General features: G+C 66.5%; 53 protein-coding genes and 4 tRNA genes (2 of these 57 only partly in view). 25 read left to right on the top strand and 32 right to left on the bottom strand.

Annotated features, from left to right (window positions below):
• The 4 genes in view from LGM42_RS05445 to ssuD are tightly spaced (at most 57 nt apart) and all read right to left on the bottom strand, a layout consistent with a single transcriptional unit that may run on beyond the window.
• Window positions 1-156 carry the 5' portion of a TOBE domain-containing protein gene (locus LGM42_RS05445; RefSeq protein ID WP_006476104.1) on the bottom strand. The gene continues 60 nt to the left of window position 1, outside the view, so 156 of the gene's 216 nt are visible here — the first part of the coding sequence; it begins with the start codon at window positions 154-156; the stop codon falls past the left edge of the window.
• Window positions 157-213: 57 nt separating this feature from the next.
• Entirely contained in the window at window positions 214-1,173 is a 960-nt protein-coding gene (locus LGM42_RS05440; protein ID WP_226231740.1) for an ATP-binding cassette domain-containing protein, read from the bottom strand.
• Entirely contained in the window at window positions 1,170-1,982 is an 813-nt protein-coding gene (gene ssuC / locus LGM42_RS05435; RefSeq protein ID WP_226231739.1) for an aliphatic sulfonate ABC transporter permease SsuC, read from the bottom strand. Before ssuC ends, LGM42_RS05440 begins: the two co-directional genes overlap by 4 nt.
• Window positions 1,983-1,998: 16 nt before the next feature.
• Entirely contained in the window at window positions 1,999-3,156 is a 1,158-nt protein-coding gene (ssuD, locus tag LGM42_RS05430) for an FMNH2-dependent alkanesulfonate monooxygenase (RefSeq protein WP_099316360.1), read from the bottom strand.
• Between the two features lie 341 nt (window positions 3,157-3,497).
• On the opposite strand from ssuD, the gene LGM42_RS05425 reads away from it, so the two are divergent.
• On the top strand, window positions 3,498-3,926 hold the full coding sequence (locus LGM42_RS05425) for a hypothetical protein (protein WP_059584310.1): 429 nt from the start codon (window positions 3,498-3,500) through the stop codon (window positions 3,924-3,926).
• Window positions 3,927-4,053: 127 nt separating this feature from the next.
• Here LGM42_RS05425 and LGM42_RS05420 read toward each other — a convergent pair whose 3' ends face one another.
• From LGM42_RS05420 to LGM42_RS05410, 3 genes are read right to left on the bottom strand one after another with little or no spacing between them, the layout of a single operon-like run.
• On the bottom strand, window positions 4,054-5,208 hold the full coding sequence (locus tag LGM42_RS05420; RefSeq protein WP_226231738.1) for an enoyl-CoA hydratase/isomerase family protein: 1,155 nt from the start codon (window positions 5,206-5,208) through the stop codon (window positions 4,054-4,056).
• Window positions 5,209-5,239: 31 nt separating this feature from the next.
• Complete coding sequence (locus LGM42_RS05415; protein ID WP_371090929.1) at window positions 5,240-5,572, bottom strand: DMT family transporter; 333 nt, start codon at window positions 5,570-5,572, stop codon at window positions 5,240-5,242.
• 9 nt (window positions 5,573-5,581) lie between these two features.
• The gene (locus LGM42_RS05410; RefSeq protein ID WP_006476110.1) at window positions 5,582-6,079 is read right to left on the bottom strand and encodes a heme-degrading domain-containing protein; all 498 of its coding nucleotides are present in this window, start codon (window positions 6,077-6,079) and stop codon (window positions 5,582-5,584) included.
• A 197-nt stretch (window positions 6,080-6,276) separates the two neighbouring features.
• Here LGM42_RS05410 and LGM42_RS05405 point away from each other — a divergent pair.
• The 7 genes from LGM42_RS05405 (at window position 6,277) to LGM42_RS05375 (ending at window position 11,566) form a co-directional block, all read left to right on the top strand.
• Window positions 6,277-6,353 (top strand) — tRNA-Met (locus tag LGM42_RS05405).
• Between the two features lie 183 nt (window positions 6,354-6,536).
• Complete coding sequence (locus LGM42_RS05400) at window positions 6,537-7,082, top strand: NUDIX hydrolase (RefSeq protein WP_006476111.1); 546 nt, start codon at window positions 6,537-6,539, stop codon at window positions 7,080-7,082.
• 10 nt (window positions 7,083-7,092) lie between these two features.
• Window positions 7,093-7,857: a leucyl/phenylalanyl-tRNA--protein transferase gene (gene aat, locus LGM42_RS05395; protein ID WP_059584314.1), complete on the top strand. Its 765-nt coding sequence runs from the start codon at window positions 7,093-7,095 to the stop codon at window positions 7,855-7,857.
• 33 nt (window positions 7,858-7,890) lie between these two features.
• A complete protein-coding gene (locus LGM42_RS05390) occupies window positions 7,891-8,721 on the top strand; it encodes an arginyltransferase (protein ID WP_059584315.1) in 831 nt (276 codons plus the stop codon).
• A gap of 98 nt (window positions 8,722-8,819) precedes the next feature.
• A complete protein-coding gene (locus tag LGM42_RS05385; protein ID WP_226231737.1) occupies window positions 8,820-9,857 on the top strand; it encodes a quinone-dependent dihydroorotate dehydrogenase in 1,038 nt (345 codons plus the stop codon).
• 99 nt (window positions 9,858-9,956) lie between these two features.
• Window positions 9,957-10,751 carry a cystine ABC transporter substrate-binding protein gene (locus LGM42_RS05380; RefSeq protein ID WP_059584318.1) on the top strand — a complete coding sequence of 265 codons (795 nt, stop codon included), beginning with the start codon at window positions 9,957-9,959 and terminating at the stop codon, window positions 10,749-10,751.
• Window positions 10,752-10,873: 122 nt separating this feature from the next.
• Entirely contained in the window at window positions 10,874-11,566 is a 693-nt protein-coding gene (locus LGM42_RS05375; RefSeq protein ID WP_006484207.1) for an amino acid ABC transporter permease, read from the top strand.
• Window positions 11,567-11,627: 61 nt separating this feature from the next.
• Here LGM42_RS05375 and LGM42_RS05370 read toward each other — a convergent pair whose 3' ends face one another.
• From LGM42_RS05370 to rnr, 6 genes are all read right to left on the bottom strand, one after another.
• Complete coding sequence (locus LGM42_RS05370) at window positions 11,628-12,614, bottom strand: Gfo/Idh/MocA family protein (RefSeq protein ID WP_226231736.1); 987 nt, start codon at window positions 12,612-12,614, stop codon at window positions 11,628-11,630.
• 101 nt (window positions 12,615-12,715) lie between these two features.
• Window positions 12,716-13,432 (bottom strand): FadR/GntR family transcriptional regulator, encoded by a 717-nt coding sequence (locus tag LGM42_RS05365; protein ID WP_060318338.1) that lies wholly within the window; start codon window positions 13,430-13,432, stop codon window positions 12,716-12,718.
• Between the two features lie 282 nt (window positions 13,433-13,714).
• A complete protein-coding gene (gene rpiA, locus LGM42_RS05360; RefSeq protein ID WP_059584323.1) occupies window positions 13,715-14,410 on the bottom strand; it encodes a ribose-5-phosphate isomerase RpiA in 696 nt (231 codons plus the stop codon).
• Window positions 14,411-14,502: 92 nt separating this feature from the next.
• The gene (locus LGM42_RS05355) at window positions 14,503-15,375 is read right to left on the bottom strand and encodes an N-acetylmuramoyl-L-alanine amidase (RefSeq protein WP_059584325.1); all 873 of its coding nucleotides are present in this window, start codon (window positions 15,373-15,375) and stop codon (window positions 14,503-14,505) included.
• A gap of 104 nt (window positions 15,376-15,479) precedes the next feature.
• Window positions 15,480-16,223, bottom strand: coding sequence for a 23S rRNA (guanosine(2251)-2'-O)-methyltransferase RlmB (gene rlmB / locus LGM42_RS05350; protein ID WP_006484150.1), 744 nt, complete (start codon window positions 16,221-16,223; stop codon window positions 15,480-15,482).
• Window positions 16,224-16,371: 148 nt separating this feature from the next.
• Entirely contained in the window at window positions 16,372-18,846 is a 2,475-nt protein-coding gene (rnr, locus tag LGM42_RS05345; RefSeq protein ID WP_226231735.1) for a ribonuclease R, read from the bottom strand.
• Between the two features lie 249 nt (window positions 18,847-19,095).
• Between rnr and LGM42_RS05340 the strand changes: the two genes are divergently transcribed.
• Window positions 19,096-19,182, top strand: a tRNA-Leu gene (locus LGM42_RS05340).
• A gap of 82 nt (window positions 19,183-19,264) precedes the next feature.
• On the opposite strand, the gene LGM42_RS05335 is transcribed toward LGM42_RS05340, so the two are convergent.
• The gene (locus tag LGM42_RS05335) at window positions 19,265-19,633 is read right to left on the bottom strand and encodes a hypothetical protein (RefSeq protein WP_226231734.1); all 369 of its coding nucleotides are present in this window, start codon (window positions 19,631-19,633) and stop codon (window positions 19,265-19,267) included.
• 164 nt (window positions 19,634-19,797) lie between these two features.
• Between LGM42_RS05335 and LGM42_RS05330 the strand changes: the two genes are divergently transcribed.
• The 8 genes from LGM42_RS05330 to LGM42_RS05295 all read left to right on the top strand — a co-directional run bounded on the left by LGM42_RS05330 (window position 19,798) and on the right by LGM42_RS05295 (window position 27,711).
• Window positions 19,798-19,884 (top strand) — tRNA-Leu (locus tag LGM42_RS05330).
• A 342-nt stretch (window positions 19,885-20,226) separates the two neighbouring features.
• Window positions 20,227-21,216 (top strand): aliphatic sulfonate ABC transporter substrate-binding protein, encoded by a 990-nt coding sequence (locus LGM42_RS05325; RefSeq protein WP_060318329.1) that lies wholly within the window; start codon window positions 20,227-20,229, stop codon window positions 21,214-21,216.
• A 104-nt stretch (window positions 21,217-21,320) separates the two neighbouring features.
• A tRNA-Leu gene (locus tag LGM42_RS05320) sits at window positions 21,321-21,407 on the top strand.
• Between the two features lie 322 nt (window positions 21,408-21,729).
• A complete protein-coding gene (locus LGM42_RS05315; protein ID WP_060318764.1) occupies window positions 21,730-22,977 on the top strand; it encodes an ROK family protein in 1,248 nt (415 codons plus the stop codon).
• Entirely contained in the window at window positions 22,964-24,517 is a 1,554-nt protein-coding gene (locus LGM42_RS05310; RefSeq protein WP_226231733.1) for a sugar ABC transporter ATP-binding protein, read from the top strand. Before LGM42_RS05315 ends, LGM42_RS05310 begins: the two co-directional genes overlap by 14 nt.
• A 40-nt stretch (window positions 24,518-24,557) precedes the next feature.
• Window positions 24,558-25,595 (top strand): ABC transporter permease subunit, encoded by a 1,038-nt coding sequence (locus LGM42_RS05305; RefSeq protein ID WP_060318320.1) that lies wholly within the window; start codon window positions 24,558-24,560, stop codon window positions 25,593-25,595.
• A 100-nt stretch (window positions 25,596-25,695) separates the two neighbouring features.
• Complete coding sequence (locus tag LGM42_RS05300) at window positions 25,696-26,640, top strand: ABC transporter substrate-binding protein (protein WP_226231732.1); 945 nt, start codon at window positions 25,696-25,698, stop codon at window positions 26,638-26,640.
• A gap of 132 nt (window positions 26,641-26,772) precedes the next feature.
• Window positions 26,773-27,711, top strand: coding sequence for a carbohydrate kinase family protein (locus LGM42_RS05295; protein ID WP_226231731.1), 939 nt, complete (start codon window positions 26,773-26,775; stop codon window positions 27,709-27,711).
• Between the two features lie 22 nt (window positions 27,712-27,733).
• On the opposite strand, the gene LGM42_RS05290 is transcribed toward LGM42_RS05295, so the two are convergent.
• The 3 genes from LGM42_RS05290 to LGM42_RS05280 all read right to left on the bottom strand — a co-directional run bounded on the left by LGM42_RS05290 (window position 27,734) and on the right by LGM42_RS05280 (window position 30,776).
• Entirely contained in the window at window positions 27,734-29,464 is a 1,731-nt protein-coding gene (locus LGM42_RS05290; protein WP_226231730.1) for a SulP family inorganic anion transporter, read from the bottom strand.
• Between the two features lie 17 nt (window positions 29,465-29,481).
• Complete coding sequence (locus LGM42_RS05285) at window positions 29,482-30,108, bottom strand: ParB-like protein (protein WP_060318311.1); 627 nt, start codon at window positions 30,106-30,108, stop codon at window positions 29,482-29,484.
• A gap of 125 nt (window positions 30,109-30,233) precedes the next feature.
• The gene (locus tag LGM42_RS05280) at window positions 30,234-30,776 is read right to left on the bottom strand and encodes a GNAT family N-acetyltransferase (RefSeq protein WP_060010065.1); all 543 of its coding nucleotides are present in this window, start codon (window positions 30,774-30,776) and stop codon (window positions 30,234-30,236) included.
• Window positions 30,777-31,056: 280 nt separating this feature from the next.
• Between LGM42_RS05280 and LGM42_RS05275 the strand changes: the two genes are divergently transcribed.
• The 4 genes from LGM42_RS05275 to LGM42_RS05260 all read left to right on the top strand — a co-directional run bounded on the left by LGM42_RS05275 (window position 31,057) and on the right by LGM42_RS05260 (window position 36,177).
• Window positions 31,057-32,277 carry an MFS transporter gene (locus LGM42_RS05275; RefSeq protein ID WP_060318309.1) on the top strand — a complete coding sequence of 407 codons (1,221 nt, stop codon included), beginning with the start codon at window positions 31,057-31,059 and terminating at the stop codon, window positions 32,275-32,277.
• A 216-nt stretch (window positions 32,278-32,493) separates the two neighbouring features.
• Window positions 32,494-33,318, top strand: coding sequence for a TetR/AcrR family transcriptional regulator (locus LGM42_RS05270; protein ID WP_059575710.1), 825 nt, complete (start codon window positions 32,494-32,496; stop codon window positions 33,316-33,318).
• A 157-nt stretch (window positions 33,319-33,475) separates the two neighbouring features.
• Window positions 33,476-35,230: an AMP-binding protein gene (locus tag LGM42_RS05265; RefSeq protein WP_059638784.1), complete on the top strand. Its 1,755-nt coding sequence runs from the start codon at window positions 33,476-33,478 to the stop codon at window positions 35,228-35,230.
• Window positions 35,231-35,259: 29 nt separating this feature from the next.
• The gene (locus tag LGM42_RS05260; RefSeq protein ID WP_226231729.1) at window positions 35,260-36,177 is read left to right on the top strand and encodes a DUF1571 domain-containing protein; all 918 of its coding nucleotides are present in this window, start codon (window positions 35,260-35,262) and stop codon (window positions 36,175-36,177) included.
• 26 nt (window positions 36,178-36,203) lie between these two features.
• On the opposite strand, the gene LGM42_RS05255 is transcribed toward LGM42_RS05260, so the two are convergent.
• Window positions 36,204-36,485, bottom strand: coding sequence for a hypothetical protein (locus tag LGM42_RS05255; protein WP_060318762.1), 282 nt, complete (start codon window positions 36,483-36,485; stop codon window positions 36,204-36,206).
• Between the two features lie 295 nt (window positions 36,486-36,780).
• Between LGM42_RS05255 and hfq the strand changes: the two genes are divergently transcribed.
• Window positions 36,781-37,347: an RNA chaperone Hfq gene (gene hfq / locus LGM42_RS05250; protein ID WP_012492570.1), complete on the top strand. Its 567-nt coding sequence runs from the start codon at window positions 36,781-36,783 to the stop codon at window positions 37,345-37,347.
• Between the two features lie 81 nt (window positions 37,348-37,428).
• Here the strand turns inward: hfq and LGM42_RS05245 are convergent, their stop codons facing one another.
• The 14 genes from LGM42_RS05245 to LGM42_RS05180 all read right to left on the bottom strand — a co-directional run bounded on the left by LGM42_RS05245 (window position 37,429) and on the right by LGM42_RS05180 (window position 51,334).
• The gene (locus tag LGM42_RS05245; protein WP_059575718.1) at window positions 37,429-38,136 is read right to left on the bottom strand and encodes a DUF2968 domain-containing protein; all 708 of its coding nucleotides are present in this window, start codon (window positions 38,134-38,136) and stop codon (window positions 37,429-37,431) included.
• 54 nt (window positions 38,137-38,190) lie between these two features.
• Complete coding sequence (locus LGM42_RS05240; RefSeq protein WP_059575720.1) at window positions 38,191-39,582, bottom strand: sigma 54-interacting transcriptional regulator; 1,392 nt, start codon at window positions 39,580-39,582, stop codon at window positions 38,191-38,193.
• A 108-nt stretch (window positions 39,583-39,690) separates the two neighbouring features.
• Window positions 39,691-41,748 carry a pilus assembly protein TadG-related protein gene (locus LGM42_RS05235; protein ID WP_226232033.1) on the bottom strand — a complete coding sequence of 686 codons (2,058 nt, stop codon included), beginning with the start codon at window positions 41,746-41,748 and terminating at the stop codon, window positions 39,691-39,693.
• 11 nt (window positions 41,749-41,759) lie between these two features.
• Window positions 41,760-42,089 carry a DUF3613 domain-containing protein gene (locus LGM42_RS05230; protein WP_059575722.1) on the bottom strand — a complete coding sequence of 110 codons (330 nt, stop codon included), beginning with the start codon at window positions 42,087-42,089 and terminating at the stop codon, window positions 41,760-41,762.
• Between the two features lie 19 nt (window positions 42,090-42,108).
• Window positions 42,109-42,951, bottom strand: coding sequence for a tetratricopeptide repeat protein (locus LGM42_RS05225; RefSeq protein ID WP_060318757.1), 843 nt, complete (start codon window positions 42,949-42,951; stop codon window positions 42,109-42,111).
• Window positions 42,952-42,969: 18 nt separating this feature from the next.
• A complete protein-coding gene (locus LGM42_RS05220) occupies window positions 42,970-43,962 on the bottom strand; it encodes a type II secretion system F family protein (protein ID WP_060318302.1) in 993 nt (330 codons plus the stop codon).
• A gap of 4 nt (window positions 43,963-43,966) precedes the next feature.
• Window positions 43,967-44,959: a type II secretion system F family protein gene (locus tag LGM42_RS05215; RefSeq protein ID WP_226232032.1), complete on the bottom strand. Its 993-nt coding sequence runs from the start codon at window positions 44,957-44,959 to the stop codon at window positions 43,967-43,969.
• A complete protein-coding gene (locus LGM42_RS05210) occupies window positions 44,952-46,325 on the bottom strand; it encodes a CpaF family protein (protein WP_059575728.1) in 1,374 nt (457 codons plus the stop codon). Before LGM42_RS05210 ends, LGM42_RS05215 begins: the two co-directional genes overlap by 8 nt.
• Window positions 46,326-46,328: 3 nt before the next feature.
• Entirely contained in the window at window positions 46,329-47,603 is a 1,275-nt protein-coding gene (locus LGM42_RS05205; protein ID WP_059575730.1) for a fimbrial protein, read from the bottom strand.
• A 60-nt stretch (window positions 47,604-47,663) separates the two neighbouring features.
• Window positions 47,664-48,995 carry a type II and III secretion system protein family protein gene (locus LGM42_RS05200; protein WP_060318753.1) on the bottom strand — a complete coding sequence of 444 codons (1,332 nt, stop codon included), beginning with the start codon at window positions 48,993-48,995 and terminating at the stop codon, window positions 47,664-47,666.
• Window positions 48,996-49,060: 65 nt separating this feature from the next.
• The gene (cpaB, locus tag LGM42_RS05195) at window positions 49,061-49,984 is read right to left on the bottom strand and encodes a Flp pilus assembly protein CpaB (RefSeq protein ID WP_060318295.1); all 924 of its coding nucleotides are present in this window, start codon (window positions 49,982-49,984) and stop codon (window positions 49,061-49,063) included.
• A 90-nt stretch (window positions 49,985-50,074) separates the two neighbouring features.
• A complete protein-coding gene (locus LGM42_RS05190) occupies window positions 50,075-50,521 on the bottom strand; it encodes a TadE/TadG family type IV pilus assembly protein (protein WP_226231728.1) in 447 nt (148 codons plus the stop codon).
• On the bottom strand, window positions 50,518-51,018 hold the full coding sequence (locus LGM42_RS05185) for a prepilin peptidase (protein WP_104012239.1): 501 nt from the start codon (window positions 51,016-51,018) through the stop codon (window positions 50,518-50,520). Before LGM42_RS05185 ends, LGM42_RS05190 begins: the two co-directional genes overlap by 4 nt.
• 97 nt (window positions 51,019-51,115) lie before the next feature.
• Window positions 51,116-51,334 (bottom strand): Flp family type IVb pilin, encoded by a 219-nt coding sequence (locus tag LGM42_RS05180; RefSeq protein WP_226231727.1) that lies wholly within the window; start codon window positions 51,332-51,334, stop codon window positions 51,116-51,118.
• 678 nt (window positions 51,335-52,012) lie between these two features.
• On the opposite strand from LGM42_RS05180, the gene LGM42_RS05175 reads away from it, so the two are divergent.
• The 3 genes from LGM42_RS05175 to LGM42_RS05165 form a co-directional block, all read left to right on the top strand.
• On the top strand, window positions 52,013-53,593 hold the full coding sequence (locus LGM42_RS05175; RefSeq protein WP_226231726.1) for a collagen-like triple helix repeat-containing protein: 1,581 nt from the start codon (window positions 52,013-52,015) through the stop codon (window positions 53,591-53,593).
• Between the two features lie 40 nt (window positions 53,594-53,633).
• On the top strand, window positions 53,634-54,983 hold the full coding sequence (locus LGM42_RS05170; RefSeq protein ID WP_226231725.1) for a collagen-like triple helix repeat-containing protein: 1,350 nt from the start codon (window positions 53,634-53,636) through the stop codon (window positions 54,981-54,983).
• Between the two features lie 144 nt (window positions 54,984-55,127).
• Window positions 55,128-56,002, top strand: partial view of a ShlB/FhaC/HecB family hemolysin secretion/activation protein gene (locus LGM42_RS05165; protein WP_060318285.1) — the 5' portion only. The gene runs 811 nt beyond the window's last position; 875 of the gene's 1,686 nt are visible here — the first part of the coding sequence; its start codon is at window positions 55,128-55,130; its stop codon lies beyond the right edge, outside the window.

The raw sequence follows: 56,002 nt of genomic DNA, 5'->3' as shown, positions 1-56,002 counted from the left end.
CTTCAGTTCGAGTTCGTCCACCGAACGGGTGGTGATCACCGACGTGACGATGCCGAACGGCGTCTCGACGTCGACTTCGGAGACCACGGAACCGCGGATGATCTCCTTGACCTTGCCCTTGAACTGGTTACGTACGTTGATTGCAGTGATGCTCATCGGGATGATCGCTCCGAAGAAAAAAGTCTCAGAACGGGCGGCCGAAGCCGCCCGGAATTAAACGGCCCAGCGGATCTGCCCGACCGGTCGAACCTTGTCTGCTTCATGCGCCGCGTCGTGCTCGCCCGCGCCGGGGCCGCCGGCGAGTACGCGTTTCAGCACGCGGTCCTCCAGCGCCGCGAAGGCGGCCGACGCGCGGGCGCGCGGCCGGTCGAGCGGCACCGACTGATCGAGCGCCACCCGCCCCTGCTCGATCAACAGGATGCGGTCGCCGAGCGCGACGGCCTCCTGCACGTCGTGCGTGACGAGCAGCGCGGTGAACCGGTGTTCGCGCCACAGGCGCTCGATCAGCGCATGCATCTCGATGCGGGTAAGCGCGTCCAGCGCACCGAGCGGCTCGTCGAGCAACAGCAGTTGCGGCCGGTGCACGAGCGCGCGTGCCAGTGCGACGCGCTGCCGCTGGCCGCCCGACAGTTGCGCGGGCCAGTCGTTCGCGCGTTCCAGCAGGCCGACTTCGTCGAGCACCGCGCGGGCCTGGTCGCGCGCGCCGCGGCCGAGCCCCAGCATCACGTTCTGGAGCACGGTCTTCCACGGCAGCAGGCGCGCATCCTGGTACATGATCCGTGTATCGAGCGCACCGCCGCCTTCGCCGCGCGTCACGAGCGCGCCGCTGCTCGGTTGCTCGAGCCCCGCGACGAGGCGCAGCAACGTCGATTTCCCGCAGCCGCTGCGGCCAACGATCGCGACGAAGCTGCCGCGCGCGATGCCGAGCTCGACGTTGTCGAGCACCGTGCGGGCGCCGAAGCGCTTGCTGACGCCCGACAGCGTGACCGCGTCGTCGAGAGCCGGGCTGCCCGGGCGCCGCCGTGCCAGCGGCACGACCGATGCGCTGCCGTCGCGTTCGAGGATCGCCGCATCGCGCGCGTCGCCATCCGCGACGCGGGCCTGCGCGAGCTCGGCCTCGAGGTCTGCGCCGGCGAGCGGGCCGTAGGCGGCCGCCGAAGTCGTCGCATTCATGCCTTTGCTCCTGATTGATAGGCGGGGTGCCAGCGCAGCGTCACCCGCTCGATCGATTTCGCCAGCACATCGGCCAGCTTGCCGAGCACCGCGTACAGCAGGATGCCGACCACCACCACGTCGGTTTGCAGGAATTCACGCGCGTTCATCGTCATGTAGCCGATGCCCGACTGCGCGGAGATCGTTTCCGCGACGATCAGCATCACCCACATCAGCCCGAGCGCGAAACGCACGCCGACGAGGATCGACGGCAACGCGCCGGGCAGGATCACGTCGCGGTACAGCGCGAAGCCGCGCACGCCGTAGCTCTTCGCCATCTCGATCAGGTTCGCGTCGACCGAGCGGATCCCGTGATACGTATTGATGTAGACGGGGAAGAACACGCCGAGCGCGACGAGGAACAGTTTCGCCTTCTCGTCGATGCCGAACCACAGGATCACGAGCGGAATCATCGCGAGCGCCGGAATGTTGCGGATCATCTGGATCGTCGAGTCGAGCGCGACCTCGGCCGCTTTCGACAGCCCGGTCGCGAGCCCCAGCGCGAGGCCGACGCCGCCGCCGATCGCGAAGCCGAACAGCGCGCGCCACGTACTCACTTTCACGTTCGCCCACATTTCGCCCGACGTCACGAGCGACCACGCCGCGCGCACGACCGCTACCGGCTCGGGCAGCACGCGGGTCGACAGCCAGCCGGTGCGCGCACCGACTTCCCATACCACCAGCAACGCGAGCGGCACGAGCCACGGCGCGACGCCGTGCCACGCGCGGGCGGCCACGGCGACGCCCGTCGTCGAGGTTTTCGTTGTCATCGCAGGCCTCCGTCGCTCAGCTCTGGCTCGTCTTCGGCAGATAGTTGTTGCCGACGATCTCGCCGAACGGCCCCGACAGCGGGCCGGCGGCTCTCTCCACGCCCTTGCCCTTGATCAGCGGGAACACGAGCTCGGCGAAGCGATACGACTCCTCGAGGTGCGGATAGCCGGACAGGATGAACGTCTCGATGCCGAGATCCGCGTATTCGCGCATGCGTTCCGCGACCTGCTCGGGATTGCCGACGAGCGCCGTGCCGGCACCGCCGCGCACGAGCCCCACGCCGGCCCACAGGTTCGGATAGACCTCGAGCGCCTCGCGGCCGCCTCGCTTGCCGCCGTGCAGTGCGGCCATCCGGCGCTGACCTTCCGAATCCATGTTCGCGAACGCCTTCTGCGCACGTGCGATCGTGTCGTCGTCGAGCCGGCTGATCAGCCGCTCGGCGTCACGCCATGCTTCGTCCTCGGTCTCGCGCACGATCACGTGCAGGCGGATGCCGAACTTGATCTTGCGGCCACGCGCGTCGGCACGGGCACGGATGTCGGCGATCTTCTTCGCGACGGCCTCGGGCGGCTCGCCCCAGGTCAGGTAGGTATCGATGTGATCGGCGGCGATCGCGTGAGCGGCCGGCGACGAGCCGCCGAACCACAGCGGCGGATGCGGGCGCTGCACGGGCGGGTAAAGCGCCTTGCCGCCTTTCGACTGCAGGTGCTTGCCGATGTAGTCGAACCCGCCGTTGTCGTGCGACGCGGCAAGCAGCCCGCGCCAGATGTTCAGGAAATCGTCGGTAATCTCGTAGCGCGTGTCGTGATCGGCGAAGAGGCCGTCGCCTTCCAGCTCGGCCGCATCGCCGCCCGTGACGACGTTGATCAGCAGGCGGCCGCCCGACAGGCGGTCGAACGTCGCGGCCATCCGCGCGGCGAGCCCCGGCGAAGCGATGCCGGGGCGCACGGCGACCAGGAACTTCAGGCGCTGCGTCGCGGGAATCAGGCTCGACGCGACGACCCACGCATCCTCGCAGGAGCGGCCGGTCGGCAGCAGCACGCCGTCGTAGCCGAGCGTGTCCGCCGCCACGGCGACCTGCTTGAAGTAATCGTAGTCCGCGGCGCGCGCGCCTTCGGCCGTGCCGAGATAGCGGCTGTCGCCATGCGTGGGGATAAACCAGAACACATTCATCTGCTGCTCCTGCTTGACTGTCACTGCCGAAATTTGAAAAAAACATCACCCTGCTCGCGTCGCGGATGAGCGACGCATGCATGGTGTGCATTCGAATCGGGATGGCTCGCCGGTCACGCCGTGCAGCGGACGAGGACGCGATCGCACGGCTGTTTCTGGGAAATCAGTCTAGGGATCGGTACCAGGCTTTGGAACGATTTTTTTGAGCTTAGGTTTTCCGCTTTCGTGATTAGCGCGACGCTGGAGCGAATATCGCCGCGGCCGGGCCCTATAATGGCGCACCTATCCGAATAACTCCGCGCGCCCGGCCCCGGCCGTGCGCGCCTGCGGTGCACTCATCGATGCAGAAAGTCATCCTGCCCTTCCTGTCCGGCTTCCTGGCCGCCCTGTTCTTCCGCGAGGCCACGCTCGCCCTTCTCCACACGGCCGACCTGATCGCCGCAACCGGCTTCTCGACACAACCGTTCGCGCCGCTCGGCATTCCTGAATTTGTCGCGAACGCACTGATCAGCGCGTGCTGCGCGATTCCGATGGCGTGGCTGTTGCGCGTCTCGCCCGAGCGCGAAGCATCGTGGATCGGCGCGCTGGTGTTCGGCGGTATCGTGCTGACGGCCGCCCGCGTGTTCGCGATCGATCCGCTGCGCGGCATCTGGCCGTCGGGCAACATGCTGCCCGTGCTCGCGGCCGGCTTCGCGGCGAATGCGGTGTGGGGCTTCGGCGCGCTCGTGTTCATGCGCGCGTTCATGTCGGACGACGCGGGCGACGAATAACGCCGGCGCGGGCGACGCGTCCTTCGGGACCAGCCGACTTCCATGAAAAAGGCCGCGTGCATCTGCACGCGGCCTTTGCGTTTCCGTGTCGCGCGTCGGTCGGCCGCGCGGGCCAGCCCGATCGGCGTCAGTCCTTCAGCTTGCGCAGCGGATGCGTGTCGGGCGTCCACGGACTGTCGAACATCGCGAGCACGTCGGCGCGCGCGACGTCGGCGGCCGACTTGAAGCGCCACACCGGCTGATGATCCTTGTCGACGATCAGCGCGCGCACGCCTTCGATCACGTCGCCGTGCGCGAAGGTCGAGCGCGTGAGGTCGAGATCGCGCCGCAGGCAATCGGCCATCGTCGCGCCGCGCGCGCGTTCGACGACTTCGAGCGACACGGCCATCGACAGCGGCGACAACTGCTCGCGCATCGCATGGGTCGCCTTCTCGATCCACCCGTCGACCGCCGCGCAATCGGGCTCGGCGTCGAGCGACGCGAGGATCGCGTCGAGGTCGGGTTGCGCGAAATGCCGGTCGATCCCGGCGCGCGCATCGGCAAGCGCCGACGTGTCGGGCGTCGGCACGACCTTGTGCGCGGCAGCCGCGTCGATCACGCACGCGACGGCCTGCGCGCCGCTGTCGATGCGCGCGCCGCGCAGCGTGTCGAGCAGCGCCGGCAGCGCGGCATCGGGCAGATAGACGTCGGCGAGTTGCGCGTACAGCGCGCCGGCCGCGTCGAGCGTCGCGCCCGTCACCGCGAGATAGCGGCCGATCGCGCCGGGCGTACGCGCGAGAAACCAGCTCATCCCGACGTCCGGGAACAGGCCGATGCGCGTTTCGGGCATCGCCATCTTCGTCGAATCGGTCACGACGCGCAGGCCGCCCGTGTGCCGCGCCGCCTGCGAGATCCCCATGCCGCCGCCCATCACGACACCGTGCATCAGCGCGATGTACGGCTTCGGATACGTGAAGAGCGCATGGTTCAGCGTGTATTCCTCGATGAAGAACGTGTCGACCGCGTCGCGGTCGCCGCGCTGCCACGCGTCGTGGAAGAAGCGCACGTCGCCGCCCGCGCAGAACGCGCGCGGATGCGGGCTGTGCACGACGACCGCGACGACGTCGGGATCGTCGCGCCACGCGTCGAGCGCCTGCTGCATCAGCCGGATCATGCCGACCGACAGCGCGTTCAGCGCCTTCGGCCGGTTCAGTTCGAGAAAGCCGATGCGGTTCGCGACATACGCGCGCACGTCGGGCTGGGCGGATTCGACGGAAACGGCGGCGGAAGTGGAATCGGTCATGAAGGTCGTCCGGCAAACGGCAGTCGCACGCTCAGTGCGCCTGCATCTTCGAGAACAGGTTCAGCACCACGACACCCGCGATGATCAGCCCGAGGCCGATCACCGCCGGCACGTCCGGCACCTGACGATAGAGCAGCATCGCGACGAGCGTGATCAGCACGATGCCGGCGCCCGACCAGACTGCATAGATGATGCCGACCGGCATCGTACGCAACGTGAGCGACAGGCAGTAGAACGCGACGCCGTAACCGGCGACGACGAGCACCGACGGCCACAAGCGCGTGAAACCGTCCGCCGCGCGCAGCGCGGACGTGCCGATCACTTCCGCGACGATCGCGATCGCGAGCCATGCGTAGCCGGGCAGTTGCATCGCTCAGCTCCTTGCGAGGGCCAGTACCGCGTAGTCGTGGCCGAGCTCGGCGCACAGCGCCTCGACGACGAACTCGTGATCCGCGCGCTGCGGCAACCCGGACGCGGTGATCGAGCCGATCACGCCGGCGCCGGCGACGGTCAGCGGAAACGAGCCGCCGTGCGACGCATACTCGGCGACCGGCAATCCGTGCTTGTCCGCGAGCGTCGCGCCGGCCTGCTGCATGCGCAGGCCGATCGCGTACGAGCTGCGGCGAAAATGCGCGACGACGTTGCGCTTGCGGCGCACCCAGTCGGCGTTGTCGGGCGTGGCTCCGGCGAGCGCCGCGTAAAACAGCGGCTGGCCGAACGTGACGATGTCGATCGCGATCGCATGACCGCGCGACGTCGCGAGCGCATGCATCCGGTTGCCGAGCGCCCATGCGCGAGCCGGGTCGAAATGGGGAAACACGAGCGCCTGTTCCTGCGCGCCGATCGATTGCAGATCGTGAGCGATGTCCATGAATCCGTCGATGCAGTAAGGAGAGCCGCAACGGCGCCGATGCGATCGCGCCGGGCCGCTGCCGGGATGACGACACAAACCGCTCGATTCTAGCGCACGTGCCTGCCCGTACCGGCCCCACCAGCGCTCGCCATGCGATTGGCACAAAACACTTGCACGCATTCGGGATAGCCCCTATAATTCAATTCTTCGACGGACGCGGGGTGGAGCAGTCTGGCAGCTCGTCGGGCTCATAACCCGAAGGTCGTAGGTTCAAATCCTACCCCCGCAACCAACCGTCCAGAATTTCGCAGAAAGCCCGGCCTCGCGTCGGGCTTTTTGTTTTTGCGCGTCCGGGCGCCGCGCGCCCTTCACTCGCGCACCCGCCGTTTCGCACGACACGCCGCCGCATGCGCAGGCGTTCAAGAATGCCGCGGCCCGGTGATACACTCGCATCACCTCGTCCCTTCCACTCGACATGAAATTCTGCTCCGTCTGCGGTCACGAAGTCCTCGCGCGCATTCCTCCGGGCGACAATCGTGAACGCTTCGTCTGCGATCACTGCGGCACGATCCATTATCAGAATCCGCGCAACGTCGTCGGCACGGTGCCGGTCTGGGGCGACCAGATCCTGCTGTGCCGCCGCGCGATCGAACCGCGCTACGGATTCTGGACGCTGCCGGCCGGTTTCATGGAAATGGGCGAAACGACCGCGGAAGCCGCCGCGCGCGAGACCCTCGAGGAAGCCGGCGCGCGCGTCGAGGTGCAGAACCTGTTCACGCTGCTGAACGTGCCGCACGTGCACCAGGTCCATCTGTTCTACCTCGCACGGCTCACCGACCCGGGCTTCGAAGCCGGCGAGGAAAGCCTCGAGGTGAAACTGTTCGACGAAGCGGACATCCCGTGGGACGAGATCGCGTTCCCGACCGTCAGCCAGACCCTGCGGTTCTTCTTCGCCGATCGCGCCGCCGGCGACTACGGCGTGCACACCGGCGATATCTTCCGCTCGCTGCGCAACGGCTGAGCCGCGCCCCATGGTTCCCTGGCTCGGCCCGGACGATCCGTTCCCGCCCATCGAGCGCGCGCTCGGCCCCGCGACGGGTGCGCCCGGGCTGCTCGCCGCGAGCGCCGACCTGCTGCCATCGCGCCTCATCGACGCCTACCTGCGCGGCATCTTCCCGTGGTACTCGGACGGCCAGCCGGTGCTGTGGTGGAGCCCCGACCCGCGCATGATCCTCGTGCCGGCCGAATTCAAGGTGTCGCCTTCGCTGCGCAAGACGCTCAAGCGCGTGCTGCGCGAGCCTCAATGGGAAGTGCGCGTCGATCACGACTTTCCCGGCGTGATGCGCGCCTGCGCGCAGGCGCCGCGCCGCGGGCAGCGCGGCACCTGGATCACCGCCGAGATCATCGACGCCTATACGTCGCTCTACCGCTCCGGCAACGCGCACAGCATCGAGACGTGGCACGACGGGCGCCGCGTCGGCGGCCTGTACGGCGTGTCGTTCGGCCGGATGTTTTTCGGCGAGTCGATGTATGCGGACGTGACCGACGCGTCGAAAATCGCGCTGGCCGCGCTCGTCGCGCACCTTCGCGAGCACGGGCTGGAAATGATAGACTGCCAGCAGAATACGTCGCATCTAGCGTCGCTCGGCGGCCGCGAGATCGCACGCAAGGCCTTTGTCGCTCACGTGCGCCGCGCGGTAGCCGAACCGCCGATTCCGTGGCACTTCGACAAGCGCGTGCTCGCCGCGCTGACGAGCCCCGCCGAAACGGCGGCGCCCACCGGGACCGAGCGCTAGCGCGGCACTCCTTCCCTGCATCGAGAGCTGCCCATGACTCATCCGACTGAGCTGCCGCTTTCACCGCTTTCGGCGCTGCAATTCTATGCAACGGCGCCCTATCCGTGCAGTTATCTGGACGGCCGCATCGCGCGCTCGCAAGTCGCGACGCCGAGCCACCTGATCAATTCCGACATCTACACCGAGCTCGTGAAGGCCGGCTTCCGCCGCTCGGGCGTGTTCACGTACCGCCCGTACTGCGACGGCTGCCGCGCATGCGTGCCGGTGCGCGTGCCGGTCGCCGCGTTCGCGCCGACGCGCACGCAGCGCCGGATGTGGAAACGGCATCGCGCGCTGGTCGCGACGGTGTCGCCGCTGCACTACGACGAAGAACACTACGCGCTGTACATGCGCTACCAGTCCGCGCGCCATGCGGGCGGCGGCATGGACCGCGACAGCCGCGACCAGTACGAACAGTTCCTGCTGCAAAGCCGGATCAACTCGCGCCTCGTCGAATTCCGCGACCTCGACGCGCCGGGCGGCGAACCCGGCAAGCTGCGGATGGTCAGCATGATCGACATCCTCGGCGACGGCCTGTCGTCGGTCTATACGTTCTTCGAGCCCGACGACCGGCACACGAGCTACGGCACCTACAACATCCTGTGGCAGATCGAGCAGGCGAAGAGCCTCGGGCTGCCCTACGTGTACCTCGGCTACTGGATCCGCGAGAGCCCGAAGATGGCCTACAAGGCGAACTTCCATCCGCTCGAAGGGCTGATCGACGGCCGCTGGAAGACGCTCGATCCGGAACGGGTCGACCTGCCGCCCGTCGACGCGGCGCTCGCGCGCGCGCCGTTGCCGGGCGGGCATTCCGGGTCGAGCTGACGCGCGCCGCGGCGGCTACGAAGCGAAGCGCGCCCGTGCCGCGCAACTCCCGGTAAAATAGCGGGTTGTCATTCATTCCGGCCGTCCGCCCCATTCCCGTGTTCAGTTCCCTCTACCCGCTGGCCCGCGCATCCCTGTTCAGGATGGATGCGGAAGACGCTCACCACCTTACGCTGCGCGCGCTCGGCGCGGCCGGCCGTACGGGCCTAGCCTGCGCGCTGTCGGCGCGCGTGCCCGACGCGCCGCGTACCGTGATGGGGCTCACGTTCCGCAACCCGGTCGGCCTCGCGGCCGGCCTCGACAAGGACGGCGCGGCCATCGACGGCCTCGCGGCGCTCGGCTTCGGCTTCATCGAGGTCGGCACGGTCACGCCGCGCCCGCAGCCCGGCAATCCGCGCCCGCGGATGTTCCGGCTGCCGCAGGCGGAAGCGCTGATCAACCGGATGGGCTTCAACAACCACGGCGTCGACCAGTTCGTGAAGAACGTCCAGGCCGCCCGCTATCGCGGCGTCCTCGGCCTGAACATCGGCAAGAACGCCGACACGCCGATCGAGCGCGCGGCCGAGGATTACCTGTACTGCCTCGAGCGCGTGTATCCGTTCGCGAGCTACGTGACGATCAACATCTCGTCGCCGAACACGAAGAACCTGCGCCAGTTGCAGGGCGCGGGCGAGCTCGACGCGCTGCTCGCCGCGCTGAAGGACAAGCAGCAGCGCCTCGCCGACCTGCACGGCAAGCTCGTTCCGCTCGCACTGAAGATCGCACCCGATCTCGACGACGAACAGGTCAAGGAAATCGGCGACACGCTGCTGCGCCACAAGATCGAAGCGGTCATCGCCACCAATACGACGCTGTCGCGCGCGGCCGTCCAGGGCCTGCCGCATGCGGACGAAGCCGGCGGCCTGTCGGGCCGCCCGGTGTTCGACGCATCGAACGAAGTGATCCGCAAGCTGCATGCGGAAGTCGGCAACGACGTGCCGATCATCGGCGTCGGCGGCATTTTCTCGGGCGAGGATGCCCGTGCGAAGCTGGCGGCCGGCGCGGCGCTCGTCCAGCTCTATACCGGCTTCATTTATCGCGGCCCGGCGCTCGTGTCGGAATGCGTGAAGGCGATCGCCAGCGGACGCGGCGCGTAATATAGCCATAAGCAAAGTATATTTAGCTATCGATAGCATTTTTGCTATCATCGCCATATGACGAAAACCATTGACCCCACCAGGGCAAGGACACACACGATGAAATTTCCGCTGTTGAAGAAGCTGCTGGTTGCCGGCGCGATCGGCATGTCGTTCGCCGCGGCAACCGCGCATGCGGCCGACCTCCTCGATCAGGTCAAACAACGCGGCACGCTGCGCGTCGGCCTCGAAGGCACGTTCCCGCCGTTCAACTCGAAGAGCCCGCAAGGCGACCTCGTCGGCTTCGACGTCGACATCGCGAAGGCCGTCGCGGCGAAGCTCGGCGTGAAGGCGGAATTCGTGACGACCGAATGGAGCGGCATCATCGCGGGCCTGCAGGCCGGCAAGTTCGACGTGATCGTCAACCAGGTCGGCATCACCGACAAGCGCAAGGAAACGCTCGACTTCTCGCCCGCATACACGTACTCGTCCGCGCAGCTGATCCAGCGCAAGGACGACACGCGCGCGTTCAAGTCGCTGGAAGACCTGAAGGGCAAGAAGCTCGGCGTCGCGCTCGGCACGAACTACATGGACATGGCGAAATCGGTGCCGGGCATCGACGTGAAGACGTACCCGGGCGCGCCCGAGTACCTGCGCGATCTCGCGGCCGGCCGCCTCGACGCGGCGCTCAACGACCGCCTGATGCTCGCGTACCTGACGAAGAATTCGCAGCTGCCGCTGCGCCCGGGCGCGAACGTCGGTTCGGCGAACCCGTCGGGCATCCCGTTCAAGAAGGGCAACCCGAAGTTCCAGAAGGCGATCGACGACGCGATGGCGCAACTCGAAGCCGACGGCACGTTCACGAAGATCTCCGACAAGTGGTTCGGCATCGACGTGACGAAACCGCTCAAGTAAGCACGCCTGCATTTCCCGCCTGACGGCGGGCCGGAAAGGGCGGCATCCGCAACGATGCCGCCCTTTGTTTTATCGGTCCGGTTTATGATTGCGCTTTCGCGCACGCATTCGCTTCGTATTCCATGTCGACAACGTCCCTGCTCGTCCAATCGCTGCCGGTGCTCGCCCAGGGTGCCGTGCTGACCGTCAAGTTCGCCGTGCTGTCGATGGTGTTCGGCCTGCTTGGCGCCGTCGTGCTCGCGATGATGGGCATCCGGCAGAGCGAAGCGCTCGACGGCTTCGAGCGCATCTGGGTCAACGCGCTCGCGTGGCTGGCGCGCGCGTACGTGAGCCTGATGCGCGGCACGCCGCTGCTCGTGCAGATCTTCGTCATTTATTACGGGCTGCCGAGCCTCGGCATCTCGCTCGACCCGACGCCGGCCGGCGTCATCGCGCTGTCCGCGAACGTCGCGGCCTACATGTCGGAAAGCATGCGCGGCGCGATCAACGGGATCGCGCGCGGCCAGTGGCTCGCCGCGTACAGCCTGGGGCTGTCGTGGGGGCAGACGCTACGCTACGTGATCGGCCCGCAGGCGCTGCGCATTGCGGTGCCGAGCCTGTCGAACAGCCTGATCAGCCTGATCAAGGACACGTCGCTCGTGTCCGTGATCACCGTGACCGAACTGCTGCGCAGCGCGCAGGAAGTGATCGCGGCGACCTATCAGCCGCTGCCGCTCTATCTCGCCGCCGCGGCCGTGTACTGGATCCTGTGCCAGATCCTCGAATGGGTGCAGCGCTGGTACGAAAAGCGCCTGTCGCTGCCGTCGCGGCACTGAGCCACGCGGCTGCACCGGGCCGGCGCTCGCCGGCCCGACGCCCACCTTCCCGTCTTTCCGTCTATTCGCCCGAATAACGCACGCCGAGCACGGCGCGCGCCGCATCGGTCATCGCGATCATCCGCCGCGAATGGTCGTGCGTCATGATCGGGCTTTCGGTCTCGCCCGCACGCAGCAGATCGCAGAAGTGCTCGGTCTCGTAGTTCAGCCCGCCGCCGTCGACCGGCGCATCGAGCTCGACGGTGCGCCCGTCCGCGTAGCGGATCGTCGCACGCGCGGGGTTCCACCACTTCTCGTGAATCGTCACGTGGCCGCCCGCCGCGGCGATCAGCGCGTCGCCGCGCCCCATCACGTCGAGACCGCAAAAGAGCTGCGCGATCCCGCCGTTCTCATGCACGCTGTTCAGGCTCGCGAACAGGTCGACGCCCGTCGCGCCGACGCGTCCGAGCGTCTGCACGTCGCGCGCCGCGCCGAGCCAGTCGACGGCAAGGAACGCCTCGTAGATGCCGATGTCGAGCAGCGCGCCGCCCGCGCGATCGAGCCGATAGACGGAATGCGCCTCCGGCACCGACGACGATGCGCAGCCCGCCCGCACGAGCCGGATCTCGCCGATCGGATCGTCACGCAGGTGCGCACGCAACTGACGGTACAGCGGGAAGAATGGCGGCTTCATCGCCTCCATGAAGAGCCGCCCGGCAGCGCGCGCCGCGTGCAGCACCGTGTCGAGTTGCGCGGCGTTCAGCGCGGCGGGCTTCTCGCACAGCACCGCCTTGCCGGCAGTCAGTGCGGCCAGCGTGTACTGCGCATGGCTGTCATGGAGCGTCGCGATGTAGATCGCGTCGATATCGCTCGCGAGGAGCGCGTCGAGGCTCGCGGCAGGCGTGCCGCCGCATGTCTCGCAGAAGGCGGCCGTTGCGTCGGCGCGGCGGGCCCAGGCGCCGGCGAGCGTGGCGCCCGGCACGTGCGCGAGGCTTTGCGCGAAGCGGCGCGCGATGCTGCCTGCGCCGACGATGCCGAAGCGCACCGGGCGATGGTCGTTGTCGTTCATCCTGATCTTCCGTGTCGGTCGTATGGCGGTTGCCGGCACGCTGCCGGCCGGCCGTCATGATAAACGGCCCCGCGGCACACGGATGGACGACACGCGCGCCGTCAGGCCCGCACCGGCACGTCGACCGAGAAATCGCGCGAAATCTCGTCCGCGCTGAAATCGATCAGCGCGAGCGACGCCGCTTCGGCTTCGCGCGGGTCGCGCCGCTCGATCGCGTCGACGACGCGCGCATGCGCCTTCACCGCGATGTCGTGCGCGCCTTCCTTCTGCACGACGCGCGGATTCACGAGACGCACCGCCCCGCGCACGATCGCCGCCATCTGCTGGAAGAACTGGTTGCCGCTTGCCTGGACGATCCGCGTATGCAGCAACTCGTCCGCCGTGTCGTAGCCGGAATCGCCCGGCTGCAGCACCTTGAACGCATCGAACGCTTCGCGAATGCCCGCGATGTCGGCGGCCGTCGCACGCACGGCGGCCTGCGCGGTCGCGCGTGGTTCGATCAGCATCCGGAATTCGATGACGTCGCGCATGAACTGCGGATCGGGCTTTGCCCGAAATCGCCAGCTCACGACGTCTTCGTCGATCATCCGCCAGTCGCGCATGGGCCGCACGCGCGTCCCGACTTTCGGACGCACGTCGAGCATGTCGCGCGCAAGCAACATCGACAACGCCTCCCGCATCACCGTACGGCTCACGTCGAACTCTTTCGACAGCACGTCCTGCGGCGGCAAGATGCCGCCGTACTTGTCCTCGACGATACCCGAGACAAGCCCATCCATCACTTTGGCGACCAGTGACCGGTCTTTGCCCTGCTCCATGACACCTCCCCGTGCGTCGATTTGCGAACACCTGCTCCGCAGTTCCGCCGGCCCTGGTTACTACTCTGTTCTTATGATCTATAAGTTGATGAGTTCGACGATATTTCGCTATCTGGTAAACACCTGACAGGGTTATCCCTCTTTTGAACGAGGTGATTTATACGGCTAAAAAAAAAGCCCGGGAAGCGCGCCGCGCCTGCCGGACCCCGGTTTCCACAAGATTTAACTATGCAATCCGTGACGACCGATACCGCGCCGTTACGGACTGCTTCTCATTCAGTTTCAGCCAGCCGGATAAGCGATCGTTTCAACGCCGTTTTCCGTGCCGAGCAAGCACAGATTCGCGCCGCGCTCGGCGAACAGGCCGACCGTCACGACGCCCGGCCATGCGTTCACCTGTGCCTCGAAACCGCGCGGATCGGCGATCTGCAGGCCCTTCACGTCGATGATCTCGTTGCCGTTGTCGGTGATGTAGGGTGCGCCGTCCTTCGTCACGCGCAGCACGGGCACGCCGCCGAGCGCGGTCACGCGCCGGCCGATCGCCGTGCGCGCCATCGGTACGACCTCGATCGGCAGCGGGAACGCGCCGAGCACCGGCACGCGCTTGCTCGCGTCCGCAATGCAGACGAACGTGTCGGCCACCGACGCGACGATCTTCTCGCGCGTCAGCGCGCCGCCGCCGCCCTTGATCATCGCGCCGCCGGCGTCGATCTCGTCGGCGCCGTCGACGTACACCTGCAGCGAGTCGATCTCGTTCAGGTCGAACACCTTGATGCCGTGCGATTTCAGGCGTTCGGTCGTGGCGACCGAGCTCGACACGGCGCCGCGATAGCGCGACTTGACGGCCGCGAGCGCGTCGATGAAGCAGTTGGCGGTCGAGCCGGTGCCGACACCGATCACGGCGCCTTCCGGCACGTTCTGGATCACGTAATCGGCGGCGGCCTGGCCGACGAGGCGTTTGAGTTCGTCTTGAGTCATGGCGTGGTAATGCTGCGGGATTGCTGAAAACCGCCAGTTTACCGGAGTCGGCGGACGCCCCCGCGTTTTTCGGCGTGCAATGCGCCGCGCATTCAGCGCGTGTCGGCCACCGGAGCGGGGACCGCCGTTTGCGCGCCGGGGAAGTACTTGTCGAGCAGCGCCTGCGCGATCGCGTCGCTTTCCGCGTCCGGGTCGCCCGCGTAGTCGGACGGCCGGAAATGCATCTGGAACGCCGCGAACACGCGCCGCGTGCGCGTGTCGAGCACGCCGTCGGTCGGCACGTCGTAGCCGTAGCGCGCGAGCTTGAGCTGCAGTTCGCGCACGTCGACCGGCGCGTGCGGGTCGCGGCCGCCGAGCCGCGCGGCAACGGTGGCGTCGTCCGGCCACGCGCCGATGCCTGCTTGCGCGAGCGCATGCCACGGGAACAGCGGCCCGGGATCGATCTTGCGTTGCGGCGCGATGTCGCTGTGCCCGACCACGCGCGTCGGCGCAATCCCGTAGCGCGCGACGATGTCCTTCGACAGGCGGATCAGCGCGTCGACCTGTTCGGGTGGATACGGCTGCCAGGTGCGCTGCTGCGGGTCGAGCGGGCCGCGGTTCACGTTCTCGATGCCGATCGACACCGCGTTCAGCTCGGTCGTGCCCTGCCACTCGCTGACGCCCGCGTGCCATGCACGCCGCGCTTCCGGAACGAGTTGGTGGACGACGGGCATCCCGCGCTCGGTGGGCGGCCGCGGCGGAACGACGTAGTGCACGCTGACCGAATCACCGGTCAACGTGCGCAAGGATTTCGTCTCGTCGCTTTCGGTGTAGTGCATCACGAGAAAGCGAATCCGCGAATCGGCGCCGCGCGCGTGCAGGCTCGTGTCGGCGTAGTAGGTGCCGCGCTCGACGAGCGACGGCGACGTGCAGGCCGCCAGCAGGCCGAGCACGGCGCAGGAGATGCCGGCACGAAACAGGGTCATCGGTCGCGGGTTCCGGGTAGCCGCGTGCCGCCTTGCATCGGGGCACGCGTCGCTTGGGTGATTCGACGCCCGCGCATCGCGCGCGGGACGGGCGGGCCCGGGGCTCAGCCCTTCACGCGCCGCTGGCGCACGGCTTCGTACAGGCACACGCCGCTCGCGACCGACACGTTCAGGCTTTCCACGCTGCCGGCCATCGGGATGCTCATCACTTCGTCGCAGGTGTCGCGCGTGAGCCGACGCATGCCTTCGCCTTCCGCGCCCATCACGAGCGCGACCGGGCCGTCGAGCTTCGTTTCGTAGAGCGTCGCCGGCGCCTCGTCCGACGTCCCGATGATCCACACGCCGGCTTCCTTCAGCTCGCGCAGCGCACGGGCGAGGTTCGTCACGGTGATGTAGGGCACGGTATCGGCTGCACCGCTCGCCACCTTGGCGGCAGTCGCGTTCAGGCCGACCGCCCGGTCGCGCGGCGCAATGACCGCGTGCGCGCCGGCCGAATCGGCGACCCGCAGGCACGCGCCGAGATTGTGCGGATCGGTGACGCCGTCGAGCACGAGCAGCAGCGCGGGCCCGTTGATGCCGTCGAGCAGCTCGGACAGGTTCTGCGCGAGCGGCATGTCCTCGACGCGCGCGACGACGCCCTGGTGGCGCTCGGTATGCGCGAGCCCCCACAGGCGCGTTTCGTCGGCTGCGATCAGCCGCACGCCCGCTTCCTTCGCGGCGTGCAGGAACTCCTGCATGCGGCGGTCGCGGCGCGTCTGGTCGTACAGCACCTCCGCCACCGTCGATGCATCGTGCCGCAAACGTGCGGTCACCGCATGAAAACCGTAAAGAACCTTCAGACGTGACATGACTGGAACAACCTTCGATCAAACAGGCGGCCGCGCGATGCGCGCAGCCGCGATCCATGGAAAAGGAAAGCGCCGCGTGGCCGGCCGATGGCCGGTAACGCGGCGTCTCTCGATACTGCAGGGCGTGCGCACACGCCGCCCCGAACGCTCAGTACTTCTTGCGGGCGCGGGCCTTCTTCGCGGTCGGCTTCGCCGGCGCGCCGCCGCCACCGCCGCCCTTCTTCTTCGCGGCGCCACGTGCGGCGCGCGCTTCCTTCACCGCGACGCTCGGCGCGCTCGCGGCCTTCTTGCCACGCGGCACGGTGTCCTCCACCGGCGGCAGCGCACGCACGCGCGGGCCGCTGCCGTTGCGATCGACGCCGGCAGCCGGTGCGGGCGACGGACGCGGCGCCTTCACCGGCGTATCGCGCACGAGGCGGAAATCGATCTTGCGCGCGTCGAGATCGACGCGGCTCACCTGCACGCGCACGCGGTCCGACAGGCGATAACGGATACCCGTGCGTTCGCCGCGCAGCTCGTTCTTGATCTCGTCGTACTGGAAGTAGTCGGAGCCGAGTTCCGTCACGTGCACGAGCCCTTCGATGAACAGCGTGTCGAGCTGCACGAAGATGCCGAACGACGTCACGCCGTTCACCATCCCGCCGTACTCCTCGCCGAGCTTGTCGCGCATGAAGTAGCACTTGAGCCACGCCTCGACGTCGCGCGACGCCTCGTCCGCACGGCGCTCGTTCGCCGAGCAGTGCAGGCCGAGCTCCTCCCAGATTGCCGTGTTCGAACGCGAGCGGCCGCGCGCCTCGTCGTCGGCCTGCTGCATCGCGCGGGCGCGCGGCGACAGCGCGGTGCTCAGCTCGAAGCCTTCCGGCGCCTTCGGCACGTACTTCTTGCCGGACAGGATCGCGTAGATCGCGCGATGCGTGAGCAGGTCCGGGTAGCGGCGGATCGGGCTCGTGAAGTGCGCGTACGCCTCGTACGCGAGACCGAAGTGGCCGATGTTGTCCGGGCTGTAGACGGCCTGCTGCATCGAGCGCAGCAGCATCGGCTGCAGCATCTGCGCGTCCGGCCGGTCGCGGATCTGCGCCATCAGCGCCGCGTAGTCGCTCGCGTGCGGCTTGTCGCCGCCGCCGAGCGACAGGCCCATGCCGCGCAGGAACGCGCGCAGGTTCTCGAGCTTCTCCGGCGTCGGCCCCGCGTGCACGCGGTACAGGCCCGGATGCTTGTTGCGCTTCAGGAAATCGGCCGCGCAGACGTTCGCGGCCAGCATGCATTCCTCGATCAGCTTGTGCGCGTCGTTGCGCTGGCGCGGCACGATCTGCTCGATCTTGCCTTGCGAGTTGCAGACGATGTAGGTCTCGGTCGTGTCGAAATCGATCGCGCCGCGCTTTTGACGTGCGGCGAACAGCGACTTGTAGACGCCGTACAGATCCTGCAGGTGCGGCAGCAGATCCGCGCGGCGCGCGGCTTCCGGCCCCTTCGTGTTCGACAGCACGGCGGCGACTTCGGTGTACGTGAGGCGCGCCGCCGAATGGATCACGGCCGGATAGAACTGGTATGCCTTGATCTCGCCGCGCGCGGTGATCACCATGTCGCATGCGAGCACGCAGCGGTCGACCTGCGGGTTCAGCGAACAGAGCCCGTTCGACAGCTTCTCCGGCAGCATCGGGATCACGCGGCGCGGGAAGTAGACCGACGTGCTGCGCTCGAGCGCGTCGGCATCGAGGCCGCTGCCCGGCTGGACGTAGTGCGACACGTCGGCGATCGCGACGATCAGCCGGTAGCCGTCGCCGCGACCGACCTTCACCGGCTCGCAATAGACGGCATCGTCGAAGTCGCGCGCATCCTCGCCGTCGATCGTCACGAGCGGCACGTCGCGCAAGTCGACGCGGAACCGCAGGTCGGCCGGACGCACCTTGTCGGGCAGCGCGGCGGCTTCGTCGAGCGCCGGCTGGCTGAATTCGTGCGGCACGCCGTACTTGCGCACCGCGATTTCGATTTCCATGCCCGGATCGTCGATATCGCCGAGCACCTCGACGACACGGCCGAGCGGCTGCGAATGGCGGCTCGGGAAATCGGTCAGCTCGACGACGACGACCTGCCCGACCTTCGCCTTCTTCACGTTCTGCGTGATCAGGATATCGTGGCCGATACGCTTGTCTTCCGGCGCGACGATCAGCGCACCGTTCTCGTTCAGCAGGCGGCCGATCACGCGCTTGTTCGCGCGCTCGGTGACTTCGACGACATGCCCTTCCGGGCGGCCGCGGCGATCGTAGCCGACGATCCGCGCGAGGACGCGATCGTTATGCATCACCTTCTGCATTTCGCCGTTCGGGAGGAACAGGTCGTCCTGGCCGTCGTCGCGGATCACGAACCCGTAGCCGTCGCGATGCCCCTGCACACGCCCCGCGACGAAATTCGACGGATGGGTCAACTGATAGTGGCCGCGCTTGTCGAGGCGGATCTGGCCATCGCGCTCCATCGCGGCGACCCGCCGGAAGAACCCCTCGCGCTCCTGACGCTTGATCGACAGGGCTTCGGCGATGTCGTTGGCGGCTAGCGGCGCGTCGCTCGTACGCAGCACGCCGAGAATTTCTTCACGGCTCGGAATGGGGTACGGATATTTGCTCAAGGGTTTGTCGATGATTGTTCTCGTTGCGTTGACTGATGGTGCACGGCATCAACATAGAGGTGTCCGTCTGACAGTTCTATATTGACGGCGGCGGGTCATTCTATCACCCGCCCGTGTCGCCAAATGTCGGGAATGCCGCCCGCAGGCGCGGCGGCGGCCGGTTTGCGATGCATCGCAAAAAAGTGTTGACAGGGATAATTGGGGCGCTATAATTTCGCTTCTTTGCAGCAAGCAGCTACTGCAAAACGTGCCCAGGTGGCGGAATTGGTAGACGCACTAGGTTCAGGTCCTAGCGGTGGCAACATCGTGGAGGTTCGAGTCCTCTCCTGGGCACCATCTGTTTTTAAAAAGGTCGGCTTCTGCCGGCCTTTTTTCATTTCAAGCCCAGGAAGCAAAGTGCTTCCTGCATTCAAAAAGGTCAGCGAAAGCCGACTTTTTTCGTTTGCCCGGCGGACGCCGCCGGCCGTACCGTACGCAGTCGCACGCCAGCCCTCCCTTTCACCGGCTCAGGCGGCACGCGAGCAACCTGTTGCGCGTCGACACGAAACGCCAGACATCTGGCTGGTAATGAAGTGCAGCGGAAGTGCAGCGAGAATCCGGCCACCATCGTGCACAGGATCAGGACCGCGAAGATCCAGTGGAGTGCACGGGAAAAGCAATCGTCGCTCTGGATCTTGAACTCGCCGTTGTTCGAGAGGGCCGCGGCCGGCAGCGACATCCCCGCGACGCGAATCGCCTGCAGCGCGACATGCGACAGTTCGTGGTCCGAATTGCCGGTCCGAGCCACGGATCGCGTCGATACGGGGCCCCGGGCACCGGAACCTCGTTCGAGGAGGTGCGAACGTGCGATCGAGCGCGACTGAATATTTTGGGGGCTCCGATGAAATTGTGTTGACAGTCACTCGGGACCAGCTATAATTGCGGTCTTTCGCATCGCAGCAAGCGAAACGTGCCCAGGTGGCGGAATTGGTAGACGCACTAGGTTCAGGTCCTAGCGGTGGCAACATCGTGGAGGTTCGAGTCCTCTCCTGGGCACCATCTGTTTTTTAAAAAGGTCGGCTTCTAGCCGGCCTTTTTTCATTTCAAGCCCAGGAAGCAAAGCGCCTGCGCGCTTTGCGCGAGGGCTCGAAAGGCTGCGCTTGCAAGCGCAGCCGGGGTCGCGCTTGGGTGACCGAGTCCTCTCCTGGGCACCATCTGTTTTTTAAAAAGGTCGGCTTCTAGCCGGCCTTTTTTCATTTCAAGCCCAGGAAGCAAAGCGCCTGTCTTCGGCCCTTATGTCGGCCGCTCCGATCGATAGCAGAATTTATCGGTTATCAATCACCCTCTCCGTTGTTACGTTAGCCGCCTCGCTTTCAACGCATCCAACGAGGAGCACCCTTCATGACGTCGATGAACCGCCGCGCATTCGCACGCGCAATGCTGGCCGCAGGCCTCGCTGCCGCCGGCGTCCGCGCGCACGCCGAGAATGCGCCGGGCACATTGCGCATCGGCTACCAGAAGTCGTCGACGCTGATCACGCTGCTCAAGACGCGCGGCACGCTCGAGCAGGCACTGACGCCGCTCGGCCTGCGCGTGTCATGGCATGAATTCGCGAGCGGATTGCCGCTGACCGAAGCGCTCAATGTCGGCGCCGTCGACTTCAGTGCCGATGTGGCCGATACGGTCCCGGTCTTCGCACAGGCCGCGCATGCGCATTTCGTGTACGTCGCGCAGGAGGCGCCTTCGCCGAAAGCGCAGGCGATCGTCGTCAAGCAGGACAGCGCGCTGCGCACGCTCGCCGATCTCAAGGGCCGGCGTATCGCGGTCACCAAGGCGGCCGGCAGCCACTACCTGCTGCTTGCCGCGCTCGCACGCGCGAAGCTCGCGCCCGCCGAGGTGGCGATCCATTATCTGACGCCCGCGGACGGCCGCGCCGCGTTCGAGCGCGGCAGCGTGGACGCATGGATCACGTGGGACCCCTATGTCGCGTCGGTCGACCGGAATCCCGACGTACGGATCCTGGCCGACGGCAACGGACTCGCGTCGTACCAGCGCTATTACCTTGCATCGAGCAGCTTTGCCGCCGCGCGCCCCGACGTCGTCCAGATTCTGTTCGACCAACTGTCGCTGGCCGGCGCGTGGCTGCGCGACCATCCGCAGGAGGCCGCGAACACGCTCGCACCTATCTGGGGGCTCGATGCCGCGACGATCGCGCGGGCGAATGCGCGACGCAGCTACCTCGTCCGCGCGGTGACCACGCAAAACTTCGGCGAACAGCAGAAGATCGCCGATACGTTCCTGGCGGCTGGACTGCTACCCGCCCGCGTCGATACAAGCCAGGCGCAGCGCTGGAATTTCACCGCGAAGCGTGCGGAACCGGTCGGCGCGTGACGGCCTCGCGGCGCAATATTTTTATCGTCGCGAATGAAATTATGTTGACAGGCTCAATCAGCACGCTATAATTTCGGTCTTTCGCATCGCATCAAGCGAAACGTGCCCAGGTGGCGGAATTGGTAGACGCACTAGGTTCAGGTCCTAGCGGTGGCAACATCGTGGAGGTTCGAGTCCTCTCCTGGGCACCATCTGTTTTTTAAAGAGGTCGGCTTCTAGCCGGCCTTTTTCATTTCAAGCCCAGGAAGCAAAGCGCCTGCGCGCTTTGCGCCAGGACTCAAAAGGCTGCGCACGCAGGCCCGAGCGACAATCGCGACGCGCGGCCGGCCCCACTTTCACCAGACGAATCCGAAATTCCCGGCCCCGCAGCGAGCCGCGTGTTGCCTGTCCGGCTCGCCTTCCCCGCCGCAACCGGGATTTCCCTAGGCTGACAGGTCGCCGCTCACGCGGTTAAATAAATCAACGTGATTTATTTAATGCGCCGCTGAACGGCGCGCCATGGAAGGAGACGCCATGAGAAGCCCGCACTTCGGCCAGGGAAGCAATTCGGCCAACGTGCGCCGTTACAACGAGCGCCTGCTGCTGAAGACGCTGCGCCGCGCGGGCAGCGCATCGAAGGCCGATCTCGCCCGTCTCGCGAGCATGACGGGTACGGCGGTCGGCAGCATCATCGCATCGCTCGCCGACGCGAAGCTGATCCAGTTCGCCGGCCGCACCGAAGGCCAGCGCGGCCAACCCGCTTCGCTGATCCGTCTCGATCCGCGCGGCGCGTTCGGCATTGGCGTCCATCTCGACCGCATGCGCATCGAGACGGCGCTCGTCAACTTCGCCGGCGACGTGCTCGGCCGCCGCTCGCACGACACGCTGCTGCCCCCGCCCGCCGACGTGCTCGAAATCGTGCGTCGCGACATCGACGCGATGCAGGCCCTGCTCCCCGACCATGAACGCGCGCGCCTGACCGGCGTCGGCGTCGCGCAGCCGTACAACCTCGGCGCGTGGATGCGCGAGCTCGGTCTCGCGCCGGACACGTTTCACGCCTGGGAAGACGTCGATTTCGCGGCCGACCTCGGCCGCACGCTGTCTCTGCCCGTGTTCGGCGAAAACGACGGCAACGCGGCCGCGATCGCCGAACTGTTCTACGGGTACGGCCGGCAGTGCGACGACTTCGTCTACCTGTTCATCGGGCCGGCGATCGGCGGCGGCATCGCGATCGACGGCGACTGCCTGCGCGGCGTGACCGGCAATGCGGGCGACATCGCGGTGATTCCGGTGCCGCCGAGCCGGCTGGCCTCGGCGCCGCCGCCGCGCGGCCCGTGGGACATCCTGCTCGCGCGCGCATCGCTGCATGCGCTCGTGCGCCACCTGCGCCATCACGGCGAGACGGTCGAGAACCGCGCCGATCTCGAAGCATGCATCGCCCGCGGCCTGCCGGCCGTCGACGAATGGATCGACGACTGCGTCGACGCGCTCGCGCCGGCGTTGCGCGCGGTCCTGTGCGTGATCGACGCACCGGTGGTCGTGATCGATGCCGACACCGACGCGGGCCTGCTCGACGCGGTCACGACCCGCCTGCGCGCTGCGCTCGTGGCCACCGCGCCCGAGGCGCGCGGCACGCCGGTGCTCGTACGCGGCACGTTCGGCGCCGACGCCGGCGCGATCGGCGCCGCCACGCTGCCGATGTTTTTCAACTTCTCCCCGCGGGCCGGCATCCTCAAGGGCGCCCGCACCGACTCGCAGGAGGTCCACCATGTCGCGTTCTGAGTCGCCCCGTCCGCTGCTCGAAATGCGCGGGATCAGCAAGACGTTCCCGGCCGTGCGCGCGCTCGACAACGTCAGCCTGACCGTCTATCCGGGCGAGATCCATTCGCTGATGGGCGAGAACGGCGCAGGCAAGTCGACGCTGATGAAGATCCTGTCGGGCGCATACCGCGCCGATGCCGGCGGCGAGATCCTGATCGACGGCGAACGCATCGACATCGACGGCCCGCTCGCCGCGCGCGATGCCGGCGTCGCGGTGATCTACCAGGAGCTGTGCCTGTCGCCGAACCTGACCGTCGCGGAAAACATCTACGTCGGCCGCGAACTGCGCCGCGGCAACCGGCGCTGGGGCACGATCGACCGCGCGGCGATGGCGCGCGGCTGCCGGGACGTGCTCGCGCGCCTGGGCGCCCCGTTCGGGCCCGACACGCTCGTCGACACGCTGTCGATCGCCGAACAGCAGCTCGTCGAAATCGCGCGCGCCGTGCACACCCGCGCCCGGATCCTCGTGATGGACGAGCCGACCACGCCGCTGTCGTCGCGCGAAACCGAACACCTGTTCCGACTGATCCGCCAGTTGCGCGAGGAAGGTCTCGCGATCATCTACATCAGCCACCGGATGGCGGAGATCTACGAGCTGTCCGATCGCGTGTCGGTGCTGCGCGACGGCACGTACGTCGGCACGCTGGAGCGCGCGGCGCTGTCGGCCGACCGGCTCGTCGGGATGATGGTCGGCCGCGACATCTCCGGTTTCTACAAGAAGGAACACGCGCCGTACGACCCCGGCCACCTGCTGCTGTCGGTCCGCGACATCGCTGACGGCGCGCGCGTGCGCGGCTGCAGCCTCGATCTGCACGCAGGCGAGGTGCTCGGCATCGCGGGGCTCGTCGGCGCGGGCCGCACCGAGCTCGCGCGGCTGATCTTCGGGGCCGAGCCGCGCGTGCGCGGCGACGTGAAGCTCGGCGAGCGCACGTTCGGCGCGCACTCGCCGCGCGACGCGATCGACGCGGGCCTCGTCTACCTGACGGAAGACCGCAAGCGCCAGGGCCTGTTCCTCGACATGAGCGTGCGCGACAACATCAACATCTCGGTGTGCAACCGCGATGCCCGGCTCGGCGCGCTCGACCTCGCGCGCGGCGCCGAACGTGCGCGCGACGCCATCGCATCGCTGTCGATCCGCGTCCCGCACGCGAACGTCAACGTCGGCGCGCTGTCGGGCGGCAACCAGCAGAAAGTGCTGCTGTCGCGCCTGCTCGAGACGAAGCCGCGCGTGCTGATCCTCGACGAACCGACACGCGGCGTGGACATCGGCGCGAAATCCGAGATCTACCGGATCATCAACGAACTGGCCCGTGCCGGCGTGGGCGTCATAGTGATCTCCAGCGAGCTGCCGGAAATCATCGGCGTCGCCGATCGCGTGCTCGTGATGCGCGAAGGCGAGATCGCGGGCGAACTCGGCGGACACACGCATACGCCGATCACGCAGGAAGCGATCATCGCGCTCGCCACCGGCTCGCAGGCCGAACTGGCCGACGGGCACTGAGCCGCCCTTTTCATTTCACTCTTACCTTCAGGCTACCGAAATGATCAACCCGACCAAGCAGCGGAACCTCGCTTCCGCGACCGCCCAACCGGTCGCCAACCGCACGCCCCTGATGCGCGGCGCCGATCATCGCGCCCGCATGCAATCGCTGATCCGCACGGCCGGCATGCTGCCGGTGCTGCTGGTCCTGTGCGTCGGCTTCGGCTTCCTGACCGACGGCTTCTTCACGTTGCAGAACCTGTCGATCGTCACGCAGCAGGCGTCGATCAACATCGTGCTCGCCGCCGGCATGACGTTCGTGATCCTGACGGGCGGCATCGACCTGTCGGTCGGCTCGGTGCTCGCCGCCGCAGCCGTCGCGGCGCTCATCGCGTCGACCATTCCCGGCTGGGGCTGGCTCGGCGTGCCGTTCGCGCTCGTCGTCGGCCTCGTGTTCGGCGCGATCAACGGCGGGCTGATCTCGTTCCTGCGCCTGCCGCCGTTCATCGTCACGCTCGGCGCGATGACGGCCGTACGCGGCGTCGCGCGCCTGATCGGCAACGACACGACCGTGTTCAATCCGCAACTGCCGTTCGCGTTCATCGGCAACGGCTCGATCCTCGGCGTGCCGTGGCTCGTCGTGATCGCGTGCGCGGTGATCGCGATCTCGTGGTTCATCCTGCGCCGCACGGTGCTCGGGATGCGGATCTATTCGGTCGGCGGCAACCCCGAAGCCGCGCGCCTGTCGGGCATCAACGTGCGGGCGATCCAGATGTTCGTGTATGCGGCGTCGGGCCTGCTCGCCGGCCTCGGCGCGGTGATGTCGGCCGCGCGCCTGTATGCGGCCAACGGCCTGCAGCTCGGCCAGTCGTACGAGCTCGACGCGATCGCCGCGGTGATCCTCGGCGGCACGAGCTTCGTCGGCGGCGTCGGTTCGATCGTCGGCACGCTGATCGGCGCGCTGATCATCGCGGTGCTGACCAACGGCCTCGTGCTGCTCGGCGTGTCCGACATCTGGCAGTACATCATCAAGGGGCTGGTGATCATCGGCGCGGTCGCGCTCGACCGCTATCGCCAGCGCGACTCGGCCCGTACCTGACACGCTTGCCTCACCGCGCATTCCTTACCGTTCCACCATCGCGGCGCAGGCAGGTCCTCCTGCGTCCGTTCGCCAACAGACCTCTCGGAGACACAACGACATGTTCAAGCACACCGCCGCCCTGACCGCCGTCGCCTGCGCACTCGCCTTCGGCGCCACCACCGCCCAGGCAGCCGACAAGCCGCTGAAATCGATCGGCGTCACGGTCGGGTCGCTCGGCAATCCGTACTTCGTCACGATCGTGAAAGGCGCCGAAGCGCGCGCGAAGCAGCTCAACCCGAATGCGAAAGTCACGGCCGTATCGGCCGACTACGACCTGAACAAGCAGTTCACGCAGATCGACAACTTCATCTCCGCGCACGTCGACATGATCCTGCTCAACGCGACCGACCCGAAGGCGATCGAGCCGGCGGTGAAGAAGGCGCAGGCGGCCGGCATCACGGTCGTCGCGGTGGACGTCGCGGCGGCCGGCGCGAACGCGACCGTGCAGACCAACAACGTGAAGGCCGGCGAACTCGCGTGCGACTACCTCGCGAAGAAGCTGAACGGCAAGGGCAACGTGATCATCGAGAACGGCCCGCAGGTGTCGGCCGTGATCGACCGCGTGAACGGCTGCAAGACCGTGCTCGCGAAGAACCCGGGCATCAAGCTGCTGTCGAGCGACCAGGACGGCAAGGGCTCGCGCGAAGGCGGGATGAATGCGATGCAGGGCTACCTGACGCGCTTTCCGAAGCTCGACGGCGTGTTCACGATCAACGACCCGCAGGCGATCGGCACCGATCTCGCGGCGAAGCAGCTGAACCGCCCGAACATCGTGATCACGTCGGTCGACGGCGCGCCCGACATCGAGGTGGCACTGAAGTCGAACACGCTCGTGCAGGCGTCGTCGAGCCAGGATCCGTGGGCGATGGCGCAGCAGGCGGTCAACGTCGGCTACGGGATCATGAACGGCCAGAAGCCGGCCAATCCGATGATCCTGATCGAGCCGACGCTCGTCACGCGCGACAACGTGAAGACCTACAAGGGCTGGAGCTCCCCGCGCTGATCGCGGCGACCGCGCCGCCCGCGAGGCCGGGCGGTGCCGGGCCGCGTCTGCGCGCGCGACGGCCGGCACTGCCCGCCTGTTCAGATCAACCGCTGTACGGCCGCGTGCGATGCCGCGGCACAAGGTTTCCCCATGACGACGACGTTTCCCCGCCTGATCGTGTTCGGCGAAGCGCTGACCGACTTCATCCGCGACGACGCGCAGCACTGGCGCAGCATCGCCGGCGGCTCGTGCTGGAACGTCGCGCGCGTCGGCGCGCGGCTCGGCGTGCCGACCGCCTTTGCCGGCACGGTCAGCCGCGATACCTTCGGCGACGAGCTGATGCGCAAGAGCGCCGACGCGGGGCTCGACATGCGCTTCATCCGGCAGGTCGACCGCGCACCGCTACTTGCGATGGTCGTGTCGAAGCAGCCGCCCCACTATTTCTTCATCGGCGAAAACAGCGCCGATCTCGTGTTCGATCCGGCCGACTTGCCGGCCGGCGCCTTCGACGCGGCCGACATCGTGCACGTCGGCTCGCTCGGCGTCGTGCGCGAGCCGCTCGCGTCGCGCCTGATCGAACTCGCGCAGGCCGCGCGGGCGGCCGGCAAGCGGATCTCGTTCGATCCGAACTTCCGCGCGCCGATGGCCGCGCCGTCGTACCGCGACACGCTGCGCCGGCTGAGCGCGCTCGCCGACTGGATCAAGGTATCCGACGAGGACCTGCGCGGGCTCTTTCCCGAACTCGACGAAGCGGCCGCGCTCGCGCAACTGCGTGCATGGGCGCCCGACGCGACGATGCTCGTCACGCGCGGCGCAGCCGGCATGCAACTGCTGCATCGCGATACCGTGCTGTTCCAGCCCGCGTTCCCGACCGAGGTCGCCGACACGGTCGGCTGTGGCGACGCGAGCATCGGCGGCTGGCTCGCGAGCCAGCTCGCCCGGCCCGACGCGTCGGCCGCCGAGCATCTGCGCTACGCGGCCGCGTGCGCGGCCGTCGTCTGCGAGCATGCGGGCGCCTATGCGCCGACGGCCGCGGAAGTGGCCGGCATGATCGAGCGCACCGGCGCCGGCGCCGCGCTTTCGCAATAGACGGCGCCGACGCGCGGCGCCGTCACGCGGCGCCCGTGCCGTCGCTGCCGTTCGGCGGCCTGCCGGCCTGCAGCAATTGCAAGCTCTCGTCGACGCTCAGTTCCGACATCGCGTCGTCGTGCAGCGTACCGTCGGCCGCGCGGCGCAGCGCATGCAGCGCGTGCACCTTGAGCCGCACGAGCGCGAGCCACAGCCCGCGCGACGCGCATTCGGCCGCGAACGTGCGCAGCGATTCGATCGTCGTGCCGTCGACATCCGGCGTTTCCTCGAGACTCAACATCACGGTATGCGTGTCCGGCGCGGCCTTCATCAGCGCCCGCACGCGATTGAGCATCCGGTCCGCGTTCGCGAAGAACAGTTGCGCCTCGGGCCGCACGATCAGCACGCCTGGCACCGGCTTCGCGTCGGCATGGCTCGCGACGTCGACGAAATCGTGGCTGTCGCGCAGCCGGCCGAGCACGCTGACGTTCGGCTCCGACAGCTTGCGCAGCGTCAGCAGCAGGCTCACGCCGATGGCGGCGAGCAGCCCGTGCAGCACGCCGAGCACGAGCACCGCGAGCAGCGCCGCGATCACGACGAGCCGGTCGCGATGCCAGGCCCAGTACGGCCGGAACACCGACGGATGCAGCGAATGGCTGACCGCGAAGATCACGATCGCCGCGAGCACGGGCTCGGGCGTGCGCGCGAGTTGCGGCAGCAGCAGCCAGACGATCAGCGCGACCACGCCGGCCGCCCACAGGCCGGCCACGCGCGACTGCGCACCGGCCGCCTCGTTCGCCGACGTCGCCGAATAGCCGGCGCCGACCGGCATCCCGTGCAGCAGGCCCGACACGAGGTTCGCACAGCCGAGCGCAACGAGGTCGCGGTTCGGCGACACGGTATCGCCGTGCTTCAGCGCGAAGTTGCGGATCGATCCGTACGACTCCGCATACAGGATCAGCATCAGCGCGAAGGCGAGCTCGACCGTCTGCATCCATGCATTGCGGTCGAGATGCGGCAAGCCGAATGCGAGATGCCGGAAGTCGATATGGCCGACGGTCGCGATTCCGTACCGCTGCCAGTCGATCACGTAGCCCGCCGCGATCGACAGCACGATCACGACGAGCGTCGCGGGCACGCGCGAGCCACGGCCGAGCACGAATAGCAGCGCGAGCGCGGCAGCGCCGAGCACGACGCTCGCGAGATTCGCGTGCGGCGCGCCGGCGAGCAGGTCGAGCGCGACGTGCGGCGCGTCGCCGTGCTGCACGGAAATCGCGAGAATCTTCGGCAGCTGCTTGATGACGATCGTCAGCGCGAGACCGAACGTGAAGCCGCGCAGCACGGGGCGCGCGACGAAATCCGACATGCCGCCGAGCCGCGCGACACCGGCCAGGATGAACAGCACGCCCGTCATCGCGACGAGCGCGGCCGCGAGCGCGAGCTGCGCGGCGAGCGCCATCCCGGATTCGGCGAGCACGGTCGCGGCGAGCACCGCGGCCGACGACGATGTGGATGACACGATCGCGAAACGGCTGCTGCCCGTCAACGCATAGACGACGAGCCCCGACAGCAGCGCGATCAGGCCGGCCTGCGGCGGCAGGTTGGCGAGCCCCGCATACGCGACCGCCTCGGGAATCAGCAGGCCGGCAATCGACAGGCCGGCCAGCGCATCGAGGCCGACGCGACGCGCGCGCGGCGCGGGCGGCCCGTCGAGCGTCGCGAAATGGTCGGGATGCTGCGGGCCGGCGTCGGGGCGGATCGGGGCGGTCGTCATGAGGCGGCGTGGGCTGGTCAGGGCTTGACGGCAATCACGCCCGACCAGCCGGGCAGATAGCGCGCATCCTGCTCGTGCGCGCGCTGCAGCGCGACATCGAGCGCCTTCGAGAAGTTCTTGCGGATCTGGTCGAGCGACACGTGCTGGCGCAGATAGTCGGCCCACAGGAACTCGCTGAACGGCGTCGCGTCCTTCGCATAGCCGCCCGCCGTGCGCAACTCGCCGGCGAGGCTGCGGTACGGATCGTCCTCGAGGCCCGTCAGCGCCTTCGGCAAATGCGCATAATCGCGCCGCGAACCGTCCGGGCCGAACGGATGCACCCACTGGTTGTGTTCCATCATCCGCCAGAAGATCGTGTCGTCGAGCCACGACAGATCCTTCAGCAGCATCGCGTTCACGCGCGCCTCGCCCTCCTCGATCAGCGCGAGGCCGAGATGATGATGATCGGTGATGTAGTGCAGCCCGTCCGGGCCGAGCACGGCCGGGAACCAGTGCGAGTCGATCGCCGCCTTGCGGGCGCGCCTGTTCAGCGCCTTCCAGTGCTTGCGCTTCGCCTTGACTTCGCGATAGCCGACCGTCATCTGGGTCGGACGCAGCGCGTCGAGCCTGACGGGAATGAGATGTACGTCGTTGCCGAGTGCCATGGTCGTACCCCATGTTGCGAAATTCCCGCAACGATACGCCTGATCGCGCGCGCCGTTAATCCGTCACGACCGCGATACGCATCCGGTTGACGATCTCCGACATCCGCCACGTGCGCGACGCCGCGCTACGCGCGCAAATCGTCGCGTTCGAGGCGATGACGAATGTAAGGAATGCCATCGTGCACGACGCTCACACGCCGCATGCCGAGCTTGCGCGCCACGTTCAGCGAGCCGCCGTTGGCCTCCGCGATATCGGCGATCACGCGCGGCAGGCGCAAGGTATCGAACGCGTGCCGCACGACGGCCGCCGCGGCTTCGCTCGCGATGCCGCGCCCCCACGTCGCCCGCACGAGCCGCCAGCCGATCTCGACGTCGCGCGAGCCGTCCTTGTAGTCGGGAATCAGCAGGATCCAGCCGACGAACACCTCGGGCGCGGCCTTCTCGAAGATCGACCAGTAACCGAGGCCCGGCGGATAATCGCGCGTGATCCGGTGCGTGACGAAGCGGCGATGCTCGACGGGGTCGTGCCACGGGCCCGCGATATGCCGCGTGACCTCGGGATCGCGATCCATCTCGAGGCATGCATCGAGATCGGCCAGCACACGTGGACGCAGCCACAGCCTCGCGGTTTCGAGCGCGGGCAACGGGGCGGCGGAATGGTCGTTCATCCGGACTCCTGATTCGGTGACGATGCGCATCGAATGCATTACAGAACTGATACAAAAAGCCTTCCGGAATGATACAGGCACCTGTCGCGTGCCTCGCGCGGTGCCGTTTCCGTTTCCGAAACAGTGCATTTCGTAGGGATTATTCCCGATTCGGGCGTATCGCGCCCCACGTCGCGCGGCGCGCAAGCCTACACTCGATCAGTGCGCCCGCACCGCGCGCGAGCGGGCCGGCATCCGCATGCCTGTCGCGAGCGCGCAAGCCAACGAGGAGACCCCGGACATGAGCTGGACCCGCGAGCAACGCAACGTCACGATCGCCGCCTACCTGGGCTGGACGCTCGATGCGTTCGATTTTTTCCTGATGGTTTTCGTGCTGAAGGACATTGCCGCTGAATTCGCGTCGACGATCCCCGCCGTCGCGTTCGCGCTCACGCTCACGCTCGCGATGCGCCCGCTCGGCGCGCTGATCTTCGGCCGGCTCGCCGATCGCTTCGGTCGCCGCCCGACGCTGATGGTCAACATCGCGTGCTATTCGCTGCTCGAGCTTGCGTCGGGCTTCGCGCCGAGCCTGACCGCGCTGCTCGTGCTGCGCGCGCTGTTCGGCATCGCGATGGGCGGCGAATGGGGCGTCGGCTCCGCGCTGACGATGGAAACCGTGCCGACCCACGCGCGCGGCGTCGTGTCCGGGCTGCTGCAGGCCGGCTATCCGAGCGGCTATCTGCTCGCGTCGGTCGTGTTCGGCCTGTTCTACCAATACATCGGCTGGCGCGGGATGTTCATGGTCGGCGTGCTGCCCGCGCTGCTCGTGCTGTACGTGCGTGCGCACGTGCCCGAATCGCCGGCGTGGAAACAGATGGAGAAGCGAGCGCGCCCGAGCCTCGGCGCCACGCTGAAGCAGAACTGGAAACTCACGCTCTACGCGATCGTGCTGATGACCGCATTCAACTTCTTCTCGCACGGCACGCAGGATCTCTATCCGACCTTCCTGCGCGAACAGCATCACTTCGATCCGCATACCGTGTCGTGGATCACGATCGTGCTGAACGTCGGCGCGATCGTCGGCGGCCTGGCGTTCGGCGCGATCTCGGAGCGGATCGGCCGGCGTCGCGCGATCTTCATCGCCGCGCTGATCGCGCTGCCCGTGCTGCCGCTGTGGGCGTTCTCGAGCGGCGCGATCGCGCTCGCCGCCGGCGCGTTCCTGATGCAGATCTCGGTACAGGGCGCGTGGGGCGTGATACCGGTTCACCTGAACGAGATCTCGCCCGACGAAATCCGCGCGACCTTCCCCGGCGTCGTCTACCAGCTCGGCAACCTGCTCGCGTCGGGCAACGCGACGATGCAGGCGTCGCTCGCCGTATCGAACGACAACAATTACGGCTTCGCGCTCGCGCTCGTGGCCGGCATCGTCGCCGTCGCGATCGCGGTGCTGATCCTGTTCAGCCGCGAACGGCGCGGCATCGACATGACGCAATCGGTCAATACGCGTAGCACGGTCGCGTGAACCCGCATGTTGCGGCACCGCATCATCGCTCGCGCCCCGCCCGGCCGCGAGCGGATGCCGCGCTTTCCGCACCTGCACATCGAACTAGAGGAATTGGTCCAGATTCCGCGCTTGCCCCCTCCACCCGCGTTTTTTTATCTTAATAAAAACGACTGTTTGAATCGAACAATCAAAATCACCTGTTCGCGGCCGGGAAACCGGCATGGGAGGCGGAACATGGCAGTAAGTCAGGAGGGGCGGCCATCTTCGGGACGGCCGTCCGGGGCACGGTCATCCGGCACGCGGCAGACCGGCGGGACGAAGGCCCGCATTCTCGATGCGGCCGAGGACCTGTTCATCGAACATGGCTTCGAGGCGATGTCGATGCGGCAGATCACGTCGCGCGCGGCGGTCAATCTCGCCGCGGTCAACTACCACTTCGGCAGCAAGGAAGCGCTGATCCACGCGATGCTGTCGCGCCGGCTCGATCAGTTGAACCAGGAACGCCTCGGCATCCTCGACCGCTTCGACGCGCAGCTCGGTGCGCACATCACCTGCGAGCACGTGCTCGGCGCGATGTTCATTCCGGCGCTGAAGGCGTCGCGCAATCCCGAACGCGGCGGGCCCGGGTTCCTGCGGCTGATCGGCCGCGCATACACCGACCCTTCGCCGTTCGTGCGCAACTTCCTGACCGCGCACTACGCGAGCGTCGCGGGCCGCTTCTTCGACGCCTTCCAGCGCGCGCTGCCGCACCTGCCGCGCACCGAGCTCGGCTGGCGGCTGCACTTCGCGATCGGCGCGCTGTCCGGCGCGCTCGCGGGCGCCGAAACAGAAAGCCTGATCGACGAATTCTCGCAAGGCCGCACGATGAACGACGTGCAGATGATCGCGCGGCTGTCGTCGCTGATCGTCGCCGCGCTGAAAGCCCCGATGCCCGACAGCGCGCAACTGTCGATCTTCGCGGCCGTGCTCGACGACGCGGGCGCAAGCGAAGCGTTCGGGCTGCCGCAGTCGTGCGCGGCGACGACCGCCGAGACGGCCACGCTGCATTCCACGAACTGAGCGCGCGAGGCCAACGCGCGGCCGCCTGTTCACGATTTGATTGATACGCGCGGTCAGGCGCGGCGTCGAGACGCCCGCGCCGGCCGGCCGCGAAGCACGGGGCATGGGCACGCGCCGACGCGCGGCCCTCGCCGAGAGCCAAGACCGGAGACACGTCATGTCATCTTCCGCAGCACCCACCTCGGCCCAGCTTCCGCCGAACACCGACGGCATCTGGTACGCGTCGTACCCGCCCGGCGTCCCGCACGAGATCGACGTCACGCAATACGCGTCGCTCGTGCAGTTCTTCGACGAATGCACGACCCGCTTCGCCGAGCGCGTCGCCTACGTGAGCGCCGGCGCGTCGATGACCTACCGCACGCTCGCGCGGAAGGTCGACGCATTCGCGTCGTATCTGCAAAGCCTCGGCGTGAAGCCCGGCGACCGCGTCGCGATCATGCTGCCGAACACGTTCCAGTATCCGGTCGCGCTGTTCGGCGCGCTGAAGGCCGGCGCGATCGTCGTCAACGTGAATCCGCTCTATACCGTGCGCGAGCTCGCGCACCAGTTGAAGGACAGCGGTGCGCAGACGATCGTCGTGTTCGAGAACTTCGCGCGCACGCTGCAGGACGCGCTGCCCGAAACGCAGGTGAAGCACATCGTCGTCACCGCGCTCGGCGACCTGCTCGCCGACGGCTTCAACGCGAAAGGACGCCTGATCAACTTCGTGCTGAAGCACGTGAAGAAGCTCGTGCCGGCCTACCACCTGCCGCAGGCGATCCGGCTGCGCTCCGCCCTCGCGCTCGGCGCGCGCGGCAAGCCGCAGCCGGTGCCGACCACGCGCGACGATCTCGCGTTCCTGCAGTACACGGGCGGCACGACCGGCGTCGCGAAAGGCGCGATGCTCACGCACGGCAACCTGATCGCGAACCTGCTGCAGGCGAAGGCCTGGATCGCCGACCAGGTGTCGGGCGAGATCGAAACCGTTCTCACGCCGCTGCCGCTCTATCACATCTATTCGCTGACGGTGAACGCGTTCATCTTCATGGGGCTCGGCGGACGCAACATCCTGATCGCGAACCCGCGCGACATGAAGATGGTGATGAAGATCATCCGCCACGAGACGTTCACGGGAATCACCGGCATCAACACGCTGTACAACGCGTTCCTCGACAACGAGGAATTCCGCAAGCGCGACTTCTCGAAGCTCAAACTCGCGATGGCGGGCGGGATGGCGATGCAGCGCGCGGTCGCGGAGCGCTTCCAGCAAGTGACGGGCCGGCCGGTGGTCGAAGGCTACGGCCTCACCGAATGCTCGCCGATCGTCACGATGAACCCCGTGGACCTGAACGACATGGCCGCGTTCAGCGGTTCCATCGGCCTGCCCGCGCCGTCGACCCTCGTGCGCTTTCGCCGCGAGGACGGCACCTGGGCCGCCATCGGCGAGCCCGGCGAGCTGTGCGTGCACGGTCCGCAGGTGATGCGCGGCTACTGGCAGCGCCCCGACGAGACGGCCAAGGTGCTGGATGCCGACGGCTGGCTCGCCACCGGCGACATCGGCGTGATGGACGAGCGCGGCTTCATCCGCCTGATCGACCGCAAGAAGGACATGATCCTCGTGTCGGGCTTCAACGTGTATCCGAACGAGATCGAGGAAGTGCTCGTGATGCATCCCGGCATCAGCGAGGCCGCGGCGATCGGCATTCCGGACGCGGTACAGGGCGAGCGGATCAAGGTGTTCGTCGTGCGCCGCGACCCGTCGCTGACGACCGAGGACGTGCTCGCCCACTGCCGCAAGAACCTGACCGGCTACAAGATGCCGAAATTCGTCGAGTTCCGCGACGCACTGCCGCAGACGAACGTCGGCAAGATCCTGCGTCGCGCGCTGCGCGACGAGGAACTCGCCAAACTCAATGCCGCGAAGCAGAGCTGAACGATCCATCGCTCCGGGAGACGCCGTCGATGAACGAAGGAATGAAACGCCGCGCGCGGCATGCCGCCGCGGCGGCCATCGCGGGCACGCTGTCGCTCGCACAGGCAGGACTGCACGCACAGGAGACGGCAGGCGCCGCGAGCGCGGCACAGGAAGTCGCGCTGCCGGCAGACCTCGCGAAGGTCACGCACGAGCCGCTCGCGCAACAGGCGCGCTGGCTGCGCGCGGCGGCCCAGCGCGGCACGCTCGCGCAACTCGACGACGCGACGCTCACGGCGCTCTTCAAGGCGCTGGACCCGCTCGCCGTGCCGCTTTACATCCGCAACGGCCCGAACGGCTATCCGTCCTACCAGTTCACGATGGTGCGCCAGGAGCGCATCGCCGGAAAATGGTCCGACACGCCCGACCGCATGCTCGTGAAGACGACCCGCGAACCGCTGCGCGTGTATGCGAAATGGCTGCCGGGCGGCGCGCATGCCGGACAGGAGACGATCTACGATACGACCCAGCGCAAGGACGAGATGTATGGCCACCTCGGCGGCCTGCTCGGCAAGATTCCGCTATGGACGGCGATCGACGGCGCGCTGGCGCGCGCCCAGTCGAATCATCAGGTGAAGGACCTCGGCACCGAATTCATCGCGAACCTGTACCTGGCCGAAGGGAAGAAATACCTGGAAGCCGGCGTGCAGCGCCCGACGGATGTCGAAGCCAGGACGATCGGCGGCGTGCGCGTCGTCGCGCTCACCTACGAAACGCCGACCGGCCGGCCGCAGTTCTATGCGAAAAAGGAAGTGCTCGGGCTCGATCTGCACGCACCCTATTTCCGGACCGTCGAGTCCTATGACAACGACGGCAGAATCTTCGAGCGGATCGTCATCGAGAAAATCGCGCCGGCGCCGCTCGACGACACCGCATTCGACCCGAAAAACCCGGACTACGCGTTCTGACGCGCGCTGGCCAGCCGGTTTCGGGCTCAGTCGTCATCGTCGTCGTGGTGCCGATGCCGGTGCTTGTAGTAGTGCTTGCGCCACTTGCGGTAGCGATCGTCGTCGTCATCGCCGTCATAGCCGTACCCGTAGCCCGGATAGGCGACGACGGCGGGTTGTGGCGCCACATAGACCGGCGCCGGCTCGACATAGACCGGCGCGACCGGTACGCCGATGCCGACCGACAGGTCCACATGGCCCGCCATTGCACTGCCCGAAACGAGCAACGCCATGCTCCCGATCATCCCTGCCACTTGCCTCTTGTTCATGCTCCGCATCCCTGATAAGCCGGCCCGCCCGGCTCGCGCGACCAATGTAAGCGCGGTGTGCGCGCCAAGGTGATACGGGGCGGCGAGAGTCGTAACGCGACGTAACCGAACGGCTTTCGCCGTTCGGCCGAATCGCGAAAATGCGCGGGAACGTCTATAGTGGGTTACGGTTCGACACAATCACGACTGCGCGCTTCCCTATCGAACAAGGTAGAATTCCGCCAAACACCATGTGGACGAACACGCCACACACACGCACAACATATTCTCTGACGCAGGCTCCTGCCGCACCTCAATGGCCAATCCCGCAGAATCCCATCCGCAAAACGACTTCATCAATTCGGCGCGCAAGGAACGTAAGCGTGTTGAAATCTATCTCGTCAACGGCATTCGTCTGACGGGGTGTATCGAGTCGTTCGACCAGTATCTGGTGATGCTGCGCACCCCCGTGGGTCTGCAAGGCATCTACAAGCGTGCGATTTCCACGATCCAGCTCGACACGGGCGGCTCGCGCCCGGGCGGCGGCCCCCGCGGCCCGCGCACCGGCGGTCGCCCCGGCGGCCGTGAAGGCGGCGGTCACAGCCCGTACGGCTCGCACGGCGGCCCGCGCGAATCGCGCGGCGACGGCGGCTACGGCTCCCGCGAGCCGCGTGAAGGCTACGGTTCGCGCGAACCGCGCGAGGGTTACGGCTCGCGTGAGCCGCGCGAAGGCTATGGCGCGCCGCGTGAACCGCGCGAAAGCTACGGCGCGCCGCGCGATACCGGCGACGCATCCGGCAACGCCGCACCGTCGGATTCCCGCGGCGGCAACGGGCCGGTCATCGTGACGCGCCGCCGGCGAATCGTGCCGGACGGTCAGTAAAACAAAAAGGGCAAGCCAACCGGCTTGCCCTTTTCACTTGTACGACCGGCGCGGCACGTCGCCGCACCGCCGCTACCGCGTTCAGCGTGCCGTCGTCGGCAGGCCCGCGTTGGCCTCGCGCTGCAGCGAACGCACCTGCTGCTGCAACGCCCGCAGTTGCGACTGGAGCTGGGCCTGTTGCGCCTGCAGCGCCGCCGTTTCGCTCCGCACGCTCTTCTGGCGATCCGCCACCGCCGCCTGCTGCTGGCGGGCGATCGAGATGTCCGCCTGCAGGCGCCGCGCGCGGTTCTGCGCGACTTCGATCTGCTTGTCCATCTGCGCCTTCTGCGATTCCAGCTTCGCCGCCCGCAGTTCGTCGACGGCCAGCCGCTCGGCCTGGCGCGAGAAATCGCGATAGATCGCTTCCGCCCGCGTTTCGTCGTAAGTCTTGATCACGCGCCAGAACGCCTTCTGCTGGAACAACGCGACGAAGTACGCACCGTCCTTGACGTTGAACAGCAGGCTCGCGCCGTAGCTGCCGTTGTAGCTCGTGCGCATTTCCGTCAGCGAATGCGCCTGGATCTGCCGCTGCAAGTCGTCGACCGTGCTCGGCCCAGTCGTCTCGCCGGCCTGCGGCTGCACCGACGTCTGAGCCTGCGAGTCGATCACCGGAATCGCGGCCACCGGCGCCGACGCCGGCTGCACCGCCGACGAATCGCTGCCTGCCAGCCCTTGCGCGAACGCGCCGTGCATGCCTCCCACCATCGCGAGCACCATGCTCACCCGCCCCAACCCCGTCATATGGCTCATGAAGTTTTATTCCCGCCCGAGTCGTTGTAATTCACCGCGATTTTATCTCATTAATTACTCGCTTTCGCGGGTCTCGGGCTCTTCGTCGAAGATCTGGTATTTGCGCATTTTTTCCCACAACACCTTGCGGCTGATGCCGAGCTGCTGGGCCGTGTCCTGACGCCGCCAACCGTTTGCGTCGAGCGCCGCGATCACGCGATTGCGCTCGTTCATGTCCCACTTGCTGCGATCGACGAACACCTCGGCCGCGCTCTCCGCCGGCACCGGCTGGGCCGAACTGCGTGCGTGCGCGATCAGCCGCTGCAGCCGCGCGGCATCCCAGCCGCCCGTCTGCCGCACCGTCACGCCGACGCGCTCGGCGAGGTTGCGCAGTTCGCGCACGTTGCCGGGGAAGTAGCTGTCCGCGACCGAATCCGTGAGCCAGTACGGCAGATCGGACAATTCGGCGAGCCGCTCCGCGCCCACGACCTGCGCGACGAACGACTTGAACAGCGCGATCTTGTCCACTGCACCACGCTCCTCCAGCGACGGAATGCTCAGCTCGATCACCGCGAGCCGGTAGTACAGATCGGCGCGGAACAGCCCATCCTTCACGAGCTGCGGCAGTTTCTTGTTGCTCGCCGCGACCAGACGGAAATCGACCTTGACCGGCGCCGTCGCGCCGACCCGCAGCACCGCGCCGTCCTCGAGCACGCGCAGCAGCTTGACCTGCTGGTACAGCGGCAGATCGCCGACTTCGTCGAGGAACAGCGTGCCGCCGGCCGCCTGCTCGAAATAGCCTTTATGCGCAACAACCGCGCCCGTGAACGACCCTTTCGCATGGCCGAAGAACAGCGATTCGAACAGGCCGTCGGGAATCGCGCCGCAGTTCACCGGCACGAATTCGCCGTGCCGGTAGCGTGAATGCTTTTCGTGCAGCAGTTGCGCGATGCGCTCCTTGCCGACGCCGGTTTCGCCGTGCAGCAGCACGTTGGTGTCGCAGTCGGCGAACGTATCGACTTCGTGCAGCAGCGCCTGCATCGATTCGGAGTGCGCGACGAGTTCCGACGGCTGCAACGTTTCGGCCGCGTGCGCGCGCAGTTGCGTGACGAGCTTGCCGATCATGCCGCGCAGTTCGGCGCACGTGAAGTCGAGCGGCAGGATGTGCGAATACTCGGGCGGATACTGCGACGCGTCGTGGTCGCGCGCCGCGCCGACCCAGACGACCGGCATGCCGATATTGGCCTGCCAGTCGCGCAGGAATGCCGCGCCGCCTTCGATCATCGTCACGCTGATGATCGCCAGCGACCGCCGCAACGCGGCGCGCTCGGGCGAGACCGTCGCGTTGTCGGCACGGATCACTTCGACGTCGAAGCTCGCCATGCATCGGGCGACACGGTCGACGATGTCCGCCTTGCCTTCCCAGACGTACAGGTCGAGCTCTTCGATTGCGGGCGTGGTTCTCATGTTTCGGGTGCGGCTTCAGTAATTGACGGGTTGCGTGGCGTGGCGGACCAGTAGCCGGATGCTGGCGGCGGCCACACCGCCTGCTTCGGTAACGGCACGTTCAGGTGTTCATTGAACCAGCATGGGATCGCCGCATTTGATCGAATCCGGTGTGTTGGTGACATAGGCATTCCCCAGGCTCAGGCCAAGGAGCCCCGTGACGGAAGTCAGGAGCGAATCGATCGGTTGCAGGAGCAGCGGAACGAGTGTGTTCCCGAGCGCGCTCAGAAGCGGACCTAGCAGCTTACTCAACACCTGACTCAGTACTCCGCTCAGATCGATGCCAACTGCCTTCAACGCCGCAAGCAGTCCACTGTCACCCAGCGTCAACGACACGGTCAGACCATTATTCGTGATGCCTGTCACTGCGGGCGACAGAAACTGGTCCGTTCCGACGCCCAATGCGTACGGCGCCGGCGGATTCGGCGCAGCGGACGACTGCGGCCCGGGATACGAGAACAGCAACTGCGTCGGACTTTGGTTAGCGACGGGCACTGTCGTCATTTGCCCGGGCCGCAGGCCGATGTTGACCGAAATTGCGTTCAGGTCGACGATGCCGAGCGTCAGGGTCTTGACCAAGACCGCCAGCGTGGACGATAACCCGCCAAGGTTCAGCAGATTGAGCAGGCTGCTTAGATTGACGGACACCAGTTGAATCGGAGCCGCGCTGCTGTCGGGCGAATAACCCGACGGCGCAGAGAGATTGATCTTCGTACTTGAAGAACCACCGACATAGACGGCGACGACGCCGGTCTGTACGTTCACTGTTGCGCTTTTCGTACCGTTCGCAGAACAACTGACAGACGCCAAGCCGGCCGTGGCGGGCGCCACGTATGCCGTAATCGGCAATTGAACGGCGGCAAGCGGCGTCGCGCTACCCGACGGGCAACTGCCACCCGGAAAGACCAACCCGCCAGTAGGGCAGCTCGACAGCAGCGAGATCGACGTATTGAGGAACACGTTGCCCTGCGCGGTCGACGTGTTCGTTGTGCAATCGGATGTTCCGCAATTCGATGGCCCGGGCTGACCGCTCGCAGTGGACGGCGGATTGGCCCCCAACTTGACTGAACCCGAGACGGTCACGTTCAGCAGCGGTGACAGCACCGTAGGCGTCTGAACCGTGACGCTCGGAATGTCGACGGAATTCGTGCCGTTCGCGATCTGCAACGCCGTCGACAGCAAGCCGAGCGCATTGACGCTGGCGTTGACGGCGGAGCTTCCCGTCGCGGTCGCGGCGGAAACGAGTTGACCGAGCGCGATCTGCGGGCCGCCGCAGGCTCCGCCCGGACAAAGGGCGATGACCAGTGCGTTCAGCACCTTCAGGTTCGCCGCGGCCACGCCTTGCTGCGTCGCTGCCTGCACCGCGGCATTGGCCAGTTGACCGAGCGTCACGGTGCCGTTCAGCACGCCCGTACTGGTGCCGACCGGGAGATTGGCCAGAATGCCGGCCAGCTTCAAGTTGACTTGTGCGAGCCCCTGATAGTCGACCAGTTGAAGATTCAGCGCATTGTCGTTCGATCGGGTCAGCGCCTTGAGCAATTGGTTGGCCAATCCACCGTTCAACGCTGCAAGCGACGTGGTCAGCGTAAAAGTGTCGGTGGGTACGCTCTTGGCAATGGCAGATCCGCCAATCGTGACGCCACCGCGAAAAACCCCGTCGACCGGCTCGGTCACCGTGACGCAAACGGCGTTGATTGACTGGCCATTGACCGCTCCGGCCGATAGACCCGCGCACTGGTTTCCGCTGATCGGGTCACCCGACACCGGTGTGAACTGCGCGCTGCCACTGCCCTGGGGCGCGGTCCAGATGCCGCACGACACGGAAACTTTCGAACCTGCCGGCAATGCATTCGTCGCCGGGTTCGCGATTTGACTGGCTGCGGTCCTCGCCGCCTGGCAAGTCGAGTCGGTCGTGACCTGAGAGACCGCCGACAACGCGGCCAGATCGGCCGCCGCTTGCATCCGGCGTCTTTCGGCATAGAAATGACCGACGTCGATCGCCCCCAGGATAATGATCGCGGCCAGCGCCCAGATCGTCGCCACGATCGCGACGCCACCGCGCTGGCGACTTCCGCCGGGACTGCCGGCGCTCCTCCGCCGCCCCGCGTGCGATTGATCTGCGCGCATGGTCATCCCGCTTATTGCGCGCCCTGCCCGCCGCCCGACATGCCACCCACTGCGCCGAGCTGCGAACTCATCGAATCCGGAATCTTGTTCTTGAACGAATCCAGATAGCGCTGGTACGCGAGCGACGCGACGTCGCCGAACACAGGTTGCGTCGGAGCCGCCGCGCGGTTGTCGCGTTGCATCGCGAGCCAGTCTTTGGTCGAGCGGCCGACCTCGGACGCACCCAGTGTCACGGCGTCTTGACCGTATGCGGCAGCAGAACCCGTTACGATGCAGACGATAGCGGCCAGCGCCGCCATCCGCCCCGCGCGTGCGCTTCGATTGTGTGTGTTGTCGTTCATATCGTTCCCCGATAGCTGTTCATTGCGCAAACCGTTGCAGCAGCGGCACAGTCTGGTCGTAACCGAAGTTGTTCGCCATCGGCGTGATCGCCGTCGTCGCGCCGGGCCGCGACACCACCGGCGGCGTCGCGATCGCGCGCTGCTGCGCACGCACTGCCGCGGCAATCTTCGCGGCATCACCATTGATGTCCTTGCGAATTTCCGGCGGCAGATGCTGCTGGTTCATCAGCCGTTGCGCATCCTGCGCACGTCCTGCCGCAAACAGATACAGCACAAGGTTGCTGACGATTTTTGGATTGCGCTGATCGAGTTCGGCAGCTTTCATCAGCGGCACTCGCGCGCCGACGACGTCGCCGCTGCGCAACTTCGCATAAGCAAGGTCGGACAGTAGCGACGGATCCGTCGGCGCGAGCTCCGACGCTTGCGTCAGCGCTTGCACCGCACGGTCGAAATCGCCTGCGGCGCCCGCAAGCAACCCCAGCCCGCGATAGCCGCGTGCCGCAAGCGGCGTCTTCAGCAATTGTCCATACACAGCGGCACTTGCGGCCGGCTGGTCGGTCATCCGCAGCGCGTCCGCACGCAACAGGATCGATTCCGGCATGACACCGTATGTCTTGTCATATGCATCGATGTGCGCGAGCGACGCGTAATAGAGTCCCTGCGCTTGCATGCGCTGAATCAGACCGAGATACATCCCCGGCGTATCGGGCACGGACTGCTTCTGATCTGCTGCTTGCATCAGTGCCGCACGCTCGGTCTGCGCGCCGACGCCATACCCGCTTTCCTTGGTCGCGCATGCACCGAGCAGCAGCGCCGCCGCCAGCATGCCCGCCCGGGTTACCGCTTCGCCGATTCGCTTCATCGTCTGTCCTTCCATCCTTCAATGCTGCGACGACAACGCGCGCATCACCGCCAGCATGCCCGGTCCCGCCGTCACGATCAGCAAGGCCGGCAACAGCGTCAGCACCATCACGCCCGTCATCTTTACCGTCAATCTGCCGATCCGTTCGCGCAGCATCGCCCGGCGCGTCTCGCGCAAACGATCGCCGAACTGCTTGAGCGGTTCCTGCACCGCACCGCCATGCTTGTCGACCTGAATCATCAATCGCACGATCGCGCGCAAATCCTCGTTGTCGAATCCACTGGACAGCCGCTGCAGCGACTGCTCGCGCGTACGGCCGGCGGCGAACTGACGCTGCGCGATTCCCACCTCCGACGACAAGACCGGCAGCATCCCCCGAAAATCGTTCGTCACGACCTGCAGGCTTTGATCGAGCGACAGGCCGACGCCTTGCAGCAAGCGCAACATGTCGACGAGTAGCGGCAATTCGTCGACGACGCTCTGTCGCCGCGACGCGGCGCGGCGCTGCACGTAGAGTTTCGGCAGCATGAAGCCGAGCCCGAAGGCAGCGCACATGCCGACCATCCAGATGCTGCCTTTCATGCGCCCGCTCGCGAAAATCGCGAACAGCAGCGGCAACACGATCCCGCATGCCACCCGCGCGCTCAGAAACAGCCCACGCGTGCGTGCATCGACATACCCGCACTGCTCCAGCAGGCGACGATCCTCTTCCGCGACGGCATATTTGCCGAATCCGGTGTCCAGCCAGCGCATGCCTGCCGCCGACAGGCGATCCAGCCAACGTTCGACGCGCCGCCCGCGACGCGCGTTGGCTTTCGCCTGCGCATCGCCATCCTGCGCGGGCCGCGCTTTCGCCGCCTCCAGTGCAGCCATTCGCCGATCCAGCGCATCGACCAATGCTCGTTCCGCCCGCGCCGCAGCATTCGCACGTAACGTCACGGCCATCCCGAGGAGCAGCACCCCGAGCGCGCCCACGGCCAACGCAATCGCCCCGATCTGAGTTGCTGTCATAGCGTCACCTGAGCCGAGCCATTCGATACAACCATATGCTGCCGACCACTTGAGCCAGGAACGCGATCATGAGCAGCGACCGCCCGCTCGAATCGCCCCACATCCCGTACAGGTACTTCGGATTGGTCATCACGACAAAGCTCCCGATTGCGATCGGCAGCATGACGAGGACGAACGCGGACAGCCGCGTCTCCGACGACATCGCGGTCAATTCACGCTCGGCCTGCTCGAGATCGCGCATGAATACGGCCATCCGCTCGAGCATCACATCCGCACGACCGCCATATTTGACCGACAAACGCAACACCGACCCGACGAGCTCAAACTCTTCGGTCCGGTAGATCTTCGCGATGTGCATCATGGCGCGGTCGATCTCGATACCGCCGCGCAGCATCCGCGACACGACGTCGAGACAGCCGCGCAGCGGCTCCTCGGTCGTCAACAGTGACGACTGGAAAGCAGCCGGTACGCTGTTGCCCAGTGTCACGAGACGCACGATCCCGTCGAGGAACGACGGGATCTGCCGGACGATCTTCAGCCGTCGCCGCTGGATCCGCGACGCGAGCCAGACACCGAGTATCGCGCTACCGCAAATGATCGCCGCGCAACACGCCAGCATGCCGCCGTGACTGCCGGCAATGACCGCAGCCGCAACGAGCGCGGCAATCGCGACGACCGCCTTGCCGCGCGCATCGTCTATCCCCGCACGGCTTGCGAGGTTGGACAGATATTCGGATGCGGCCGCATACCAGTGCACCCAAAAGGCATCCGACGATACCTTCCGTGCCGCTCCCGGCTGCTGTACGGCACGCACTGCACCAGCCGCCGGCGCACGCTTCGCCGGTGCGTCGACACGTGCGCCAGGCTCGAGCCGGCTGTCGATGAAACGCTTCGCGTCGGTCCTTACGCGCCGGGTCTGCGCGTGATGCCACAGCATCATCGCAGCCGCGACACACAGCATCGCGAGCGCCAGCGCCCACACCATCCCGCTATACATTGAAGCCCCCGCCGCCGCGGCCGAACCCGCCACCGCCAAAGCCGCCGCCACCGAATCCGGCATCGCCGAACCCACCGCTCGTCAGCGTCTGACGGAAGCGCGCAAGCTTCGGTGAATGCGGATGAATGCCCAGGGTTTCCCAGTGATCGACTTCCTCGCCCTCCGGCGTCACACGCGCTTCATAGCGGTAAAGCTCCTGGGTCGCGATGATGTTGTCGGACAGCCCGGTCACTTCGGTGATCGACAGAATCCGTCTCCGCCCGTTCGACAGGCGTCCTATCTGCACGATGAAGTCGATGGCGTTCGCGATCTGCCGACGCAGGCTCGACTCGGTGCCCTGGAAACCTGCAAAACCGGCAAGCATCTCGAGACGGTACAGACACTCGCGTGGAGAACTCGCGTGCACCGTGCCCATCGAGCCGTCGTGGCCTGTGTTCATGGCCTGCAGCATTTCAAGCACCTCGCCGCCGCGTACTTCGCCGACGATGATCCGGTCCGGACGCATCCGCAACGTATTGCGCAGCAAGTCGCGAATCGACACGATACCGGTGCCGTCGAACCCGCCCGGACGGCTCTCGAGCCGCACGACGTGCGGGTGGTTCAGCGACAACTCGGCCGTATCCTCGATCGTCACGACACGCTCGATTTCCGGAATATGGAACGCGAGCGCGTTGAGCAGCGAGGTTTTACCGGAACTCGTACCGCCCGACACGAGAATGTTGCAGCGCGCCTCGACCGCCGCCTGAAGCAACGTGTTGATCTCTTCGTTGAATGTCCCGTTACCAAGCAGGTCGGACGGCTTCAGCGGATCCTTGCGGAATTTCCGGATCGACACGACCGGACCATCGATCGACAGCGGCTCGATCACGACGTTCACGCGGCCGCCGTCGGGCAGCCGTGCATCGACCATCGGATTCGACTCGTCGAGCCGGCGGCCGATCGGCGCGAGTATCCGCCGCACGATGCGCAACAGGTGCGCGTTATCGGTGAAACGCACCGGCAGCTTGGCAAGAATCCCGTGACGCGACACATACACGTCGTTGTAGCCGTTGATCAGGATGTCCTCGACCGCCGGGTCCGCCAGCAAATCCTCGATCGGGCCGAAACCCGCGAGTTCCTTCGTCAGCGCCTCCGCGATCGTCCGTACCTCGTTTTCGTTGAGCGGAATGCGGCGCAGTCGCACGAAGCTGTCGATCTCGAGATCGACGAACTGGTTGATCGCCTGGCGGGACCATCTGCCGAACTCGGCGCCCAATTCTTCGATGCGCGTCAGCAAGTGTTCGTGCGCGGCATTCTTGATGTCGTGGAACTGCTGAGTCTGGGAGAACGGCGCTGCGCCGTCGGCAAATTGAATGTCGTGTGCCATCGCTTACGACCGCTTGGACAAGGGTTGAATGAAACGCTTCAGCGCGGACAATCCAGACGCCGGACCGGGTGCAGCCGGACGAATCGACACGCCCGGCAGCCGCGCGGCGAGCGACTCGAGCGCGCGCACGTACGGATCGCGCTCCGCCATATCGACGATGAGTCGCCCCTGGTTGGCCGCATGACCGATCGCGACGCGGCGCGACGGCAACGTGCCGGCCAGCGACAGCCCTAGCCGCTCCGCGATCTGCCCGGGCGTCAGATCGAGCGCGGGGTCGTACTGGTTGACGACGAGCCGCATGCGATCGGTCTCGACACCCGCATCGCGCAGCCCGGTGAGCAAATCGGCCGCCGATACGATCGACGCGACGCCCTGATCGCAGACGAGCCATGCTTCGTCGGCGGAGCTCGTGATTTGTGCAACGAATTCGCGATTCGAAAAACCGCCGAGGTCGACGATCTGCTGATCGAAGAATGCGCGAAACCGGTTCAGCAAACCGGCGCACGACGCGTACGACACGTCGCGCAGCGCGCCAAGATCCGCCGGCAGCGTCGTCAACGCAACGCCGCTCTCATGCCGGGTCAGCGCAGTATTCACGAAGGTCCTGTCGATGCGGCGCAGGTTGTGAACCGCATCGATGAAATGGAATTCACAGCGCGTATTCAGGAACAACGCGCCATCACCCGCTGGTAACCCGAGGTCGACGAGCGCGGTCTGGCGACCGGCCGGCGTCCCGCCGTTCGGCACGCCGCTCCCGTCCGGGCTCACCGAGCGCTTCTGCAACCATACGGCCAGATTCGCCGCGAGCGTGCTCACCCCCATGCCCGCACGCGCGCCGAGCAATGCAACGAGCTTGCCGTGGCGGCTCGCCGGCTCGCCGACGTTCTCCAGCAACCCGCGCGTGGTGCGCAAAGCATCTTCCGCCGGAGCCGACACGTCGATGAAATCGCGGACGCCGGCGCGCAATGCAGCGAGCGTGCTCTCCGGCTGTGCGAGCGAACCCAGCGCGACAATGGGCAGCCCCGGATGCGTGGCGCGAATCGCAGCCGCGGCAATGCTCGCCGCCGCGCTGCCGTCGGAGAAATCGATAAAAACGAGCGTCGGATTGAGGCCCGTAATGCGTTGCGCCAGCACACCCGGATCGAGCGATGCGGCCTCGACCGCGCCGGCCGATACGAGCGTATCGGCCAGCCAGCGGACATGTGCCTCATGCTGCGACGCACAAACGAAATAGTCGGTCACGGCGGGTTCACACAAGGATTGAATTCGCGCATTCATGTCGAACACCCCCGATTACACAAGGCGTGGCGTTGCATCGCAAGCCGCGAGACATTCCACTCATTTCGAAAATCCGGGAGCAGCGTCGGGCGACGCAACTCCGCCCAGATACGATTTCCAGACCGGCCCGTCGCGCTGCTCGGACAACTCGCCGGGCGTCGCGGGCAACACTGCACCCTTGGCAATCGGCGCAACGAGATGCGGCGTCACGATGATCAGCAGTTCCTTGTCGTTCTGCTGATAGCTCAGATTCTTGAAGAAGGACCCGATGATCGGCAGATCGCCGAGCAACGGCACCTTGCTCACGTTCGACATCGTCTGGCGATCGATCAGCCCGCCAATCACGAAGCTCTCGCCGTCGCCCAGTTCGACGGTCGTATCCGCGCGGCGCGTCGTAATGCCGGGCACTGCGACGCCGCTGATCGTCACGCTGTTCACGAAGTCGAGCTGACTCGATTCGGGCGCGACCTTCAGCGCGATCCGGCTCGGACTCAAGACCGTCGGCGTCAACGAGAGCCCGACGCCGTATTGCTTCCACTGGATCGCCGTCGAACCGAGCCCCTGCGGCGATGGCACCGGAATCTCGCCTCCCGCGAGGAAGCTCGCGCTCTGCCCGGACAGCGCGACCAGTGTCGGCTCGGCCAACACGCGCGCGAGATTGTTCGCCTCCAGCAGAGACAGGTCGGCAAAGATGCCGCGTCCGGCCGCGTTCACGACCAGGTTGAATGCGGACGCGACTGGCGATCCGAGCGTGGGAACGTATCCCCCGGTCCCCGGGCCCGACCCGCCGCTATAAGATTGCACGCCACCCGGCGAGAACGATCCGAACGAAAAGCCGTTGCTTTGCTTGAAGAAATTGAACCCGACCTGCTTGAGCACCGAACGGCTGAATTCGACGACCCGCACATCGACTTGCACGACGCTCTTGCCGGGCACCGTCGAGCGGTCGATCACGGCGCCCTTGCCGCTCATGTTCTTGCCGACCGCGGCCGCACGCGCATGTGCCTCGAGCGACGCGGCCGAGCCTTGCAGCACGGCCGTGCCGCCGTATGCATTCACGCGCGGCGTAGCGCCGTCGAGCACGGCTTGCGCGGCCGCGTCGACCACCGCGACGTTCCAGATCCTTGGTTCATCGTTCCCGCGCTCCCACAGCATCACGTTGGTTGCGCCGGGAGCCTTCGCAGTGAGCAGCACGGAACCGGAGCGGCTACCCTTCATGATCAGCACGTCGGCAATTGCCGGATCACCGACTGCGACGCGCTGGAGGGTGCGACCCGCCGAAATTTGCCGTTGTGCGCCGACGGCGAGTTCGATCGTAGCGCTCGCGCTTGCGAACGAGGCGAAGGTCATGATCCAAATGGCAATCGCGAATGCAATCAGTGTGTTTTTCATCGTTTGGTAGACCGGCGCGCGGCCTTTTGCTTGTCGTCGCTGGTATCGATGGCCGTCGACCTGGTTCAATAAGCAACCGTTTCCGACCGGCCGCCGCGAATCACTTCGATGCCGCCCCCCCCGCTCGGCCGTACAGGCGGCGGCAGGTGCGACGGCAACGGAGGCAGGTTCGTACTGGCTACGGGCGTTCTCGGTGTGCCGGACAGTTGCTGCAGCGAGACGCCTGCTGCGGCCAGCGCCGACGGCGACAGCTTGTTATCCGTACGTACTGCGACCGTCTGCAGCGCAAGATCGTCGTCACGCGGGTTGCGCAATGCCAAGGTCAGGCGGCCGGTCGCCTCGCCGAGCGTCAGCGCATCGACCTGCGCGGTCGGCACCGCGAGCACCGCGATGCGGGCGCCGGTCGGTTGCCCATTACCACCGTTGTTGTTGCCGCTGTCGCGCTCGGCGGTCGCATCGCCGAACGACAGCACCCTGACCTTCGACAACAGAAGCCGCGCCTGTGTCTGCGAAACCTCGCCGTCAAGCATCGTGCTGCCGACTTCGCGTTTCAGGTTCAGGAACACGTCGACGAAATTTCCGGGCCGCAGGCGGTTGCCGACCGCGTTCGTTTCGTCGACCCGAACCGCAACCGCGCGCTCGCCGGGCTGCACGTCCTCGGCAAGCCCCGACACGAGTGCATCCGCAACGACCGGGGTCGAGGCCGGAATGTCGCGAATCGGCACGCGGCCAGCCAGCGCAGCGGGGTCGCTGAAGGCGCCTGCCGGTGCCGGCGCCGTCGCCTGGATCTTCAGCGCATCGGCCGGGATCGGCTGTCCGCCGGACAAAGCACGCGTTGCAATGACGATCGGCACCGCCGTGGCCGCCACCATCGGCTGTGCCGGCGTGGGACTTGACACGCTGCGTCCAAGCACCCATGCATAGATTCCGAGCAGAACCGCGATCGCAATCAGCAGCCCCGCGATGATCTTCGTTATGTTGTTGGCCATGTTGTCGTATGGATGCCGGATTGAATCCAATCAGTTTCTTCTTGTCGCGCGATTTGCACGTGACAGATCTATCGCATCATGATGCCCAACTCACAGCATCGACTGCGGAATTTGCACCACTGCCGTACCCGTCAGTGGTTTGGTCATGATCGTCCCGAGGAACGGCATGATCGTCATCCAGCTATCAGGCGTATAGCTCACCGTGACCGTCAGGCAGTACAGCAACGGCGTAGGCGTTCTGTTGTAGTTGCACTGCTGCGCCACCACGTTGGGCGGACTGCTGTTCAGCCAACCTAGAACGTTCTGCGTGGTCGTCTTGGCGTTCGCGACGCGCGTCGAGAGGTCCGGTGCATAAGCCAACCCAGCACGCGCGCCCTCGCTTGCAGCCAGCGTCAAGCTCTGCTGAATAAGGAAAATCATCCCGAAACTCAGAATCGCGTAAAAAATCACGAAGAACAGCGGAAACACGATCGCAAACTCCACCGCTGTCGCTCCACGTTGCCGTCGCCATCTCCGGCATGCGTTCTGTCGTTTCATCGCACGCCCCCGATTGCGACCAGATAGACCAACCAGGCGGCAGCCGGCACCGCGAGGCATGCGGCATAAGGCGTCGCGCGATACCCGCCAACTGCCAGCACTGGCGCGCGCTGCCGCCACAAGCCTCCGAGCGACGTGCGCGACAACAGCATCAGTACGAGCGCGTGCAGCCCTGCAGCCAGACTGGCAGCCACCCAGAGCCAAAGCAGCGCATGCGCACCGCACCAGATGCCGAGCACGGCGAAAATTTTGACGTCTGCTGCGCCCATGACGCGCAGAAGGAAAAACGGCATCAATCCGATCAGGCCGATCAGCATGCCGACCACTGCCTGGTGCACGGAAATGCCAAATGGACTCGCGGCCACGCATGCAGCGCCGACCCCGCCGATTAATCCGGCCACGACAAGGGTGTTCGAAATACGGCGGAAACGAATATCGCTGACCACGACCGAGCCGGCCCAGGTCAGAAATACCCCGCTAAAAATGAGATGTCCCATCGCACCACGATCCGCAGCAGATGCAAGGGCGGGCGGATTACCGAGGTAGTCCGCCCGCTACTGCGCCACGACGACTTCCGGAAAAGAAGAAGTCGGCTTAGGTCGTCGGGGTTGCCCGAATCGCGGTGGCAGAACAGTTCGTAGACGAAGGAGACGACACGCACGTGCCGAGATTGGTGAACATGTTGCCGAGACTGCTGCCGATGTTCGTCACCCCGGCGACGATCGCGACAGCGATAAGACCCGCGATCAGCCCATACTCGATCGCGGTAACCCCGTCTTCTTCCTTAAGGAAACGCTTGATGATTGCTTTCATTTTATTCCTCGTGCCTGTATTTACGTTTTCTGGCCTTTTATACGTATACGTCCCCGCATATCTGGCCGTTTGCCCCGGACCGTTCGTCACATCTGCTGTAACGACAACCGGGTGCGCTTTCTTTATAGGTCGCCCCGAAGGGCATTGCTCACGATTTGATGCAAGTTAACATTCGCGATAGCGCTCCTCCTCGAACGTAGTGTACCGAACCGTACATACCCTTACATCTGCTCCGGATTCTATATCCGATCCTATTTGAATTCCAACCTCTTTTAACCACTCTGCCGGAAAAAAATGACCAGGAGCACGACATATTTGTACGGCGTTTCGGTACGACTTACACATAGGATTTACGATAGGTTAGATGTGCACACCTAATCCACCAGTAAAACAATTGCCGCGTCCACCAAGCCCGTCTAGGCCCCGCGTTACGCCCCACGCGTAACGCCATTGTTGTGACGTTACGTTACGAAACGGGCGAAACCGTTCTCATTCCTCTGCACTTAAACAGATTCAACAATCTTTCAATTTCCGGAACTTCCTTTGCCGACAAGGAATTGCCTCGTTTAAAACCTGTTGCCGAACCGTCGGGCATCGAAATGGCACGACAGTTGCAGAGTAGTCCTCGCACCACTCAACACAACGCAGTTCACAACACACTTTTAATGCGAGGACGAAATGGACATTAAGGTTATCCCTCATGGCGTGTTCCGGACGACTCTGATCGCGGCCACCGTTGCAGCCATGCTTTCCCTCTCCGCATGCGGCGGCTCCGGCTCCATCAGCCAGGGCCTTGGCGGCGGCTCGAGCTCGGGCGGCGGCGATACGATCTCCACGTCGGGCGGCAATGGCTCGAGCGGCACGTCGGGCACGAGCGGTACGTCCGGCACCAGCGGCACCTCGGGCACGAGCGGCACGTCCGGCACTAGCGGGACCTCGGGTACGAGCGGTACGTCGGGCACCAGCGGAACTTCGGGCACGAGCGGTACGTCCGGCACGTCGGGTGTATCGGCGAATCCAGTGGGAAATGTCCTCGCAAGCACCGGCAACATCGTCACGAATGCCGGCGGCACCGTCTCCGGCCTCGGCTCCGTCATCGGCAGCCAGACGCTGCCGGGCGTCAATCCGGCCACCACGCAAGCCGCGGGCGGCATCGTACAAAGCGTGGGCGGCGCGGTTACCGCCCTGGGCAACGGCCTCGGCAGCGGTCTCGGCCAGCTCGGCGCGACGAAGGATCCGGTCGGCACCACGGTTGCCAGCACCGGCGGCGTGGTCAATCAGCTCGGCGGCGCAGTCACGCAAACGGGCAACCTGGTCACGAGCCTCGGCAGCGGCCCGCTGTCGCCGCTCGCGCCCGTCACGGGCGCCGTCGGCGGCCTCGTCTCGACGCTCGGCGGCGCCGTGTCGAACGGCGGCACCACGCTCACCAACGCGCTGTCGACCGGCCCGATCCAGCAAGTCACGCAAACGGTCAGCTCGGCCATCACGCCGATCACGACGATGGTCGGCCAGACGACCCAGACGATCGGTTCGGCAACCGGCCTCGGCGCACCGGTCAACACGCTGCTCGGCACGGTCGGCAACGGCCTGAACCAGGCCGGCGCCCTGCTCGCATCGACGGGCGGCAACCCGGTCACCACGGGCCTCGGCAACACCGTCTCGTCGACCGGCAACACCGTGAAGGCAGTCGGCGGCCTGCTCACGGGCGGCACCGGCGGCGTGACCAACCCGCTCGCTCCGCTCACCGGCATCGTCTCGACGGTCACCGGCGCACTCGGCGGCGCAACGGGTGGCGGCAGCGGCCCGCTCGCGCCGGTCACGGGTCTCGTCTCCACGGTCACCGGTGCACTGGGCGGCGCAGCGGGCGGCAGCGGCGGCCCGCTTGCGCCGGTCACGGGTCTCGTGTCCACGGTCACCGGTGCACTGGGCGGCGCAGCGGGCGGCAGCGGTGGTCCGCTCGCGCCGGTCACGGGCCTTGTCTCGACGGTCACCGGTGCACTGGGTGGCGCAGCAGGCGGCAGCGGCGGCCCGCTCGCCCCGGTTACGGGCCTCGTCTCCGCGGTCACCGGCGCACTCGGCAGCGTAGCGGGCGGCGGTAATCCGATTGCCGCTCCGGTCCCCGCTGTCACCAGCACGGTCAGCGCACCGGCACTGAGCGGCGGCACGGGTGCCGTCACGAACTCGGGTTCGTCGTCGAATCTGCTTGCGCCCGTCACGTCGCTGATCGGCGGCCTGCTCGGCGGCACGCACGGCAAGTAATCCGACATCCATTCATCGAAAAGACAGCGAGGAGTCCATCATGTCCCAGCAACGTTCCATCACGACCGCCGCCCTGCGCCAGTGGCGCGTGCCCCTCACCGCCTTTGCCGCGGCGTGCCTGCTGGCCGCCTGCGGCGGCGGCGGCGTCAGCTCGCCGCCGACCAGCAGCAACGACAACAACAACCCGAGCACGAGCGGCACGCCGGGCACGAGCGGCACCAGCGGCTCGTCGACCGGCACCAAGGGCGTCATCAGCACGGTCGGCCAGACGGCCAGCGACCTCGGCAGCACGGTCGGCAACATCAGCCTGCCGGGCCTCGGCGACGGCGTGACGAAGGGCGTCGGCAGCACACTGTCCAGCACCGGCACGATCGTCGGCGCGGCAGCCGACGCGGTGAGCAACGGGCTCGGGCAGATCGGCTCGACGAAGGACCCGGTCGGCACCACGGTGGCCGGTCTCGGCAACGTCGTCGGTGCGACCAGCAACACGGTGTCCGGCCTGAGCTCGACGGTCAAGGCGCTGGGCACGGGCCCGCTGGCACCACTCGCACCGGTCACGACGCCGGTCGGCACCGTGCTGGACACGGTCGCCAACGGCCTGACGGCCGCCGGCACGACGATCGGCTCGACGCTGTCGTCGGGCGCCGTGCAGCAGGTCACGCAGCCGATCAGCTCGGCGATCACGCCGCTCGTGATCACCGCCGGCCAGGTCACGCAGCAGGTCGGCACGACGACCGGCCTCGGCCAACCCGTGTCGGGCCTGCTCGGTCAGATCGGCGGCGCCATCAGCTCGGCCGGCAAGCAGGTCGGCGCAACGTCGAGCCAGCCGCTCGTCGGCGACGTCGGCCAGCTCGTGACCGCGGTCGGCAATACCGTGACCAACGCCGGCGGCCTCGTCAATCCGAACGGCCCGAACGGCGCGGCACCGATTCCCGGCCTGATCACGAGCCTCGTCGGCGGCTCGACGGCGACCGTCCAGAGCGGCTCGTCATCGGGTTCCGGTTCGACGAACCCGCTCGGCGGCCTGTTGTCGGGTCTCGGCTCGACGCCGCTCGGCTCGCTCACGGGCGCGCTCGGTGGTGCAACGGGCGGCTCGGGCAGCGGCCCGCTCGCACCGGTCACGGGCCTCGTCTCGACGGTCACCGGCGCGCTCGGCGGCGCAACGGGTGGCGCAGGCAGTGCAAACCCTCTCGCGCCCGTCACCGGTTTGCTGAATACTGTCACCGGAGCAGTGGGCGGTGCGGCAGGGTCCGGGGGCTCGAGCCCGCTCGCGCCGGTCACGTCGCTGGTCGGCAGCGTGTCGGGTACGGCATCGTCCGGCAGCGGTTCGACGGGCCTGCTGGCGCCGGTCACGGGGTTGCTGGGTACGCTGGGTAGCGTCGGCAAGTAAGGAGGACGGTCGCGTCATCGCAGCCGGAGCGAATGGCGCGGCCGTACCAACACGCCCGGCATGGCGGCACGCGGCGCGCGACACCCAGGTGTCGCGTGCCGGCATTACAAAGAAGACGAAAAGCAAGGCCTACGAGGAAGAACAATGAAATCCAGACTCGACAGATGGATGATGCTGCTCGCCATCGCGGCAGCAGGCACGGCACAGGCACAAACGCGCGTCGGCGGTAACCCGCTCGACTCCCTCCCCCAGATCAACGCACCGAAGACGGGCCCGAACGTCACCGTTCAGGTCGCGCCGCAGGCCCCGCAATTGCAGGAGCTGCTGTCGCGGCACCTGACGCCGAAGACGTTCCAGGTCGAAGGCGTGAAGTCGATACCGTTCGAGGAAATCACGCGCCGCTTCACGCCGCTCGTCGGCAAGGACATCACGATCGGCGAGCTGATCGAAACCGCCAACGGCGTGACGAAGCTGTATCAGGAACGCGGCTACGCGCTGTCGTTCGCGTTCGTTCCCGCGCAGACGTTCGAGAACGGCGTCGTGCGCATCACGGTGGTCGAAGGCTATGTGTCGGACGTCAAGGTCACCGGCAAACCCGGCGCGATGGAACCGAAGATTCGCGCGATTGCCGCGAACATCACGGCCGATCGTCCGCTGCGCCGGGCGACGTTCGAGCGCTACGTGAACACGTTCGGCCTGCTGCCCGGCCTCACGGTGAAAGCGAACGTCCCGCCGCCTCAAACCACCGACGGCGCGACGACGCTCGAGCTCGCAGTCGATCGCAAGCCATTCAACGTCAGCACGGGGGTCGACTTCAACCACCCGGGCGTCCAGGGCCTCATCACCGCGACCGAAAACGGCCTTACGCGGTTCGGCGAGCAGTTGAGCATCTCGGCGCTCGCACCGCCGGGACGCGACAAGCAGACCTACTTCGCGTTCAGCGGCGCGCTGCCGGTCGGCAGCAGCGGCCTGATCACGCGCCTCGATGCGAGCACGTATCGCGGCAAGCCGACCGACAA

The sequence above is a fragment of the Burkholderia sp. AU39826 genome (genome assembly GCF_020419965.1).
GTDB lineage: Bacteria > Pseudomonadota > Gammaproteobacteria > Burkholderiales > Burkholderiaceae > Burkholderia > Burkholderia semiarida.
Note: the sequence above shows the minus strand (reverse complement) of the source record. Positions and strands in the feature narration are given on the sequence as shown.

Coding starts and splice junctions, on each gene's coding strand:
- LGM42_RS05175 (WP_226231726.1), top strand. CDS start 52,013: ATGGACATTAAGGTTATCCCTCATGGCGTGTTCCGGACGACTCTGATC.
- LGM42_RS05315 (WP_060318764.1), top strand. CDS start 21,730: ATGAGAAGCCCGCACTTCGGCCAGGGAAGCAATTCGGCCAACGTGCGC.
- LGM42_RS05205 (WP_059575730.1), bottom strand. CDS start 47,603: ATGAATGCGCGAATTCAATCCTTGTGTGAACCCGCCGTGACCGACTAT.
- LGM42_RS05300 (WP_226231732.1), top strand. CDS start 25,696: ATGTTCAAGCACACCGCCGCCCTGACCGCCGTCGCCTGCGCACTCGCC.
- LGM42_RS05255 (WP_060318762.1), bottom strand. CDS start 36,485: ATGAACAAGAGGCAAGTGGCAGGGATGATCGGGAGCATGGCGTTGCTC.
- LGM42_RS05285 (WP_060318311.1), bottom strand. CDS start 30,108: ATGGCACTCGGCAACGACGTACATCTCATTCCCGTCAGGCTCGACGCG.
- LGM42_RS05410 (WP_006476110.1), bottom strand. CDS start 6,079: ATGGACATCGCTCACGATCTGCAATCGATCGGCGCGCAGGAACAGGCG.
- LGM42_RS05275 (WP_060318309.1), top strand. CDS start 31,057: ATGAGCTGGACCCGCGAGCAACGCAACGTCACGATCGCCGCCTACCTG.
- LGM42_RS05365 (WP_060318338.1), bottom strand. CDS start 13,432: ATGGAGCAGGGCAAAGACCGGTCACTGGTCGCCAAAGTGATGGATGGG.
- LGM42_RS05355 (WP_059584325.1), bottom strand. CDS start 15,375: ATGACCCTGTTTCGTGCCGGCATCTCCTGCGCCGTGCTCGGCCTGCTG.
- LGM42_RS05380 (WP_059584318.1), top strand. CDS start 9,957: ATGAAATTTCCGCTGTTGAAGAAGCTGCTGGTTGCCGGCGCGATCGGC.
- LGM42_RS05260 (WP_226231729.1), top strand. CDS start 35,260: ATGAACGAAGGAATGAAACGCCGCGCGCGGCATGCCGCCGCGGCGGCC.
- LGM42_RS05235 (WP_226232033.1), bottom strand. CDS start 41,748: ATGCGCGCAGATCAATCGCACGCGGGGCGGCGGAGGAGCGCCGGCAGT.
- hfq (WP_012492570.1), top strand. CDS start 36,781: ATGGCCAATCCCGCAGAATCCCATCCGCAAAACGACTTCATCAATTCG.
- LGM42_RS05170 (WP_226231725.1), top strand. CDS start 53,634: ATGTCCCAGCAACGTTCCATCACGACCGCCGCCCTGCGCCAGTGGCGC.
- LGM42_RS05220 (WP_060318302.1), bottom strand. CDS start 43,962: ATGACAGCAACTCAGATCGGGGCGATTGCGTTGGCCGTGGGCGCGCTC.
- rpiA (WP_059584323.1), bottom strand. CDS start 14,410: ATGACTCAAGACGAACTCAAACGCCTCGTCGGCCAGGCCGCCGCCGAT.
- ssuC (WP_226231739.1), bottom strand. CDS start 1,982: ATGACAACGAAAACCTCGACGACGGGCGTCGCCGTGGCCGCCCGCGCG.
- LGM42_RS05295 (WP_226231731.1), top strand. CDS start 26,773: ATGACGACGACGTTTCCCCGCCTGATCGTGTTCGGCGAAGCGCTGACC.
- LGM42_RS05265 (WP_059638784.1), top strand. CDS start 33,476: ATGTCATCTTCCGCAGCACCCACCTCGGCCCAGCTTCCGCCGAACACC.
- LGM42_RS05230 (WP_059575722.1), bottom strand. CDS start 42,089: ATGAACGACAACACACACAATCGAAGCGCACGCGCGGGGCGGATGGCG.
- LGM42_RS05200 (WP_060318753.1), bottom strand. CDS start 48,995: ATGAAAAACACACTGATTGCATTCGCGATTGCCATTTGGATCATGACC.
- LGM42_RS05185 (WP_104012239.1), bottom strand. CDS start 51,018: ATGGGACATCTCATTTTTAGCGGGGTATTTCTGACCTGGGCCGGCTCG.
- LGM42_RS05225 (WP_060318757.1), bottom strand. CDS start 42,951: ATGAAGCGAATCGGCGAAGCGGTAACCCGGGCGGGCATGCTGGCGGCG.
- LGM42_RS05310 (WP_226231733.1), top strand. CDS start 22,964: ATGTCGCGTTCTGAGTCGCCCCGTCCGCTGCTCGAAATGCGCGGGATC.
- LGM42_RS05270 (WP_059575710.1), top strand. CDS start 32,494: ATGGCAGTAAGTCAGGAGGGGCGGCCATCTTCGGGACGGCCGTCCGGG.
- LGM42_RS05215 (WP_226232032.1), bottom strand. CDS start 44,959: ATGTATAGCGGGATGGTGTGGGCGCTGGCGCTCGCGATGCTGTGTGTC.
- LGM42_RS05370 (WP_226231736.1), bottom strand. CDS start 12,614: ATGAACGACAACGACCATCGCCCGGTGCGCTTCGGCATCGTCGGCGCA.
- LGM42_RS05305 (WP_060318320.1), top strand. CDS start 24,558: ATGATCAACCCGACCAAGCAGCGGAACCTCGCTTCCGCGACCGCCCAA.
- LGM42_RS05240 (WP_059575720.1), bottom strand. CDS start 39,582: ATGAGAACCACGCCCGCAATCGAAGAGCTCGACCTGTACGTCTGGGAA.
- LGM42_RS05290 (WP_226231730.1), bottom strand. CDS start 29,464: ATGACGACCGCCCCGATCCGCCCCGACGCCGGCCCGCAGCATCCCGAC.
- rlmB (WP_006484150.1), bottom strand. CDS start 16,223: ATGTCACGTCTGAAGGTTCTTTACGGTTTTCATGCGGTGACCGCACGT.
- LGM42_RS05425 (WP_059584310.1), top strand. CDS start 3,498: ATGCAGAAAGTCATCCTGCCCTTCCTGTCCGGCTTCCTGGCCGCCCTG.
- LGM42_RS05440 (WP_226231740.1), bottom strand. CDS start 1,173: ATGAATGCGACGACTTCGGCGGCCGCCTACGGCCCGCTCGCCGGCGCA.
- LGM42_RS05390 (WP_059584315.1), top strand. CDS start 7,891: ATGACTCATCCGACTGAGCTGCCGCTTTCACCGCTTTCGGCGCTGCAA.
- aat (WP_059584314.1), top strand. CDS start 7,093: ATGGTTCCCTGGCTCGGCCCGGACGATCCGTTCCCGCCCATCGAGCGC.
- LGM42_RS05325 (WP_060318329.1), top strand. CDS start 20,227: ATGACGTCGATGAACCGCCGCGCATTCGCACGCGCAATGCTGGCCGCA.
- ssuD (WP_099316360.1), bottom strand. CDS start 3,156: ATGAATGTGTTCTGGTTTATCCCCACGCATGGCGACAGCCGCTATCTC.
- LGM42_RS05400 (WP_006476111.1), top strand. CDS start 6,537: ATGAAATTCTGCTCCGTCTGCGGTCACGAAGTCCTCGCGCGCATTCCT.
- cpaB (WP_060318295.1), bottom strand. CDS start 49,984: ATGGCCAACAACATAACGAAGATCATCGCGGGGCTGCTGATTGCGATC.
- LGM42_RS05375 (WP_006484207.1), top strand. CDS start 10,874: ATGTCGACAACGTCCCTGCTCGTCCAATCGCTGCCGGTGCTCGCCCAG.
- LGM42_RS05210 (WP_059575728.1), bottom strand. CDS start 46,325: ATGGCACACGACATTCAATTTGCCGACGGCGCAGCGCCGTTCTCCCAG.
- LGM42_RS05180 (WP_226231727.1), bottom strand. CDS start 51,334: ATGAAAGCAATCATCAAGCGTTTCCTTAAGGAAGAAGACGGGGTTACC.
- LGM42_RS05280 (WP_060010065.1), bottom strand. CDS start 30,776: ATGAACGACCATTCCGCCGCCCCGTTGCCCGCGCTCGAAACCGCGAGG.
- LGM42_RS05190 (WP_226231728.1), bottom strand. CDS start 50,521: ATGAAACGACAGAACGCATGCCGGAGATGGCGACGGCAACGTGGAGCG.
- LGM42_RS05420 (WP_226231738.1), bottom strand. CDS start 5,208: ATGACCGATTCCACTTCCGCCGCCGTTTCCGTCGAATCCGCCCAGCCC.
- LGM42_RS05245 (WP_059575718.1), bottom strand. CDS start 38,136: ATGAGCCATATGACGGGGTTGGGGCGGGTGAGCATGGTGCTCGCGATG.